Below are 57,184 nucleotides of genomic sequence, written 5' to 3' on the forward strand. Positions count from 1 at the left end.
AGCGTCGCGGGGCTCGTGTAAAGAAAACATTCGACACGGCCAAAACACCCGTTGCCCGGTTAATCGAATTGGGCGTGCTACGACCAGAACAAACCCAACGGTTACAGGCGTATCAGACTTCCCAAGATCCGCTTGCATTACACAATCAGTTGGAAGCGCTGCTTTCCCAACCCGTGACGCCTGCCTCCGCTACGCGCCCAGTGGAGGCTATGTAACAGCCTCCACTGGGTAACAAAATTACGTGAGTGAACCATTATCCTTCGGTAACATTTTTATATGAGTTGACACGGAGGTGATACATGAAATCAACGCATCGGTCAATTTACCGTTTACTCCTGTAGAAAACGGGACTTCCACAACTTGGTTTCCGTCATCCGCAGGCGCAGCCGCAGCTCCTCAGGGATCTCACCGCTGCCGACATGTCGAAGCAGGTCCAGCTCCTCAGCCGTAAATTCGGTCCGCCGAACATCCGCAGCCAGCAACAAATACTTGGTGCCAAGCCAACGGTCCTCCGCCATCAACCGCAGCAACAGCTGATCAATATTGTTCGTGCGTTCGAACGCAAACGAGATCATTTCCGCCATTCCCCGGTACACATCTGCAGAACGAACCTGGTCCCCCTCAACCTTCAGGTCAACGGACAAAATATCTCGGTTCAGCTCCACTTTCGCGATGGGCACCGGAAGCTGCAACGGGGCCAAAGCATCCACAAGGTTCTCCTCGGTGAGCTCCGCCGGGGACGTACCCGCAAACACCGCTGCCACCTGCCGCTGACGGGCAGGATGCTCCCCTAACCAAGCTGTTCCCGCCATTCCCAGCGCACAGATGAATGTTAGCAGGATGGCCCGAACGAATAAGTTCCGTTTCATGGGGCATTCTCCCTTCTGATACTCTCGGACAGCGCCAATTAAGCCTTTGTCCATACGGTTCTTATACCCCATTCTACATAGAAAAAAAGCAGGCTATGCCTGCAGATTAGAAAATCATTCCTCCGTATCAATCAAGCCGTGCTTCGTATAGACGAGCGCTTTGCCGCGAACCTTGACAGCTGAGGTGTGATCGGTAAATTGAGCGATGAGCACCTCGCCCTTGTCCAACTTTTCGGTGTGGTGAAACCGCGTATCCTTCCCCCGGGTCAGTCCGATGACCGTAACGCCCTGTTCTTTGGCCTTAATCACGAAATAGTCTCCGCCCGCGGCAGATGGATCGTTACCGTGTTGCTGGTTATCCATGTGGCAGCGCCTCCCCTTCACATTTTAGACAGATTGGTTCTTCTTTAAGCCTCCGTGAAAAGAAAAAGCCGTGAACGAGAAGCCCACGGTCTTTTGCACGGAAGATATGTAGAAATCTTTATTTAATTCCGTCTTTGAGCGCTTTACCTGGTTTGAAAGCAGGAATTTTGCTCGCAGGGATTTCGATTTCCTCTCCGGTTTGCGGGTTACGGCCTTTACGGGCGGAACGCTCGCGGACTTCAAAGTTACCGAAGCCAACCAGTTGAACTTTATCTCCGTTCTGCAGCGCTGTGGAAATCGCATCAAAAACGGCATCAACCGCTTTCGTCGCGTCTTTCTTGGACAGCTCAGTACTTTCTGCAACTTGAGCAATCAAATCGGATTTGTTCATGTGTATTTCACCTCCCACCAAGGAAAATAATACCACTTGCTATTTGTGTTTCCGTTTTACCGCAGAATATACGTGATTTATTCAATTCATTACGTACAAATTCCCGAAAAACGTGATGAAATCGCGCTTTCGGGGACGCGGAACAAATTTATAGTAATACAGCCCATACATAATTTCAAGCTATTTCAAGGCTTCCCGGCGATATTTCCTCAATTCGCCCTACAAATTGGACCTTTTCGCCCTCAAATAACAAAACAACCGCACGTAGCCATGTTTCAGCATACGCGCGGTCATTGAGGAGGAATTGCCTAAGTTAGGTATTCAATGAGATTGAAAAGTCGGCTTTTTCAGCACCGAGAAGGTTGGATGAAGCTAAAATCAAAAGTCGAATTTTAAATTTCTTATAGGATGATGGCGATGAGGCCGCCGGAGCCTTCGTTGATAATCCGCCCCAGCGTTTCCTGCAGCTTGTAACGAGCGTTATCCGGCATCATGGCGATTTTGCCTTGAATGCCTTCGCGTACGATCGAGTGCAAGGATCTGCCGAAGATGTCGGACTCCCAGATCTTGATCGGATCGTTCTCGAAATCCTGCATCAGATAACGGACAAGCTCTTCGCTTTGTTTCTCGGTCCCGATGATCGGCGCAAATTCCGACTCGACGTCGACGCGGATCATATGGATCGATGGTGCTGTCGCCTTCAGCCTTACTCCGAAGCGGGATCCCTGACGGATCAGCTCTGGCTCATCCAGCGCCATTTCCGCAAGCGTCGGCGCAGCGATGCCATAACCGGTCGTTTTGACCATTTCCAGCGCCTCGGCGAACCGGTCGTATTCCCGTTTCGCGTGCGTAAATTCCTGCATCAGCTGCAGTAAATGGTCTTTGCCTCGAATCTCAACGCCCACCACTTCCATCAGGATGCGGTCATACAGATCATCCGGCGCATACAGATCGATCTCGGCTACACCTTGACCCATATTTAATCCGCTGAGACCAGCCCGGTCGATAAAATCGTATTCCATGAAGTTGCCGACAACCCGATCGACATCGCGCAGACGGCGAATATCCTTAACCGTGTCGCGGACAGAGTTCTCAAAATTGGTGCGCAGCCAGTGGTTCTCGTTCAGTACCATCACCCAGCTAGGCAAATTGACGTTCACCTCATGTACTGGGAACTCATACAGAACTTCCCGGAGGACCCCGGTTACGTCTTCTTCTGTCATTGTCGCTGCACTGAGCGCAAGGACCGGAATGTCATATTTTGCGGCTAACTCACCGCGGAGCTGTTGGGTTTCTTCACTGTTTGGACGTGTCGAGTTGATCACCATCACAAATGGCTTGCCGACCTCCTTCAGTTCGGCAACAACCCGCTCCTCAGATTCCACGTAAGAATAACGCGGAATATCGGCAATCGTTCCATCCGTCGTCACGACAACCCCTAACGTGGAATGTTCTTGGATGACTTTGCGTGTACCGATTTCCGCCGCTTCTTGAAACGGAATCGGTTCTTCAAACCATGGGGTGGAGATCATCCGCGGCCCGTTTTCGTCCTCGTAACCTTTTGCGCCTTCCACGGCGTATCCGACGCAATCGACGAGTCTTACGTTGACCTCGAGTCCTTCAGCCACCTTGATTTGCACCGCATTGTTCGGAACAAACTTCGGTTCGGTCGTCATAATGGTTTTGCCGGCGGCGCTTTGCGGAAGTTCATCTACCGCGCGGACTCGATCTGCTTCATTTGCGATGTTCGGGAGTACGACAGTTTCCATGAATCGCTTAATAAAGGTCGACTTCCCGGTACGGACGGCACCGACGACCCCTAGATAGATGTCGCCTCCAGTTCGTTCGGCAATGTCCTTAAAAATGTCCACTTTCTCCAATACCAATGATATCCCCTCCTCAAATTTCGCCGAAGGAAAAATGCCCCGAGAGCATCCGCTTCGTGATTCATCATGCTTTTGGGCCTCGCTGCTGCGGCAGGAGCGGCAGCCCCTCTTGCCCGTGTCCGCCGCCGCAAACCTGTGGAAGGAACCTGAACGAAGCGGCGTAAACTCGTACATGCATTTGGACTAGTAACATCTTATGTACCAGATGCGAGAATATGACGGTTAAAACCGTCCAAGCCCGTTTTTTTTGCGGGGCCGCTCATTCAACCCGAACAAGGCGGGCACTTAACCGCCATACTCCCATTTGTATGACTCTATCGGAAAAAGTATGACGCAGGAAAAAGGAGAAGAGAGAAAAGAAAAACCTCCCGAAATCATTCGAGAGGCTTCTTCCTAATTGAGATAGGGTACGGGTTCGCTTCCGTTCCAACGGTAAGGCAGCGACTTCACCGGAACGAATGCGGAGCGATCCGTCAACCAGGTGCGCAAATCTTCGTCACCTTGCGGCGTTTTCCCAGACTGATCGATCGCCTGCATAATATCAAAAGCGTAGTTCACATACACATTGCCTTGCTTGTCCATCAGGTAGGACAGAGTTTCTCCAGAGTAGACACTGGTCAATGCCAAGCTGTCGGCCTTAAGCAATGAGAGATCCACCGTATACAGACCTGGATAGACCTCACCCTCAGCCTCGCCCGGGAGTGCATTACTGTGACTTGTACGGTAGCTCAGCACTTTGTGCTGGACGTCGTTCACCTTCTGAACCGTATTTAAATCCATTACTTTGACCGTAGGATCCGTTTCTTCATCGATGACGAGAAAATAGACGCTTCCGCCCTGCTCAAAGGCCGCTGCCGGTAGCTCATCCAAATAACCTTCCCGCTTCAATTGGTTCAAATCGATCTTGTATTTCTCGTATCGGGGAGTATCCTCCCCAGCCGTAATGATCGGCAGAATCGCCTTATCTTCCTGAAAACGGTCAATCGCCCGTTGGACCCGGTCCACGCTCTCAATATAGGAAATCGGACCGCCCTGCTGCCTCTCGCCGCGGTATAAACAGCCTGATAGCAGAGAGGTCGTTAACACCAATATGACAATCAGCGCCGTCGATCTCCAGCAGGTTTGCTTCAAAAAAAGGTACTTCGTCATGTTGAAAATCTCACCTTATCCCCTTCCGTACTTGCCATCACCATAGTTCCTCCTCTTCCCGTTGCCGTTCCAGTTGCTTGCGAATCGCCGCTTTAAGGGGATCCTCAGGCAGCTGAACGACCGCATTCCCCCGGATCTTCGCTTGACAGGCCAGTCGCGTCCCCTGGTCTAGCAGCGGGCCAAGCTTGCGGCGCTCCGCATCGCTCGGAGGAGTTAACGCGTCAGCATGTTCCGCATCGACCTGAACTTTGCACATGAGGCAGCCGGCATTCCCTCCGCATCGCGTCGCTAGATGAATTCTGGCGCTGCGGGCAGCCCTGAGAACCGAGGTGCCGGGCCGGACTTGAACGGTCTTCCCCGAAGGCAGAAACGTAATACGTCCTTCCACGATCTGTTCCTTAAGCCTCCCCGCCGCGATATTCGCGCCATGGCCGGGAGAGCAGCGGGCGATCCAACAACTCCGCCATCCGTCCAACCCAATCCGCCGACCATTCGTTCCGTTTCAGCAGCTCGTCCAATAGCGGCAGATGTCGATCCGGTTCTTTACGCATCATCCCCGCAATCGGCAAATAGCGATCCGGGCGCCCGCGCAAGAGGTTGAACACCAATTCATGGGCTAACGGCATGACCCATAAAGCGCTATCACGAAGCTTCACACGCTGCGCAACCGGCGCCAACACGGCTTCGATCTCCGTCCGATAGAACGCTCCGTTAGTATGGACTTCAAATCCGCCAACGAGCTCAATCGTCGACTCCCCGATCCGATAATGGCTTAACTTGGAGGTATAAATTCCGCTTTGGTCATGACGCGGCTGGTCCGTCGCAAACGACTTGAGCCGCTCGTGCAGCCGATCAGCCGTCACCAGATCTGCATAGACGTCGATATCCCGCGGAACTGTCGCAAGCTCAACGCCCTGGAGCCACAATCCGCAGCTGCCTCCTAGCAGCCAGTTGCCCTCCATTCCGCAGCTTTCAGCCAACTTGCATAGATCTTCGGTTAAATCGGCATAGGCTTTGCTATCTTGTTGTTGCATAGATCTTCCTCTTCTCTTGTTTCAGTGGTGTAGAGGTGCTGTCAAGTAATCGACACAAGCCCGGTCAAAAAGCCCACCAGCATAATAAAAAAGGCGAGGAGCGATAAGATGCCCTTAATCCACCCTTTGGTTTTCGTCCGTGCAAATGTGATCAAAAAGACCGAAACCCCCATGATTAAAACGGCGGCAATCGATAGCCACATCTTCGTCATTGCATCCATCTGTTAAATTCACCTACTATTTTTTGCTTTAATATGATCCATATTATAGCATTATGCAGTCTTTCCGGCTACGCGCTTGCCCAAACTAAACAAAGCCCCACGGCAGACGGCCGCAGAGCTTAAGAGCAATAAGGATCACCTTTTTTATTTTTTTAGCATTAACTTCATTAAGGCTTCCATATTGGACGGATTCATCCCGCTTTTTTTCACGGCGTTCACGATCTCTTGAATCGTGCTTTCCGACACAGGAACTTTCGCCATCGCCGATACTTGCTTAATCAGCTTCCGTAGTTCGGCTTCATTTTGCATTGTGGATGGCTTTACGGTGCTGGCCAGCTTCTTGACCGAACTTTCCGAAATCGCTTTACCCGTCTTCTTGTTGATGGCATTCAAGGCCTCTTTGGATATCTTGCTCACGCTTTCGCCTCCTCCGTTGTCCTCTTCAACCAATGTATGAGAGGGCGGAAGCAAAGGTGATATTCCCCCAACAAAACGGGCTATAGCGGTGTGATCAAAAGCCGTGTCTAGTAACCCCAATTTCAATCAAGGTTCAAAAATCGGCTTTTCAGCACCGAGAAGGTTGGATGAAGCCGGGACTGAGTAGCGGAGCGTAGGCAGACCTACGTGAGCAACGGAAGGCCCGGGTGAATTCAAGATTCGATGTCGAATCGGCTACTGTGAGCACGCTTCGTGATCAAAAGTCGAATTTTTGAATTACCTCTCAGGTGTGCCATTGTTCCCAGGTTTCTAGGGACATGACTTCCATCTCTGTCTTCCGGTCGCGTCCCATGAGTGCTTCGACCGCAGTGCGCGGGTCCAACCCTTCAAACAGCACGTGATAAAGCTGAGCCGCAATTGGCATTTGCACCTGATACTTCTCCGAGATGGCATGGGCCGCTTTGGTTGTACGAATGCCTTCCACAACCATGCCCATCTGGGATAGAACTTCCTCCAACGGTTTGCCTTCCCCTAGCATAAACCCGGCTCGCCAGTTCCGGCTGTGTCGGCTGGTTGCGGTCACGACCAGGTCGCCGATCCCGGCCAGACCGGCAAAGGTAAGCGGGTTCGCTCCCATTTCAACGCCGACCCTCGTAATTTCCGCAAGACCACGGGTCAGTAACGCCGCTTTGGCATTATCTCCGTAACCCAGTCCATCGGACATTCCGGCGCCTAATGCGATGATGTTTTTTAATGCCCCGGCAAGCTCCACGCCTACCATATCCCGGTTCGTGTAGACGCGGAAATACGGGTTCATGAGCAAGTCCTGAGCCTTTTCCGCTTGAGCCTCAACCTGTGAAGCCACGACCACGGTCGTAGGGCAGCGTTTCACCACTTCCTCCGCATGGCTGGGGCCGGACAAGACTACAATCCGACCTTCCTCACAGCCGAGCTCCTCCGCAATCACCGTCGACATCCGCTTCATGCTCTCAATCTCAAAGCCCTTGGTCGCGTGCACAAGCAGCATATCCTCATGCCAGAAGGGCTTCAGCGATCGAGCAACCTCACGGACCGCTGAGGACGGCGCAACCATTACGATTGCTTTCGCGCCGGTCACTGCAGCTTCCAAATCCGTAGTTGCCGTAAGGCGAGGCGACAAGTCCACACCAGGCAAAAAACGTTCATTCCGATGTTTCGTATTGATTTCATCCTGTTGGGCTTCGTTACGTGTCCACAAGGCAACTTCCATGTCTTTGTCGGCGAGCACACTGGCGAGTGCCGTTCCCCAACTGCCCGCCACCAGCACGGCGGCTTTATTAGACAACGCGATCTCCTCCTTTGGATCCCAGCTTATTTTCCTTGCCGTGCACGATCTTCACAATATTCGTGCGATGTCTCCAGAAGGCAAACACACAGATGACCAGACTCGCCCAGAAATAAGGGCCGAATTCGCCAGAGACTGCCAGAAAAATCGGCGTCAAGAAGACGAAGATAAGCGAACCAAGCGAGACGTACCGGGTAATAACAATCGATAATATCGCAATGATCCCCGCGTACAACGCAGGGAAGAAAAACAAGGTCGCCATCACGCCAATCGTGGTGGCAATCCCTTTTCCGCCACGAAAGCGGAAATACAGCGGCCAGTTATGGCCGACGATGGCTGCGATGCCGCACAGCGAGGCGATCCAATCAACGCCGCCGCCCAGCCAGCGGCCGATCCAAACGGCGGCAATCCCCTTAAGCACATCCAGAGCCAGAACGAGAATTGCCGGGCCTTTCCCTAGTACGCGCAGTGTATTCGTAGCCCCCGCATTGCCGCTGCCGTGCTGGCGAATATCGATGCCTTTCAAAGCTTTCGCCAGCACGACGCTGAAGCTAACCGAGCCAAGCAAATAACAAACAATTACAGCTATAACGGGTAAAATCACCTTATTCTCCCCTAACCTTCATCAGACTTGCGCCGCGTAAACAGCCGGATTGGCGTTCCCTCAAAATCAAACGCTGCCCGGATTTTGTTCTCCAGATACCGTTCATAAGAGAAATGCATCAGCTCTGGATCGTTAACAAACACCACGATGGTCGGCGGTTTCACCGCAACCTGCGTGACGTAATTAATTCGCAGGCGCCGCCCTTTGTCTGTAGGCGGAGGATTGATGGCGATCGCATCCGACACAACATCGTTGAGCAGATGGGTCTGCACGCGCTTCGCATGCTGATCCGCGACGTGCTGAACCACCGGCAACAGTTTATGTAAACGCTGCTTCGTTTTAGCCGACAGGAAAACAATCGGAGCATACGTCATAAACAAGAAGTGGTCGCGGATTTTTTGCTCAAATTGGTGCATGGTTTTATCGTCCTTCTCAACCACATCCCATTTATTCACAACGAAAATAGAAGCTTTACCAGCTTCGTAAGCGTATCCCGCGATATGCTTATCCTGCTCGATGATTCCTTCTTCTCCGTTAATCAGAACCAGTACCACATCCGCCCGCTCGATCGCTTTCATGGCGCGCATCACGCTGTACTTCTCCGTCGTTTCATAGACCTTCCCGCGTTTGCGCATCCCTGCGGTATCGATTAGGACGTACCGTTGACCGTCTTTCTCAAACGGCGTATCAATTGCATCACGGGTGGTTCCGGCGATATCGCTGACGATGACTCGCTCTTCCCCGAGGATGGCATTCACCAACGAGGATTTCCCAACGTTTGGACGACCAATCAAAGCAACCCGGATCACGTCATCATCGTATTCGTCATCCGCGAGCTCAGGGAGATTATCTGCGATCGCATCCAGCAAATCACCGATCCCTGTGCCATGGCTGCCCGATACCCCAATCGGCTCACCAAAGCCGAGGTTATAGAACTCATAAATATTGTCGATCCGGCCGATGTTATCCACCTTATTCACCGCGACAATAACCGGTTTGCCTGACCGGTACAACAAGTTGGCGACCTCCTCGTCCGAAGAAGTCACGCCAGCCTTGGCGTCACACATAAATACAATGACATCGGCTTCCTCGATTGCGAGTTCGGCCTGCATCCGGATCGATTTGAGGATGGGTTCCTGGTCGTCGAGCTCAATCCCCCCCGTATCGATGATGCTGAACGGTTTTCCGTTCCATTCCGACGCGCCATATATCCGGTCGCGCGTAATCCCGGGCTTATCTTCCACGATTGCCAGGCGGTCTCCGATTATCCGGTTAAATATCGTGGATTTCCCCACATTCGGCCGCCCAACGATAGCCACAACGGGTCTTGCCATTGACATCCCTCCTAATACTTATTTTTGGATTTTCAAAATTGAATCGATACGCTATATAGGATAGGCTTCACACGTTTATTTGCAGATACACGTAAATCATCATAGCAAAAAAAAGAAAGCTTGGCTAACGGTCAACAACAAAAACGGCGAACCCGCTTCTTCAGGGTCCGCCGATGTTCGAGCCACTAAAACCTGATTATTTCAGTTTGCTGAGTTTGTCGCCAAAGCGTTCGCCCAGCGTGATGCTCAAGCCTTGATTGCTCAGCGATACGTTAGGGTTGTCGCCCAGGTCTTCTTTTCTCACGCTGCTGCCTTTGGAAGGTCTTTCACTCTTCGGTGCAGGAGCCGGAGCTTCTTCCGTTTCTTTAATGCTGAGGCTTACCCGTTTCTCGCTAGGGTTCACGTCCAGCACTTTCACCTGTACCGTTTGTCCTTCTTTCAGCACTTCATGCGGAGTTCCGATATGCTTATGCGAAATTTGAGAGATATGAACGAGTCCTTCTACCCCCGGTGCGATTTCAACGAAGGCACCAAAGTTCACCAATCGTTTAACTTCGCCCGTTACAATGTCACCGGTGTGGAATTTCTCAGCCGCTGTATCCCAAGGACCTGGTTGTGCTGCCTTGATCGAAAGGCTGATTTTGCCTTTTTCCGGATCAACTTTGAGCACTTTCACCTTCACTTTGTCGCCTTCGGACAGGACGTCAGCAGGTTTGTCAACATGGTTCCATGCGATTTCGGATACGTGTACCAATCCGTCAACGCCGCCTACGTCAACAAATGCACCAAACTGAGTCAAGCGTTGAACCGTGCCTTCCAGCACTTGCCCTTCTTTCAATTCAGCCATCACTTTTTGCTTGTTCGCTTCGAACTCTTCATCAAGTACATCCTTTTGAGAGAGGATCACTTTGTTGTTCTCGCGATCAAGTTCTTTCACTTTGACGCGCAGCGTGCGGCCTTTGTAGTCGCTGAAGTCTTCAACGAAGTGACGTTCTACCATCGATGCCGGAATGAAGCCGCGCACGCCTACGTCAGCGACAATTCCGCCTTTGACGACGTCGGCAACCGTAACTTCGAATACTTCGCCGTTCTGGAACTTCTTCTCCAGCTCTTCCCAAGCGTTCTCGCTGTCGATCGCACGTTTGGAGAGCACCAGGCGTTCCTTCTCGTCGTCGATGCTGACCACTTTCGTTTCTACTTCTTGGCCTACTTGCACAGCATCCGCCGCATTGTCGAGATGTACGGAGGACAGCTCGCGAATAGGAATTACACCGTCATATTTATATCCAATGCTTACATAAGCTTGGTTATCTTCGATTTTGACGATCGTTCCTTTGACGGTGTCCCCTTTTTTCAAAGAGACGATTTGCTCCATTTCATCTTGGCTAGCGACTTCCGCTGCCTCTTGAACATTTTTTGTTTCTTCCGACATGTCAATAACCTCCTCAATTCAAAAACCCATTTATTTAAACCCGCTCTAAAGGTTGTTCAAAAAGCCAGCTTTCGATCGCTAAGTAAAAAATTGACTTTTTGAGCTTCCACTTGTAGCGAAGTTCAAAACAATCCATTAAGGTATAGCTTCCCAAATGTGATAAGCCTTCATGCATCTCATCTGGTAAAGGCATGAAAAATTAACGTTTCTTCAGTTCGGCAATGCTGGCCATGATCTTCTCCGTGGCTCGCTCGGCTGCGTCCGGTCCGCCATTCTCCTTGAACTCCGTCAGATCCACCGGCGGTCCGTAGACGACACGCATCTTCCGAAACAATTTATAAGTGCCAATAATCGCCACCGGAATCACTGCTGCGTCACTACGAAGCGCGAACGTTGCCGCACCTTTCTTGCCAATCACATTGGCTTCGGCGTCTTTCACCCGACGGCCTTCCGGGAAGATCCCAATAACGTGGCCGTTACGGAGCAAGTTCAGCGCAGTTTTGATCGATTCTTTGCTTACGCCTCCCCGCTTCACAGGAAAAGCGCCTAGCTGTCGAATCAGCCAACTGAAGCCGAAAATGTTGAACAATTCCTGCTTGGCCATAAAATGCACCTTGCGTTCCACCATAATGCCGATGGTCGGCGGATCAAGCAAAGTTATATGGTTGGAGCACAAGAGCACTCCGCCCTCTTTGGGAATATGCTCTAAGCCGCTTACCTCTAAGCGATACAACAGCTTGTAGAGGACGCGAAGCACACTGCGACAAAAACGATAGATCATCCAGGCTCAACTCTCACTTCCATAAGTTCTGCACATGGCGATGATGTGATCGGCCACTTCATCCAAGGACATCTGCGTCGTATCCAGCAGTCGAGCATCTTCTGCCTGCCGCAGCGGAGAAACCTCCCGCTCCCGATCCAGCCGATCTCGCTCTTCAATCGATCGCACAAGTTCATCGAAGGAGATCTTGTCCTGCTCCTTCATTTCCTTGTAACGCCGACGTGCCCGTTCCTCAACGCTCGCGGTCATGAACACTTTCACTTCCGCATCAGGTAATACGCAAGTGCCGATATCACGTCCGTCCATGACGACGCCTTTGCGCAAAGCCATTTGCCGCTGCAATGAGACAAGCCGATCGCGCAGCCCCTCGATTTGCGCATATCGAGACACTTGGGCATTGACGGCTAACGAGCGAATCTCTTCCGTGACGTCACTACCGTTCACCCGGACCTGTTGCCCCTGTTCTCCAGGCAGCAATTCGATATTCAAATCAGGTAAATGCTGCAGCACTTTGTCCACTTCATCTGGTCCGATCCCTAGCTGCAGAAAATACCAAGTTGCCGCCCGGTACATCGCCCCGGTATCAACGTAGACATAATGTAGTCTACCAGCAACCATACGAGCAATCGTACTTTTCCCTGCCCCCGCAGGACCGTCGATGGCGATGTTGATTTTGTCGTGGGTTGTTGACGTCTCGCTTGCCAAAGGGGCATTCCTCCTCAAAAACAAATCCTCAAGAAAAAAGCAGGCATTGCCTGCGACGTGAAAATTATACCACAGATAACAAAGGGATGCAAAAGAAACGCGCCTGCTTTTCCCGATCAATTCCTTTGTTCTCTGTGGATGGGCACCCCTTCATATTTGTCTGCTGAGGCTAGTACATATCGCAATTCTGGAATCCGCAGCAAGAGTTGAAATAAACATAATGCTGCCAATAAAACCAGTAAACTCCGTTTGATCCATCTTTCTGCCTTGTCCGAGAATGACAAAAACAGCTCGGTGTAAATTTCGTCGTCTTTCGCTTTTTTCATTTCGATTTCCTCCCTGGCAGCACACAAACATAGATCGATTTCAAAGCGTTCATGTATAGCTTATCCATATTGGGAAATCAGAAATACGTTTATACAAGGAGAAACTCAGCGATTTTTAAAATCAAACTGCCGCTCGAAGCAATATCGTATCAGCTTTTGCCGCTCAAGGTCCGAAATGCTTACGAATTTCAGCATGACAATCGTGCGCCCGGTCTCCAGCTTCTTCATTCGAACAATTTCCGCTTCAAAAGGCACATGGTCGATCGTACCGTTCTTGAACGGGATGAGCAGCCAGCAGAAGAGATGATCCCCCTGAGCCAGCTTAAATTCGTTGCTGCAGCTGAAAGAGACTCCTCCTCCGCCAACATCCTCCGTATATGTAACAAAGCGCACGCCGTCCTTCATAAGCACAGCGATTTCTAATTGTGCGACCACTCTCAAAAAATTGCGCCGTTGGATTTTCGTAATCGTTTCTGGGTCAGGCTTGCGAATTCGCACTAATTGAACAACGTCGTCGGCAAACCCGAGCACGTATGTACTAAAGTAATTTTTCACTCCGTTTTCCGTCAGGAAATACACGGATAATTCGTCCCCGATGTACAGCTTTTTGATGCGTCCGCTCCCGGTCTCGATCGGTACTTCGATCAAAAACGATTCTTCTTCCACGTCCGCGATCCGTGATTTACATTCCTTCTCATCGTTTGGCTTCTCCGCCGAAGCGACTTGAATGTATACGAGATCGTTCACTTTAGGAAACAAGGTTGCCACCGTCCTATGTCATGGTTGTACTACTATGCTAATGATTATAGCACGGCGCGAGGCGGCTGGACTTAATTAATTCGTTAAAAAAAGCAAAAAGGAATCTTCCGGACAACCGGAACATTCCTTTGAAGCTGCTGCACAGAGCATCAAGAAGACTTCGTTTCTCCTTGATTGTTGCGGGTGCGAATCTCTTCGATGATCTCTTCATTGCCGTTCTCGGCATTGATGAAAATTTTGTACTGCGATCCGTTAATTGAACCGCCAAATTCGTAAGTTAGCACCTTCTCTGACTGCTCGTTCTCGATGAGCGCAAGACGATGATATTTCTCCTTATACTCCGGATTCAAAAATTTACGCGCTTGCTGCAAGGTCAGTTTCGGTTTTCCGACCTTTTCCCGGCTTTCACGTTCATACACGTAGTCACTGGCCTGCATCCCGGTCACTTGCCCGTTATCCAGGGCAACACGGATCGTAATTTTCTCCGGATAAATCAGCACATCGTCTTGCTTGCTGACGAACGTGAAGTTTCCTTCATTATCGAACTCATCATAAGAAACGGCCGCTAGCCCTGGATACCCTTTGTTTTCCAAAAATTCTTTAGCCCGCTGTTTTGCGGTACTTACGTCCACGGCTTTCGGTCCAATTGGGCGATGGTATACATAGGAGATTAGATGACCGCCATTACGGGTAAAATCAAGCGACCAAGACTCGTCACCTTTTTTATTCTTCAGGTTAGCCGTATAGGAAGCCCACTCCGTTCCTTTCCCGTTCTCTACGACTTGGATGTTCTCTTGGCTTTGTACGCCCGTAAACTTCGCAGCTTTACGTTTAATTTCCTCAACGGTGATCGGACGTCCGCCCAGCTTCTTCACCGAACGTTTATTGTACATGCTGGAGATGGACGGTCCCCAATCCAGCTCAGGGTATTCGCCAACCTTTTTATCTACGGTTTTGAAGCCATCGATGATCGTATTGTCCCTCGGTTCTTTCTCACTCGCCAGCGCCGTCTCGACGTCCATCCAGCGCAGGCGATTCGCGATAACCTTGTTCTGTACGCCTTGCAAGTCTTGAGCGATTTGCGCCGAACTTTTGTACAGTTCTTTTAGATTTTTCATCTCATTTTCGGTTAGAGGTTGTTTCGTCAAATCGCGAATCGCAGTCTGATACGAGAACTTCGCGATCCGAGATAGAAACTCTTCCGTCTTATTAAACGGGAGCAAGGTTAACGGAAGCTGGTTAATTTCGTTCTGCGCCTCGCTCGTGATGCGCCATACATTCACCAGCCCTTTACGTTGGGCACCGGTGGAGGCCGAGTTTACCGCCAAGGTGTTGCCCAATTCCGTATGCAGCTTGTCCACGTGATACGACAAATCATGGAACGCCCGCTGATATTGGTTTTCCGCCTTGATCAGAATCGAGTTTTTCTCCTGGTTCTCCTGATACCCCCACACCAGGGCGCCGATCAACAGCACAGCGGTCACCGGGAACAGAATCGCACTCAGTCGTTTGTACATTGGGCTTAGCTCTCTCCCTTCTTCAACTAGGTTGGGATTAGTGTGACAAGAAGGAAAGAACTTTATGCATTAGAATAAGGTAGTTCAAAAACTGTCTTCCGATCACGAAGCCTATGCTTTGGAGCCTATTCGGCATCGGATCTTGGATTCACCCGGGCTCTCCGCTGCTCACGTAGCCTCCGGCTACGCTCCGCTGCTCGATCCCTAGCTTCATCCAACCTCCTCGGTGCTCGAAACCCACTTTTTCAACCTCTATTTGGAGCGGTAGTTCAAAAACTGTCTTACGATCACGAAGCCTATGCTTTGGAGCCTATTCGACGTCGGATGTTGGATTCACCCGGGCTCTCCGCTGCTCACGTAGCCTCCGGCTACGCTCCGCTGCTCAAACCCACTAATTGAACCTCTATTTAGAACGGTAGTTCAAAAAGATATCTCCCATTCACGCCTAGTCGATGTCTGATTTTGAGTACAGCCGGTTCCTTACTGTATCGCTTCTTCTTCGATCTCAAAGTCATGCTGATTATTACATAGGCATTGCTTAAAGCCGGTTTCAATATGGTCGCGCTCTTTTTTGCCGCGTAACACAAACCGCTCGCCGCACGCTTTACAAGTAATTCGCACCTTGACGCGCACGAAAAAGGCACCCCTTTCTAACGATCCTGCAGCCTACCTTGGCGTAGACATGCGAATGTTAGAATCAGGATGCCCTAATCTAAAGCAAATTAATCTTGCCCCTTCGCCCCCGGCGTTAAACGGAACGGGGAACGGTTGTTGGCCCGATACATCTTCCCGAGCCCTCCATACCAGAGGAAAGCCATGAGGGGGACGATAAACCAAATCCAATACTGCGTCGTATTGTTAAGAATCCAATCGTATACCCCATGCCAGAATAGCGGGAAAGCTAACGAAAAAATCAGGAACTTTCGAGATTGCCCGCCGCTCGAGAATTTAGCCCGCCCCAGATAGTACCCCATCATCACGCCGAACATCGCATGGCCCGATACGGGGAGCAGAGCTCGAACGAGCATGGTGCCAATCGAAGCGTGACTCGCAAAAGCGTACAATACATTCTCAACCGTTGCGAATCCCAATGAAATGGCCGCCGCATATAATATTCCATCATACGGCTCATCAAATTCGGTATGGTTGTAAATCATATGAAACAATACGAACCACTTCAGCACTTCCTCCACACCGGCCGAAATGCCAAAAGCTGTAACCAGCGGTCCTTCACCCAGCCACATCGTTAACCCTCGCTGGATGATCAGGACCGGCAATACGATCAAGAAACCAAGCAAAAACACCTTGATGACCATATGCAGCGGTTCCGCATCATACTTGTCCTTGAGATAAAAATACGTAAGCAGTGCAATCCCGGGAGCAACCGCTGCGCTTAAAATCGAGAAAAAGAGCAACGGTTATCCCCCCTTATTGGCTGCTTCCGTTCTTTGTCTCTCTCTCTTCTGATTTGACATGGGTCTGCCTTCATACGAGACGTCATCAATCCTGGCGTTTGAAGTGGTTGCAAATCGTATCCACCGCATGATCAGCCATGATTAATTGCCCGTACTCCTCCAGCATCGCCGTCGTTACGGATGTCGCTTCGCCGAATTCAGCTAATACTGCGATCAGAGCAGGATGTTTGCCATCCTCAATTTCCTCCGGCTCCAGCTGAAGAACCCATTTCCCATTATATTTATACAGTCTGCCGGCTTCGTGAAGCATCGACTTCAGCACGTGTGCCGCTTCGATTACATTCTCGAAATCGTCAAAGGAATACAGAATCGTATCGCTTTGCTCCAGCGTAACTTCCATCTCATAAACTTCTTCCGGCAGTTCATCCTCATAAGGCGAGCCGATCCCATGTTGATGGTGATCGTATTTGCCGCGCGTAACGATGACGACCATTCCTTGTGCAGGAAGGGCGAACACTTCCACAGCCAATGGCCCAGTGGCGTCAAAGCCCACTTCATTATAAGCCTGATCCATCATTTCAGTGAACAGGTCATGGACTTTGGGAATCTCCTGCCACATGTCCTCTTTCTGTATACCGCGTTCGCTTAAATCGTCAAACGTGAGGAAAATCCGTATCTTATCCTGGCCTAGTCTTTCTATCTTCATACAGGATCCTCCTCTCTCTATACGTTGTTATAAAACAGATTATGAAACCTGCTGTCAAGTGTGCTGAAAATGGTTCTTTGTATGTATGTTATCACTTATTTTATCTAAATGCACGCTTTAAAATAGAACAAAAAAGAATCATTTTCTGCTGCCCTGTCAAGGGGGCAGAAAATGACTCTTGGAATGGGGGTTTGAGCCGAATTACAACCCTGGAATCGGGGTTTTCGCCTCTTTGAGAATGTTCTCAACTTCACGGCGCACATCCGGATCGCCTTTAATGAAGTCGGTCAGCTGCTTCAGACTGTATTCCTTCGAATGATTCGAACCGGACGTTGATACCGTGCCGGAACTGGGATACACCTGGGCGTTGTCTGCCCCTTTAGCCTTTGTGACAGATGCAGACCCTGTATCCTCTGTTTTCAGCGCTGCTGAAATATCTTCGGTAGGGCTGTCGTTACGCTTCGAGGTCATCCCTGCAAACTTCAGGGCCGAGCCTGCACCGCTCATCACGGACATCAGGCTTTGCTTCCGTCGCGAAGCCCACATCGCGGCGAAGACACCAACCAATAAACCGCCTAAAAATGAGGAAGATTTCACGTAAAAAACCTCCTTGGTTATGTTAAAATCATCTGTAGTGTTCGCGGATTTCCTTGAACTCATGCGGCATAAATACAGGAAAGTGAGTTGACTTCTTTGCTCCACAAGAAACTCCTGCTCATCGCCGCCGCTTGTCTTATTCTTAGCTCATGCGGCCAAACTGATGCAACCATGACACCAACCACATCTAACCAAAACACCAACGCTTCTTCCGAAGTAACCGCACCGGATGACACCAACGATGGCACCAATGAATTCGGTCAGGTAGACCTACAGCCTGAGGACTCTTCACCTTCAGATGATGAGCCAACCTCAACCGAAACGGCTGCCCCTCCCCTGCAGTACCACATTAATAAGGCATATAACGTAGTGCCAAATGACGACACCGTGAACAAGAAGGTGGTTCTCCTGACGTTTGACGACGGACCGAAGGAGAAGGAAATGATTGATGGACTGATCGATACGTTGGATAAACACCAGGCCAAAGCGATCTTTTTCGTTAACGGATATCGGGTTAAAGCCCATCCCGAGCTGCTGCAGCTGATCCATGAGCGCGGGCAGATCATCGGCAACCACAGCTGGGATCACATCGATTTAAAGAAAGAGTCCGCTGCGAATATGCGCAAGCAAATTGAAGATGTGCAAAGTATCGTAAAGGAAACGATTGGCGAAGCCCCGCGTTTCTTCCGTCCTCCCTTCGGTTCAGGGAACGATACAACGCATCAAATCGCAGACGACAATGAGCTCATCTACATGACTTGGTCCAACGGATCTCTTGACTGGGACAGCAAAAACAAAAACAAGCCCGAGGCGGTCATCGCCAATGTGCTCGAACAGCTTCACGCTGGAAGCAATATCTTGATGCACGAGCTTCCTTGGACTGTTTTGGCATTGGATGAATTGCTCACCCAACTGAAACAGAAAGGGTACGGCTTCGTTGACCCTCGAACTATCGGACCGGCTCCTGAACCTACGGATGCCGAATCATCAAAATAATTTTGAATCCAAAAAAAACCGTCAGGAGATTTCCTGACGGTTTTAATGTTGCAACCTGTTTTTATAATCCATGGCTTTTTCCCCACGGCGAATCGCTTAAGCCCCACCATAACAGATAAATCAAAATAATAACAAAAGCATAAAGAAGCGAATTATAAAACCACCGGGTCATTTTAACACGTTGTGACGGATATAACTCCTTGCGCGTAGGCAGCTTAGCCAAATCGGGTTCTTCTTCCAGCATGGTTGATTCCCCAAAATGGTCGAGTTCACTCCGAGGTGGAGAACCCTTCGTTGAATGGGATGGTCGCTGAACCGGCTCTTTAAGTTTCGCCAATGCTGCAACCGCCGCAGACTCAAACTTATTATCATCCGCCGCAACCGTCTTGGGAGATGTCGGCTCCGTTGCCGCTGGCAGCGTCTCCGTCCCTTGCCGAACCGGCTCCTCCGATTTACGCGGAATCAGCAGCCGAACCATCGTCTCATCGCCAATGACCGGCTTCTTCTTAACAGGTGTTGCGTAACGCTCCTCATCCGCGATCAGGGGAAACGGCTCCACCTTTAAGCTGCTCCGGGATCGGACAGCGGCATACGTCGGTTCGGCATTCACCGCCGCAGGTTCCTGCTTGAATTCAGCCGCCGCCATCCCGGAGGCCAGATTCCGCGATTGTATGGAAGCACTTTGTTTCGTTCGATTTTGCTGACCATATCGGTCCAATCGGCTTAAATGCTCGTTCATGACTCCCTCCGAAATTTAATCACCAGGCCTGATACGAGATCGATCAAAAAGTGACATAAGATCGGCGCCCAAAGCGTTCCCGTTTGAACATATATAAATCCGAGGCCGTAGCTGCTTGCAAACACCCATGCCGTCGGAATCCAATGCCGAAGATACCGGACATGGATCGCTGCAAACAGGATGCTCGTCCAATACGGACCCAGCCCATACTGGATTGCCCCACGGAACAATAGCTCCTCGCAGACGGCAACAACCGCCGATATCACGACGATATGCCAAATTGGTCGATGACGGAAGAGCAGGGAATTAATGCCCCCATCATCCATACTTTCTTCCGAGATGAACCGGGACAAGAGCATATCCGCCCCGAACATCACCGCAGCAAATCCTGCTCCCCAGTACACAAATTCGACACTATTCGGAAATTGGAACAGGTGAAATGGGTTTCTTTTCTGAAATAACAAGATCACAAGACCGATAAGTAATGTAAGCCCTTGCGTGAGATATAAATTAATGAGCAACAATCGATCATTTAACTGACCGGGGTCGACTTTTTGTATTTTTACATCGCGCAATTTGAACTTTTTCATAGTTTTTGTCAAACCCTGTCCTTTATAATATTTTAACGCATTCAAACCAATATAGTAAGGAGCATAAGTATGATTCGGAAAAATAACACCAAATTTGAGATGCTGTTCTCGCTCGGATTTCTCGCCTTGCTGATTACTGCGTTTGGGACGTTCTTTCTTGGACTTAATCTTGGCATCGACAAGACGGAAGCCAAATACGCGAATCTCAAAGCGATCACGATTCGAGAGGAAAACGAAACCTCCTACCAGCAACAGGATTTGGTCACATTCTACTATGTGGTTTTTCAGCCGTATCAGCAATTTAAAGAAAATTACCTCACTCTGATCGAAAACATCACCCACAGTTCCAAGCCGGTATCATCGGATAAGCTGAAAGATATCCGAGATAATGCTAAAGCCAGCTATGAGCAAATTGCTGTACATTCTATTGCCGACTCCTCCCCGTTGCTCAAGGAGGCCCAAACGGACTATTTAAAGAGCCTGAAGCTGTTTGAGGAAAGCATGGACCAGATCAAATCTAAGGCAGGAAACAAGAAAGGCATGGAGCTTGCCAAAATCGTCAATCAAGATGAGTTCACGGTGAACGCCAAAAAGTACGGGCTGCAGGCGCAAAAGAAATATTATGCCTCGATGCTGAAATGGACCGCTAAAACCAAAAACGGCGTTTCTGCTGACTATACATACAAAGAGAACATCGGAACTAAAGAATGGTCCGGTTATACGCTTGCGGTAAAAAACAAAGCCGTCACCGATATGATGGTGAACGAGCAGCTTTATGTATCCTATTTGCCGCAGGACTTCACGGCCAAGATTGATCAGTTAATCAGCAGCGGAAAAGCTGAGGCGCTTCAATTGAACTCCATCGGCTCTATTGTTAAGGTTTTAATTGAAACGGATGCCGTGAAGAGCAAAGAATTTGTAAAATGGAAGTCAACGTATTACGCCTCCGAATCGTTGCCGGAGTTGCCGTTCTTTGCGGAGTACTAAGCTCTTTCGCTGTCCGCCGTTAAAAGACGCTTTTCGACATTAGTAAAATCATAACCAAAATTTTAGAGGGATTCAAGTTTGGGCAAAATCCGAACGACAAACACCTAACTTTGTAAAAATGTTCAGGTTAGTGTTGACACTTTGCCAAGGCCCGTGTTACATTATGAAAAATTACATCTCATGAAACACTTTGAAGGAAAGAAGCCTTCGGAAAGCTTCCAGAGAGTCGGTGGTGCTGCAAACCGGCAGCGGAACGAATGGCTTTAGCGCTCCTGAGTCGCTGCGTCGAAATGAAAGTAGGCGTAGCCGGTGAACCCGTTATCGTTCTTGTCAGCAATGACAACTGAGGCTGCTTTCTGCGAAGGGGCAGCGAATTAGGGTGGTACCACGAATAACTCTCGTCCCTTACTACGGAAGTAGTGTGCGGATTGAGAGTTTTTGATTTATTTAGCGACGCCAACTGCCTCCCAGGCGTCCTTGGTACCTTAGTTCTTTGGTGCGGTAATCGGACACAGCGTCAATGAAGAAACTCAACTTAACCACATCAGCTTATGCTTCCGAAGATAGCCACACTTGCTGTCTTTCAAGGAGGCCTTGCTATATAAAACTTTTAGGAGGGTCAAATCAACATGTTTAAAGTTTTAGTATCGGATCCGATCAGCGACTTGGGGATTCAGCAGCTGATGGATGCAGCCGACGTTGAGGTCGATAAGAAGCCAGGTCTCAGCGAAGATGAATTGGTGCAGATTATTCCGCAATATGACGGTCTCCTGGTCCGCAGCCAAACGAAAGTCACCGAGAAAATCATGGAAGCCGGAACCCGCTTGAAAGTTATCGGCCGTGCTGGGGTTGGGGTCGACAACATCGATCTGGAAGCGGCGACGAAACGCGGAATTATTGTCATTAATGCTCCGGACGGCAATACGATTACGACTTGTGAACATGCCTTTGCCATGATGATGGCGCTGGCCCGTCATATTCCGCAAGCCTATGCGAAGACGATCAAAGGCGAATGGGATCGCAAATTCCTTGGCGTCGAGCTGCGCAACAAAACGCTGGGCGTGTTGGGCATGGGCCGGATCGGCAGCGAGGTTGCGAAGCGCGCCAAAGCATTTGGCATGGACATTCTCGGCTATGACCCTTTCCTTACTGAAGATCGGGCGGAGAAGCTGGGCGTGAAGCTAGCGACGGTAGACGAAATCATCCGGAATGCGGATTTCATTACTGTGCATACACCGCTCACACCAGAGACGAAGCATATGATTGCCCGTCCGCAATTTGAAGTGATGAAGAAAGGTATGCGCATCATCAACTGCGCCCGCGGCGGTATCATTGATGAATTGGCGCTGGTGGAAGCCATTGATCAAGGCATCGTAGCTGGGGCTGCCTTCGACGTATTTGAGAAAGAGCCGCCGGAAGCGGATCATCCGTTCCTTCATCATCCGAAGATCATCGTGACGCCGCACCTTGGCGCTTCTACCGTAGAAGCTCAAGAGAACGTGGCCATCGACGTGTCCGAGCAAGTGCTTCATATCCTGCGCAACGAACCGTTTAAAAATGCGGTGAATATGCCGCCGGTTGCAGCCAGCGTCATGAACAAGCTGCAGCCTTACTTCGGGCTCGGTGAGAAAATTGGGGTCTTCCTGTCCCAGCTGAACAATCAGGCTGTCAAAGAAATCCATGTGGATTATGCTGGTGACCTGGCGGAAGTGGATACGCAGCCGCTGACTCGCTACATTATCAAAGGCGTGCTGTCCCGTCATTTCGGCAACGACGTGAATATCGTTAACTCGATGCACCTCGCGAAGGTCCGTGACATTAACGTCGTGGTTTCGCAAGCCTCGGCTACAAAGGGCTTCACCAATCTGATTTCCGTGACCCTCAAGGCTCAGGACGGAACGGAGCGCCGGGTCGCTGGTACACTGCTGAACGGTTACGGTGCACGGATTGTCCAAATCGACAAGTTCCCGGTTGACGTCGCGCCAGAAGGCCACCTCATCTTCATCTCGCACAACGACAAACCAGGGATCATCGGGCATGTGGGTACCTTGCTTGGGAAGAACGAGGTGAACATCGCCTCCATGCAGGTTGGACGTAAACTGGTTGGCGGTGAAGCGATCATGGTACTGACTGTGGATAAAACCGTGACGAAGGAAGTTCTGGACGATTTGACGAAGCTTCCGGAAATCAATAAAGCCCAGCATATCATTTTCGCGTAACGCCTCGAAACACGAGATCACGAATATTCATTCCGCCGTCAAATCAATCATTGTTCCACGATGAACAAGATTTATCTGCGGCATTCAACAAAAAAACATCCTTCTTCGCGAAGGATGTTTTTTTGTGATTACGTAGATTGTCCCGATTCGACAGGAAGCAAGAAGTGAAATACGGTGCCCTTGCCAATTTCACTATCGGCCCAAATAGAACCTTGATGAGCTGCGATGATATTTTTGACGATCGAAAGACCTAATCCCGTCCCGCCATTCTCACCGCGAACCCGTGCTTTGTCGGCTTTGTAGAAGCGGTCGAAGATATACCGTAAATCTTCGCTCGGAATGCCTACACCGGTATCCGATACGGCGACGTGAAGCTGCTTGCCCATTTCGCCGGTTTCCATGGAAGCCTTGACCGTCACCTTCCCTCCTTCCGGCGTATGCCGGAAAGCATTGTCCAGCAAATTGGTCAGCACCTGTTCTAAACGGTCTTCATCGGCTTGCAGCTGCAGCTCCCCGTCTTCCAGCTCCAACACAAGCTCAACCCCGTTATCCTTGGCTCGGACCTGAAATTTGCGGTCCACCCTCTCTGCCAACTCACGAAAGTCGACCCTGCGCATAACCATATCCGTATGACCTGCCTCCATCCGAGCCAGGTCTAACAAATCACGAACGAGCCGTCCCATCCGCAGGGACTCGTCATAAATAACTTGGGCGAGCTCCGCGCTCTCTTCCGGCGAAGAAGCCATGCCGTCAAGCAGCGCTTCACTGTACCCTTGCATCATCGAGAGCGGGGTCCGAATTTCATGAGACACGTTCGCCACGAAATCGCGGCGCATCTTCTCCAAGTTCACTTCTTCGGTTACATCCCGAAGTACGGCAACGGCTCCGCGAACCTCACCGTCTGAGGACAGCGGCGCCATATGTACGGACCATACCCCTTTCATAACGTGGACGTTCATCTTCTGGTCGCTCTCTTGATCAAGCAAACGACGGAATAACGGAAAGAGCGGCTTCGGTACCATCTGTTTTTCGTTAGCAGAGGCAGGTATATCTTCCTCGCTCTCCTCTGTCAGATCTCCCCAAAGCTGTAATAACCGATCACCCGGCGGGTTGGTCAAAATGACAGCACCCTCGCGGTCCAATGTAATTACCGCATCATTCATGCTTCTAAGCACGCTGGAAAGATGTTCCTTCTCGTGCTTTAAGCTGCGGATCGTATTTTCCAGTTCTTCCGCCATATGGTTAAACGTGATGGCAAGCTCACCGATTTCATCACTCGTGCGCAGAGACAGACGCGTGTCGTATTTGCCTTTGCGCACCGAATCCGCAGCCCGAATCAGCTGCTGCATCGGCTGTGTAATCTTCGTGAACAGAAACAAAGCAAAAAACGTTGTGAGCGAAAACCCGATCATTGCGACGATCACAAATAACCGTTTGACCGCTCCGGAGTTTGTAAAGTTCGTATCGATGTAAGGCAGCAGGAACAGTCCCATTAACATCAGGACGCAAGCTACCAAGCAAATAATCGTAATCCACAGCTTACCAACGAGCGTTCTCCAGAAGTTCACTTACTTTGGAACCTCCAGCTTGTATCCGACGCCCCATACGGTCGTGATCATCGCAGCGGACTCCGGCGACACCTTGTTCAACTTCTCCCGAAGCCGTTTCACATGGGTATCCACCGTACGCAAATCACCGAAAAACTCGTAGTTCCATACATCCTTCAGTAACTCTTCCCGGGAAAACACCTTATCCGGCGAAACAGCCAGATAATGCAGCAGTTCATACTCCTTGGGAGTCAAGCTGACCTCCTGCCCGTTAGCAGTTACCCGATGGGCATCATGTTCAATCACGAGATGAGGGAACACAATATTGTTGCTAGTTCCGCTTTCCTTCGTCAAATAAGCCGTAGCGGAAGCACGGCGCATGATCGCTTTGACCCGATAGATGACCTCGCGTGGGCTGAACGGCTTCACGACGTAATCGTCCGCTCCAACTTCAAAGCCCTGTACACGGTTAATTTCCTCTCCCTTGGCCGTCAGCATCAGTACCGGTGTTGCTTTAACTTGTCTCAATCGATTACAGACCTCGACGCCGTCAATCCCCGGAAGCATGACGTCGAGCAAGATCAAACCATAGTCGTTGGAAGTCGCCAACTTCAGGGCAGTCTCTCCATCCTCGGCTTCATCGATTTCGTAGCCTTCTTTTTCCAAGTACATCTTTAGCAGCCGGCGAATCCGCTCCTCGTCATCGACTACCAGAATGCGGTTTGCTTGATCTGACATTTTAACAACAACCCCTTCATCATCTTACCCAATCAGTTGAGCAGTCCATATGGTATTATTGCCTGAGTTAATCAGTACCCGCGTAAGAGTGCAGCCCCGCTATGATCAGATTTACCCCAACCAGCGTAAACATCACCACAAGAAATCCAAGTACAGCCAGCCACGAAGACTTGCGTCCCTGGAAGCCGCGCGATAAGCGCAAGTGGAGGTAAGCACTGTAAAATAGCCAGGTAATCAGCGCCCATACTTCCTTCGGATCCCAACCCCAGAATCTGCCCCAAGCCTGCTGCGCCCAGATCATGGCAAATATGAGCGCCCCCAGCGTAAAGATGGGAAATCCGATCGCAATTGCCCGGTAACTGATCTCATCCAAATCATCTGGGTCGATGCCCCGTACTGCAGGAGATAACGCGGTGCCAAGCGGTTTACGCAAGATTAACCGGAGCAGCAAATAAAGCACGATACCTGTTAGTATTGCCCAAATTATTGTATTCAGTTTACGGCCGGCCGTTTCCCCTCTCATCCAGGAAGGTGCATCAAACAAAGGCTTCTTCATCCCCAGGAACGGCTGAATGTGCTCCGGCTCACTTTGATGCGGACCAACGATCGGTGGCAGATTATAAACTTCTTTATCTTCTATTGTACTATTCTGCTCCACTTGGGTGTCAATCGTTGTCTGATTTTGTACGAACACAGCTTCATATCCGGCTGCCCGGAAGGCAAAGACGGAAACAATGAAGCCCAATACTATAATAATAGAAAAAAGCGTAAATTCAACCCACCATTTTTGACGGCGGCCTGCCTTGTCCGTCGCCTTAAAATCAACGGCCCGCAGCAGGTACATCAACCCGGCCACAAAACCAACGGCGAAGAACGCCTCGCCGGTAGCCGCCAGCGTCACGTGGATATAAAGCCAAATGGAACGCAGCGATGGAATCAACGGCTGAACGTCCCGCGGGAATACCGCAGCGTACGCCATAATAATAATCGCCAGCGGGAGGGCGAACATTCCCAGTAATATTTTGCGATAAATGATAAAAACGATGGTGAAAGCCACCATAATCATCATAGACAAAAACGTCATAAATTCGTACATATTGCTGACGGGTACATGTCCGCTGTACGCCCAGCGGGTTCCGCAATAGACAAAATGCGAGAGCAACCCAAGCGAGGAAACGGCAAATGAAATGCGTCCCCATTTTTTCTCATGGCGCTTCGGGTCGCGATTGCGCCACGTCTTGCCGGTTACAGCCACCACATAAAAAATAAAAGCCGCACAATAAAGCAAAAAGGCCGTCATAAATGCGACTCTGCTGATTTCCAAAAAGTTCATGGATGTTTCCCCCTATTTTCCAATGACTTCTCATCCGCTTCAACCCCCATCGATTGGAGGAATGCGGAAACTTCGCGGCGCATGCCAAACCAATTCTTGGTCGTATGTCCGCCCAGCGTCAGCTGGCGGCCATCAACACGCAGCCAGATGCGGCGATGCTGCCAGTAAAATCCAATGACCAGTCCAAGCATCACGATCCCAAGGCCCACCCAAACGAACGGCATCGCCCGGTCGACCCGGATGTTCAAATAACTGGACGCTTCGATAAAGTCGACGTCTTCCATCCCAAGGACGTCCAGCCGCAGCTTCGATTGCACGCCTCCAAGCTGCTCGTTAATCGCATCTTGCTGGAACCGCTCCTTGTCAATCTGTTTAGGGAAATAAATGTACTGTGCGCCATCCTCCGGAAGATCCGGTCCTTTGATCAAAAATAAAAAGGCAGGCGCGTTCGGCTCGCCGGAAATGGATACCGGCTTTCCCTCGTCGTTCAGGGAAAAATCCATATACTTATTTTGCAGCGTTAACCGGTAAGGGCCTACTTTATACTCACGCTCTGGATTTCTCATGTCCAATTTGAACTTGCCGTAGGATTCTCCGGTCTTGACATCTACTAAAGCGGGCTGCACCGATCTAAGCTTCGGGGTGAGATCAAAATCAAATTGATACGCTTGTAGTCCTTTGTAACTGAGCGGATCGTTCACCCGAATAGCATGTCGCTTGACTTCGCGAAGCTGCGGCTCTTTGGAAGGATCGTCGCAATCCGCTGTACATTCATACAGCACGGCTTGGGTTTCAAACAGCTTAGGTACGACCTTCCCTCTCGCTTTAAAATCCTCGGACATTTCGTCCTCGCTGTAATATTCAACCGAAAACTTCTCGTTTTTCAAATAAAGGTTCGTATCGGGAATATGCGTAATTTCGCCTTCAGGGAACCAGTAATGTTTGTCCAGATGCAGCCCCGGCAATCCGCGGAACAGTACCGCCAAGAGAAAAACGATCAGCCCGATATGAATAATGTAAGGGCCCCAGCGGCTAAACCGCTGTTTCTCTGCCAGCAAGGCGCTGCCATCTGTATAAACCCGGTAATGCTTCTTCCGCAGCGGTTGAACGGCACGTTGCACCCATTCCTCGCCATCTTCATTGATTTCCCCTTGATACACGATTTTCTGACGGGTGAGGAAAGCCAGATGCTTGCGCACTTTCTGTTTTGAAAGCGCTTTGTAAAGCGGAAGCACCCGATCCAGACTGCAGATGACAAGCGAAGCACCGATCATCACCAGCAGCAGAATAAACCACCAGGACTCATACGTATGGGACAAACCCAGTCGGTAATAGATCTCGCCGATCGTTCCATACTTGTTCTTGTAATAGGTTGAAGGGTCAAAATTAATGAAGTTGCTCTCCTGCTCGAAGATCGTCCCTAACATCGCACCAATCAAGGTGATGATGATCAAATAAATCGCGACCTTGACGGAGGAGAAGAAGTTCCAGACCCGATCAATAAAATTGGGATTGGCCCGCTGCGAGCGCCGAGCAACCCCGTCATAACGCATCTCCAAAAGCCCGCCTTGCTGCTGATCCTCCTCAAGCAGCGGTTTGCCGCAGGCTTCGCACAATACGGTCCCCACCCGGTTCTGGTGGCCGCATTCACATTTTGTGTTTTCAATCACCGATTATGTCCTCCTCTCGACGTCAAAGCCCCACCAGCTGCCTGATTTGGTCATCCAACGTATCCAAATTCAGCTCGCCTTGATGAATGGAGGTAATTTTGCCGTTCTTGCCGATAAAGAACGTCGTTGGCATCGGCACGATGCCGTAATCGCGCGTTGTCGTATTGTTGGAATCATATAAAATGGGAAAATCCACACCTGTCTGCTTGACGAAATTTTGTACGGTCATCTCGTCTTCGCCCGTGTTGATGCCTAGAACGACGACGCCTTGATCGCGCCATTTTTCCCATTGGGCTTGTAATGCAGGCATTTCTTTGACGCAATAGGTGCACCAGGTAGCCCAAAAGTTTAAGACCACCGATTTGCCCTTATAGTCGTCTAACGTATGTACCTGTCCATCCAAACCGAGCAGTTTAAACGCCGGAGGATTCCCGCCTTGCTTAGGTTTATCGGCCTCACCGCCGGACACTGCAGTCCCGATCGCATATCCGCCCAGGATGACGATCAACAGCAAGATGACGATTTGGATCGGCCGTCTCGCCTTCCCCATAGTTAACTTCCTTTCTATGAAAATTGTCATGAAGTGTTGAACAATTCGTGAACACTCTATGAACATTATAACGAAAATTGCCGCAGTTTCAGCCCGGGGAAATATGAATATTATGTGACGCGCAAGAAATGAGGGGGATATCTTCGGATGGATAATCTCAAATTGAACTAAGGAGCTCATGGGTTGGGGCGACGTGTGAAATGTTCTTACGATCGCTGCTGCTCGCGGATTTCATTGATATCCTAAACTCATACTAAGGGTGAAATCCGCTCACAAAGGCGATCACTGCCGTTTCTCCAGAATCATTTCACACTATGCCATTCTCCACTCTTATGAAGGTCAACGGGTACTGACCGTTCCTTAAAATCTACAGTTGCTTCATCTTCAAATTCACCGCTTCTTTACCACGATTCACCACATTTCTAGCGCTTAGGAGAGTGGGAAGTAGTAGTGCGTGCGAGTTTGTAGAGGCTGTCGACTTCTTCTTTGGTTAAATGGCGGTACAGACCGCGTTTGAGGTTGCCCAGAACCAAATCACCAAAAGAAATTCGCTTGAGCCGTGTCACCGGGTGCGAAATTGCATCAAACATGCGGCGCACCTGACGGTTTCGGCCCTCATGAATCGTGATCGAGATGGTTGCGTACTTCTCCTCCGGGTCAATGTCATAGTACTCGACCTCGGCTGGTGCCGTCATCCCATCCTCCAGCATCACACCTTGCTTCAGCTTGTCCAGCGCTGTACCATGCGGTACCCCTTTGACCGTTGCCAGATACGTCTTCGGTACATGATGCTTTGGATGCGTCAGCAAATGCGCAAATTCTCCGTCATTGGTCAGCAGCAGTAGACCTTCCGTATCGTAGTCGAGCCGGCCTACTGGATAAACCCGCTCCTTGATTCCTTTTAAGTAATCGGTGACGATTTTCCGGCCTTGGGGATCGGAAGCGCTCGTGATGACGCCTTTCGGTTTATTGAACATCAGGTACAGCTTCTTCTCCGCGCCGATTGGCTTGCCCTCAACGGTAATCACGTCCGTGGACGGATCAGCTTTCGTGCCCAGCGTCGTAACGGTCTCACCATTGACTTGAACCTTGCCGCTTAGAATTAATTCCTCGCATTTACGGCGCGATGCCACACCGGCAGCGGCCAAAATTTTCTGTAATCTTTCCATATTTGCATTAGTCACCTCATACACATGATACCCACCTCATGGAAAAATCACAATAGCAGCCCCCATAAACCGCAAAAACCGCCCCATCAGCGAAGTGCTGCAGGCGGTTCAACGATCATAAAAGGTATGTAGTTATTTAACCGAATAAGAGCAAGCAAACGACGATCGCAGCGATAAAGCCAACGACATCCGAAAATAATCCAACCTTTAAGGCATAGCGGCCGTTCCGGATCCCCACGGCACCGAAATACACCGTCAAAACGTAGAGCGTTGTATCGGTACTTCCTTGAATAGTGGAAGCGATCCGGCCGATCATCGAATCTGGACCATAGGTTTTGATCAGGTCAGTTGTAAAGGCCAATGAGCCCGTCCCGGTCAAAGGCCGAAGAAACCCAAGCGGCAGCACTTCCGGCGGAACATGAAGCCAGGATAGAAAGGGCGTCATCCAACCAACAAAGAAATCGAGCGCTCCGGAAGCGCGGAACACGCTGATCGCCACCATCATGCCAACCAGATGCGGGATGATCCCTATGGCGGTTGAGAACCCATCCTTCGCTCCGTCGACAAACGACTCATAGACCGGTACTTTTTTGAAATAAGCATAAAGCGGAATAAAGGCAATCATCACCGGTACGGCCCAAGCCGAAATAAGATTCACCCAATCGAGCAAAATGCCTCACCCTTTCAGCGAAATATCGGGTGGCGCCGAGATCTGCGGTGGTGTACGATACGTGTTCCGTCTGCGATACCAGCGATCGGCGATGATAGCCGCCCCTGTGGCGATGGCTGTCGCAAGTAGCGTCGACCCCACGATTTCTGCCGGATTCGCAGAATGGAAGTTGATGCGGATCGCAATCAACGTGGTGGGAATCAACGTAATGCTGGCAGTGTTCAGGGCCAGCAAGGTACACATGGCCGGGGAGGCCGTTTGTTTGTCTGGGTTCAGCTCCTGCAACGCCTGCATGGCGCGGATTCCCATCGGCGTAGCTGCGTTCCCAAGGCCAAGTAAATTCGCGCTCATGTTCGATAAAATATACCCCATCGCCGGATGGTTCTTCGGCACGTCGGGGAACAAATAAGCAACAATCGGTCCAAGCAGCTTGGAGATCGTCTTCACCAGGCCAGAATCCTCCGCCAGTCGCATGATCCCAAGCCAAAACACCAACACGCTGATTAATCCAAAGCATACGGTTACGCCGGTCGCAGCCCCGTCAAACGCCGCTTGCGTCACCGTACCGATATCCCCCTTAATGGCTGCAAAGAGAAACCCAATCAAAATTAGTGCAAGCCAAATTTTGTTGACCATTCGTTCTTCCCCTCCTTTGCCCAGTCCTGCCTATCTCCCTTAACTCCACGTCAAATGTCAAACAGTAAGGTTTGCAGCACCTTCTTTAACGCCGCAGACCAATCAGAAGGCCATTGAATCACCTGATGTTCCGAGGCGGATCCATAGGCTCCGCCGACATGCGGCTCATTCCCGTTGCCCATGATGGCGGGATTGTAGCTGGCCTTATCGTACACCGGCACCGTGCCGATTTCTTCTCCATTTAATCGAACGCTGATTCGTCCGCGATAACCAAACGAGCCTGTACGCGCCTCCACTAACTTCAGCCTTCTCTCAACTTTGCCGACTTCCTCCGGGGCCAGCGCATATTTGAAATCCGCCCCGGTCACCAGACCGTTTTCAATCGCTTGCCCTTTGCCTATCAACGTTGTCAGAGGAAAGTTCGCAAAACCGTAATCCAGCAGCTTGCGGTGATCATTCCAATCATCCCCGTCGTTTAATGTGACGACGGCGATTTGCTGTCCATTGCGGGTCGCGGAGCTCACCAAACAACGTCTTGCCGTCTTCGTATAGCCGGTTTTCACACCGTCTGCCCCGTCGTAGAAACGCAGCATCTTGTTCTTGTTTAACCACTTATAATCCCACGGATCATTGGGGTTTGGCGCGGTTTTGCTGGGTGTTCGAACGATCTCCTTAAAGTGCGGATTTTTCAATGCATAGCTTGTCAGCTTGGCCAAATCGTTGGCTGAAGAATAATGCCCTTCGGCATCTAAACCATGCGGATTTTGAAAATGGGTATGCGTTAATCCGAGAAGCTTGGCCTTTTCATTCATCAAATAAACGAAGCCTTCCTCCGAGCCGCCCACATGCTCTGCAATCGCGGTCGCTGCATCATTGCCTGAACGGAGCATCAGCCCGTATAGCATATTTTCCAGACTCATCTCTTCCCCTAAATGGAGATAGAGGGATGAGCCCTCCTTCCCGTATGCGTTCTTTCCAACCGTAACCATATCCGACAGTTTGCCGTGCTCGATCGCGACGATGGCGGTCATGATCTTGGTCAAGCTGGCGATGGGCAACTCGTCATCTCCGTGCAAGCTGTACAGCAGGCGACCCGAGGTCACGTCAATGACCGCAGCGGCCTGAGCATGGATCGAGGGCGCATCGGGAGCAGCTTGTACAGCCTGTGGATTCAACCAGGCGAACAGCAGAACCGCGGCCAATAAGCAGCAAAAGGAGTGTAATCTGCGGTCATGTGAATCTTTCTTCATAAGTTGATTCCTCCGGTAACAGGTACTATAGCAGGTACTTGTTTACTTATATGCAATTTTGCAAGAGAGTATGTCCCACCTAAAATCAAGAAAAAGACCCCTCCCGGCAGCCCGGAAAGGATCAACGGTCAAAAGGCAGTTATGCAAAAGGATTTATGCCGGTTCGGACGGCCGATTCCTGCATCTGGGCAGCTTGCGCTGTTGCCATCGCTGCATTCGCAGTTGCATTCTGGTTCGGGAACATGGACTGGATTCGGTCGATGATACCAGGTACGGTATCGATGATTTTTTCGACAAGATGTGTTTGGTTATCCAGCGGCACAATGTGTACGCCCGGCTTTCCTACGACGAGGAACGCGATCGGATTAATCGAAACCCCGCCGCCGCTACCGCCGCCAAACGGGCGGACATTGCTGTTCTCAGAAGAGCCTGTGGTCGATTTATTGTGTTCGTCATCAACAATAAAATCGCTCCCCCCGGCAGCAAAACCGAAGCCCACGCGGCTGATTGGCAAAATCACGCTGCCGTCCGGCGTTTCGACCGGTTCACCCACGATCGTGTTGACATCAACCATTTCCTTGATGTTTTCCATAGCGGTTTGCATTAGCCCTTTAATAGGATGGTCAGCCATTTCTTAACTCCTCCCTTCACTTTTAGCACGCGAACTATAAGTACCAGTCCAGCATAGATAGCATAACCGCAGCGAATTTGCGCTATGCAGCGCAATTCCGTGGAAAATAACGGCTTACTGCCGAATACAGGAACGACAAACAATTTAGGTCTCTGCTTCAAAGAAATATAACGGGTAAGCCAGCCAACAATCGTCGCTTTAACTCCCCATAGTGCCCCCGTTAACGTCGCGGTATGGGCCGCATCCTCTAACGCGATGTTCGTTGACCATTCCAGCTTGCGGAAGGAGACGCGGCGAAGTGTGGATTGAAGCCAGACCCGCAGCCCGCTGGTCGCTTGAAGCAAACGTTCGAACTGATCCATCCATAGCTCGACCTTGTCTTTGTTCACCTCGTGGTCGACGCTGGTGGATTCCTTTTGCAGCACGTTCTCTGGCTGATTTTTCTCGATCTGCACACCGTCACGCCAATTTTTGATCCGGATTGTAGGTACCTGGTAACGTAAGCGAACAAAGCCATAGAGCATCGTAACTTCCAGCAACACCGTGTCATCCCGATTTTTCTTGCGCAGGGTCAAATTGAACGTAATGGTAGACAGCAAAATCAAGGCAGCTATTAGCAGCAGCAGGATCAGGATGCCTCCGAGCCAAATCCACACGGGAAAGCCCTCCATACCTATCAGATAAAATACTCCATCGTAGTATGGCTATTCCAAAAGGAAATCATTCGATACGTTTCACGTTTTAAGCAAAGTGCTCGACAACGAACTGTTTGGCCGGTTATCGGCAATTGCGATGACTTAATTGAGCGAAAAAATTACCCGAGCACACTTGGCCGGGTGATGGGGGTTATGTAAGCGGCAATGCGGTGGGAGGCTTTTTAGAGAGATTGGTGATGAGCAGGTGGGGTCGTGGATTGCGATATGGTTTGGAAAATGGACGGACACTGCAACACTGGTGATTACATCGCGAAGTCAGGCGAGGCTGGCGCCTCGCTCAACCGCCTACCAGGGAAATGTCCTCATAAATTCCCTGGTTCCATATCATCGGGATTTTCCCCCGGTGACTCCTCCTCCTTTGCAACAAAATCCTGATTTACATCATCAAACGTCAGCTGTTGTTCCTCTAAGCGTTGGAACAGGAGTTGCGTTTCCTCCTCCAGCTCCTCGGCACTTTCGAAATCGGCCAAATCCGGCAAATCCTTTAAGCTGGCCAGTCCAAAATAGTCCAGAAACGCCTTGGTTGTCCCATAAAGAATCGGACGCCCGATCGCTTCAGCGCGGCCAACCTCCTCGATCAAATCCTTGTTCACCAGGGAATGAATCGCCCGCTCGGATTTGACCCCGCGGATTTCCTCAATTTCCACCCGGGTAATCGGTTGTCGATAGGCGATAATCGATAACGTTTCAAGCGCAGCCTGGGATAAGGTCGAACGCGAAGGCGAATAAGCCAGCCGTTCGAAATAAGGGGCATGCTCCGGAAGCGTCGCCAACTGGTAGTTGCCGGCGATTTGCACGATTTGCAGTCCTCTGCCGGCTCGCTCGAAGGACGATTTCATATCCAGCAAGGCATCGGACACCACCTCTTGCCGCTGCTCCGTCACTTCAGCCAGCTGTTTGAGGCTTAAGCCTTCCTCACCTGCCAAGAAGAGCAACCCCTCAATAATCGATTTCAATTCCTGAAAATTCATCGATACTTCCTTCCCCTCTCCACTCCATAACAATATCGTCGAAAAGCCGGTTCTGATAGCAGACGATTTGCTTCATCTTCATCAGTTCCAACACGGCCAAAAACGTGACGACGATTTCGTGCCGACTCATCTCCGTATGCAGCAGCTTGGAAAAGAGCAACCTGCCGCCTTTCCCCACATGCTCGAACGCGGACACGACTTCCTTCAGCCGGTCCTTAACGGAAATTTCGTCGCGGTGAATCCGCGCCACCGTGTTGCGCTTGGCTGCCCGACGCATCGCCTTCTGGAAGACGGCAATCAAATCAGCAGCATGCAGCCCTTTCACAGGGTTCTCCTGCACCTCCGGCATAAACGGCGTCAGATCCTCCGGTTCTTTCGAGAAAATCAAGCTGCGTTCCCATTCGCGTTCATGCAAATGCGCAGCGATCCCTTTATATTTACGGTATTCGATCAGCTTGCGGATGAGCTCGTCCCGAGGATCCTCTTCCTCCTCAAACAAGTAATCGAAATCATCGTCCATTTCGATGACGGGTGGTTTCGGCAGCAGCTGCTTACTCTTGATCGACAGCAGCGTCGCAGCCATGACCAGAAACTCGCTGGTGACCTCCAGCTCAAGCTCCTGCATGTCTTGCAAATATTCGAGGTACTGATCGGTAATCTCACTGATGGAGATTTGATGGATATCAATCTCGGCTTTATCGATCAGGTGCAATAGCAAATCCAGCGGCCCCTCGAAGGTTTCCAGCTTATACGTTACTGTCGTCAATGAACATCCTCCACCCGTAAGCAAACATGTATGTACATAAGTTTACCTTAAAAATCGGTTGTTGCAAAAGAAAAATGTAGTACCCCTTCGGCTCAGGGGTACTACATTAAGATAAGCATTATTGCAGCTGTTTCGTCAAGTTCGCCATTTCGATAGCTGCCAGTGCGGCATCCCAGCCTTTATTTCCGGCTTTCGTTCCGGCACGTTCGATCGCCTGCTCGATATTTTCGGTCGTTACGACGCCAAAGATCGTAGGCACGCCGGTTTTAAGGCCAACGGCAGCAACGCCTTTGGAAACCTCGTTGCAGACATAATCATAATGAGTGGTGGAACCGCGGATGACCGTACCCAGCGTAATGACTGCATCGTATTTGCCGCTCTCCGCCAGCTTCTGTGCCGCAAACGGGATTTCAAATGCCCCCGGTACCCAGGCGACATAAATTTCTTCCTCTTTGGCTCCATGCCGTTTCAATGCATCCAAGGCGCCGGAAAGCAGCTTGCTTGTAATAAATTCATTAAAGCGGCTGACCACGATCGCATATTTTAACCCGTCCGATACTAAATGCCCTTCGAATACGTTTGCCATGATTCATCAAACCTTTCTATTAGTAGAGTTAGATCATTGCTAAGAGGGAGTTTGCTTCGCCTTTAAACGCGAGTGGAGGATTCATCCTGCTCCACATCGTCAAATTTGAGCAAATGCCCTAATTTCGCTTGTTTGGTATGCAAGTACTTGGTGTTATCCTCGTTCTCTTTCATTTGGATAGGTACCCGTTCGACAACCTCCAGGCCATAGCCCTCCAAGCCTTTGATTTTACGTGGATTGTTGGTCATCAAGCGAATTTTGCGGACACCCAGATCCTTGAGAATCTGCGCCCCAATTCCGTAATCGCGCAGGTCTGCCGGAAATCCAAGCTTCAGGTTGGCGTCCACCGTATCAAAGCCTTGTTCCTGCAGTTTGTAGGCTTTCAGCTTGTTAATCAAGCCGATGCCGCGCCCCTCCTGTCGCATATATAGCAGCACGCCTCTGCCAGCTTCCTCAATCTGGCGCAAAGCGGCTTCAAACTGCGGACCGCAATCGCAGCGGTGAGAGTGGAACACGTCCCCGGTCAAGCACTCAGAGTGCACCCGCACCAACACCGGCTCATCGCCGTTGATTTCTCCTTTGACAAGCGCAACGTGTTCTTTATTATCCACATCATTTGTATAAGCGACAGCGCGGAACTCGCCGTAATCCGTTGGCATGCGAACTTCCACTTCGCGATTCACCAATTTCTCTTTCTCATTGCGGTAATGGATCAGGTCTTTGACGCTGATCAGCTTGAGATCATAAGTTTTGGCGATCTCCACCAAATCCGGCAGCCGGGCCATCGTCCCGTCTTCCTTAATAACCTCGCAAATGACGCCAGCAGGATAGGCCCCGCACATCCGGGCCAGATCAACCGCGGCTTCCGTATGTCCAGCGCGGCGCAGCACGCCGCCTTTCTTGGCGATTAGCGGGAACATATGTCCTGGACGGCGGAAGTCCGACGGCTTGGCATTGGGATCCATGATCGCCTTTACCGTTAACGACCGCTCATATGCCGAGATCCCCGTCGTTGTATCTTTATGGTCAATGGAGACGGTGAACGCCGTCCCGTGATTATCCGTATTTTGCGCCACCATCGGCTGCAAATCCAACTCTTCTGCCCGTTCCGCTGTAATCGGCAGGCAGACCAGTCCGCGGCCTTGCGTGATCATGAAGTTAATCACTTCGGGCGTCGCCTTTTCCGCAAGTGCCACGAAATCTCCTTCATTCTCCCGGTCTTCGTCGTCGACGACAATAACGACCTTCCCGCGCATTAGTTCGTAAATTGCTTCCTCGACCCGGTCTAATACAATGTCACTCATCACATTCCCCTCCTTAAAATAAATGTTGATCGTCCGATGTAACGGAACTTAGAGACGTTATTTCGTAGGTTCACACGAATCCGTTCGCAGCCAGAAACGGGAGATTAATTCCCGACTCGCCGCCGCTCGCTTCATCCGTATCTTGGCCGCCTCTGCCGTACTTGAGGAGATGATCCACGTATTTTCCCAGCACATCGCATTCGAGATTCACTGTATCTCCTGCCCGCTTAAAGGCGAGCACCGTCTCGGCTAACGTATGCGGGATGATAGATACCGTAAACGTCCCGCCTTCCGCTTCGACCACCGTTAAGCTGATGCCATCCACGGCGATGGAGCCTTTAGGAATAATGTATTTGAATAAGGAAGGCTTGCTTGGTCGAATTTCAAACACAACCGCATTCTGATCCTGACTCGTACCAACAATCGTGCCGACGCCGTCGACATGACCCTGTACGATATGTCCACCGAAGCGTCCATTCGCCGCCATGGCCCGCTCCAAATTCACACGGCTGCCGGGTTTCAAGTCCTTCAGATTGGTGTTGCGGAACGTCTGCGGCATCACGTCAACCGAGAAGGAGGAAGCATCAAACGACGTGGCGGTCAAGCAGACGCCGTTCACTGAGATGCTGTCACCCAGCTTAATGCCTTCGGTAACTACCTTTGCCGCAATGTTCAGAATCATCGCTTCCCCTTTGCGGCTGATCGATTTCATAGTGCCGATTTCTTCCACAAGTCCTGTAAACATTAGTGATCTCCCTCCTTCACCTGCACCCAGACCGGTACTCCTCTGATGCACACATTATCCCCGATTTGTTCGACTTCCATGTCGCGCAAGGTCACCGCATCCCGCATGAGATCATATCCGGCGAAGTTAAAACTTGCAGGGGCATCCACGCCTCCAATCAGCTTAGGGGCTAGGAAAAGTACGATCTCATCCACCAGTTGTTGTTCCAGCAGCGAACCGTTAAGTCGTCCGCCACCTTCAACGAGGATAGAAGATATCCCGCGTTGACCGATTTGAACAAGCGCATTCCGCAGATCAACCTGCGGGCCGCTGCCGCAGCGGAGAACTTCCGCCCCAAGGCGAGTGAGGCGTTCAACCTTGTCCGGATCGGCCTGTTCCGTCGTCACAATCCAAGTGGGAGATTGCCCGTCCCGCAGGACTTGGGCCGTCTCAGGAATGCGGAGCGTTGAATCCGCAATGATGCGAATGGGCGACAGCCCCGGAACGGATAATCGGGTAGTCAACTGCGGATCATCCGCCAGGATCGTCGAAACGCCCACCATTATGGCTTGGTGTTGATGGCGCATCGAGTGGACGATTTCTCTCGCTTTCTCATTGGAAATCCACTTGCTGTCCCCTGTCCGGCTTGCAAGCTTCCCATCCAGCGTGCTGGCGGATTTGATCGTCACATAAGGCATGCCTCTCGTGATGAACTTAATAAAGCGGCGATTCAGCTTCAAAGCTCGTTCACGCAACACACCCACTTCAACTTCAATTCCGGCAGCACGCAGCATTTCAATGCCTTTGCCGGCAACCAGCGGATTCGGATCTTCACAGGCAACTACGACGCGCCGCACCTTCTCCTGAATCAATCGCTTGGCACAAGGCGGGGTCAGTCCGTGATGGCTGCAAGGCTCTAAGGTGACATATACGGTGCTCCCTTCTGCTTGGGAATCGGCCATGTTCAAGGCATGTACCTCGGCATGCGGAGTCCCCCGCTTCAAGTGCGTGCCCAGCCCAACCAAGGCCCCATCCTTCACGACAACGGCACCAACGACTGGATTGGTCCCGGTTTGTCCTTGTGCGCGCTCCGCCATATCTAACGCCAGCGCCATGTAATATTCGTCGTCAATCACCTTCATCCGCGGTCCTCCTTACGCCAATCCGTGAAGCGAAGAATACAAAAACAACCCTGCCGCAATCCGGCAGGGCTGAACATGAGAGTAGTTTTACGCCTATCAAAAAGAGCACTTTCGTCTACCCACTGTCGCCAAAACACGACCCTAAAATCGTACAAAACGACAAATAGACCAAAACGAAAGCTTGGCAACGTCAAGACTCTTCACCACCCAAGGTATGTGAAAAATATAACTTGATCGTTTGAAGCTCTTTAGGTACGAACACCTTCGCAAATAAAATAACGTATGTGCTCTCGCGTTTCCTTCTCCCATCCAGACTATACTGTCGGTCCCGGAATCTCACCGGCTCAGCCGCATGCTTACGTAAGCACTGCGGGTCACGGACTTGTGCTTCATCGAACGGACCGTCCAATGAGCCATCACCGTCGGTAGGGAATTTCACCCTGCCCCGAAGGATTGCTAATTATTAGATTTTGCATGACTGCAAGACGAATGTTAGCACTAATTTTGTAAAAAATCAAGCACACCTGTCACAGCACCAATCCCCTTCTTCCTCGCGGTTCTTGCAGAGTGCATAAAAACTGGCCCAAAGAGCCAACCTTAAGAACGATATCGATAACCAATTCTATTTCTCAGGAGGAATGAACGTGGCAAAACCGGATAATCGCTCCGACAATGTGGAAAAGATTCAACGCAACATCCAAAACACGATTAAGAACTTCCGTGAAGGACAAGATTATCTCAGCGAGCATGCTGATGAAATCTCCCCTCAGGAGAAGCAGCAAATCGAGGAGAAGAACGAGAAACGACTGCGCGCCATCGAGGGCTTCCGTGAAGAAGTGAAAGACGAAGCCGCCCACCAAAGAAATTCCTAAACCAACGAAAAAGGGGCCCCGCTCATGCCAACTTGGCATAGCGAGGGCCCTTTTAAGTTTGCGAATTAAATTAAGCTTCGTCCCAGACGGTAACTTCTTTCATTTTATCCCCGGGACGAATTTGATCCACGTACTCCATCCCCGATGTCACTTTACCGAAAACGGTATGCACGCCGTCCAAATGCGGCTGCGGTTCATAGACGATAAAGAACTGGCTGCCGCCGGTGTCTTTGCCGGCATGGGCCATCGATAATACCCCGCGCTCATGCTTCGTCACATTGGTATCCGTTTCGCATTTGATCGTATACCCTGGGCCGCCTGTGCCGTTGCCGATCGGGCAGCCGCCTTGTGCAACAAACCCTGGGATCACGCGATGGAACGTAAGTCCGTTATAAAATCCGGAGTTGGCCAGCTTCTCAAAGTTTGCGACCGTTCCAGGAGCTTCTTCAGGCAGGAACTGAATTTCGACTTCTCCGCCTTTTTCCAAAACGATTTTACCTTTTTTCATATCGTATACACACCCTTCTTCATCAACGTCTAGGACAAACCTCTTACAGTTTACTAGAAAATCCGCATACAAGCAAAACAAAGCCTGATAGGAAACGACAATTCGCTCCCTCTCAGGCCTTGCTGTTACATAAGTTCCTGCTTATTTCAGCGATGGCTGCTTCGCAATCCGTTCTGGAATCACGTCACAAGCGAGCAGATCCTGCAACGACTCGCGCTTCACGACGAGATCACTGCGTCCGTCTTGCACGAATACGACGGCCGGACGACGAATCCGGTTGTAGTTGCTGGCCATCGCGTAGTTGTACGCACCGGTGCAAGATACGGCGAGCAGATCGCCGCTGTTCACCTTCGGCAGCTCTACGTCCCAAATCAGCATATCGCCGCTTTCGCAGCATTTACCGGCGATCGACACGGTCTCCTCATTGGCATCGTTGGCGCGGTTGGCTAACATTGCCTCATATTTCGAACCGTACAGCGCCGGACGTGGGTTGTCCGTCATCCCACCATCAACGGCCACATATTTACGCACGCCAGGGATATCCTTGCTTGTACCTACCGTATACAGCGTTGTGCCGGCATCACCAACGATGCTCCGACCCGGTTCAACCCAAATTTCCGGAAGCTGCGGATAATTCGCGAACTCCCGTTTCACTGCATCCGTAATCGCTCCTACGTAATCAGACACCTTCAACGGCGTGTCGCCTTCCGTATAACGAATGCCAAAGCCGCCACCTAGGTTAACCACCTTGAAGGTCACACCAAGCTGATCCTTCACCTGCATTGCAAAAGCCGCAACACGCTCAACGGCCAACTGGAACCCTTCCACCTCAAAAATTTGCGAGCCGATATGCGAATGCACGCCAAGCAATTGCAAATTCAAGCTGCGGTTAGCCAAATCAACGGCTTCCAATGCCGAACCGTTGCCGATATCAAACCCGAACTTCGAGTCCGTCTGACCCGTTGAAATATATTCATGCGTATGGGCTTCCACCCCTGGTGTTACGCGCAGCAGGACATTCACCGTAACGCCTTTCTCAGCGGCAAGCGCCTGCAGCATATGCAACTCCGTAAAATTGTCCGCTACGAAACAGCCAATCCCGGCGGAAATTGCCATCTCCAATTCATCTGGCGTCTTGTTGTTGCCATGAAAATGGATTCGCTGCGCAGGAAATCCCGCTTGAAGGGCCGTATACAATTCACCCTCGGAGACAACATCCAGGGACAAGCCCTCCTCCTCGGCCAGCCGGCACATCGCCATGACGCAGAATGCTTTGCTGGCATAAGCGACCTGGAAAGACAGGCCCGATGCACGGAAAGCATCCATATATTCACGGCATCTTTGCCGCACAAGAGCTTCATCTACGACATACAGCGGCGTTCCATAGGTTTGCTTCAACTCGACCGTATCACAGCCGCCGATTTCGAGATGGCCTTTTGCATTAATTTTGCTGGTACCGTGTAAATACATCTATGCAGTCCTCCACTTTCACAATTTTACACCAGTATAGCAAACAACCGGGAAACTGAAAAATGGATTTTTCGGATTATCATTTGTGTTATTTGTTAAACAAGCCCAGGCCTCACTTTTTGCCCGGCATTCGCGTGTTGTCCCGCGGTTTGTTGGAGGACGGTCTTTGCTTGGAGGTCAAGACTGGAACGCGGAATATTACCCCAGCCATCGCCTTTGCATTAAAAGGTATAAACGGCCACAAGTAGGACGAATTATTCGAGCGGCGCAGGGTCAGCCATACGATAAACGCCGTAACCCCTACTACAAACCCAGGTGCGCCGAATATCGCCACGGCCACAAGCAATGCGAGCCGCACGATCCGATTGGCCAGCCCCAGCTCATAGCTTGGCGTTGCAAACATCCCGATAGCCGCTACCGCCATGTAAAGAACAACCTCGTTGACGAATAACCCCGTCTGTACGGCGATATCGCCGATCAAGATCGCAGCGATCAAGCCCATCGCGGAGGCCAGCGGCGTTGGCGTGTGCACAGCCGCCATCCGCATCAAATCAACACCAAACTCGACTAATAGGAATTGGGCAATAAGAGGGATTTTACCTTGTTCCTGAGGTCCGATAAAGGCAAGCCCCGCCGGTTTGAACTCGGGATGAACAACGATCAGCAGCCAAATGGGCAGCAGAAAGAGCGAGGCGAATATCCCAAAGAAGCGAACCCAACGTAAGTAAGTCCCCATGAATGGGGTTTGCCGGTTCTCTTCCGCATGCTGGCAAAGATCAAAAAAGGTCGTCGGCAAAATCATCACGCTGGGCGATGTATCCACGAACACGACAACCCGGCCTTCAAGCAAATGCGAAGCAACGACATCCGGCCGTTCCGAGTAGCGTACCAGCGGATACGGATTCCAGCCTCGGTGAATGATCGCTTCCTCCAACTGCTTGTCCGCCAGAGGTATCCCGTCGATGTTCACGGCTTTAATTTTCTCACGGATCGAATCAACTTGAGTCTTATCGACGATATCATCGATGTAGGCGATGCAGACGTCGGTGCGGGTCCGGCGGCCGACGCTGACCATTTCCAACTTCAGTCCCGGGTCACGTAGCCGACGGCGAACCAAGGTAATGTTGGTCACCAAGGTCTCCGTGAATCCGTCCCGCGAGCCGCGGACGACGCGCTCCAGCGAAGGTTCCTCCGGACTACGAGTTGGGTACTGCCGGGTATCCATAATCAGCGCGGTTTGCTCGCCTTCAATAAACAGCACGCTCATGCCGGCTAACGTTTTATTGATGGCATCGCTGAGCTTCTCTGTTTTTTCTACCTGAACATGAGGTATATAGAGTTCGAAGAAGGAGCGGAGCGCTCCGGTTGTTAAATTCTCCGGCGTCAAATACGTCAACCGCTTAATGATCTCCTGCATGGCTTCGGTGCTTGCAAATCCATTAATGAAGACCAAGCAGGTGCGTTTGCCGCCATAAGTCATTTCACGGAATACAACGTCAAAGCTCTCCCCCGCCCCGATGACTTCCTTCAGCGTATGCTTGGTTGTCGTCAGACTGCGGCTGATCGCATCGCTTTGCTGCCAATAGATCACCGACTCCTCAACGTTGTCGGACCGCTCCGATTCGCGTTTTCGTCGAATCGCTTCCTCTTCCGGATAATTCTCCTGCAGAAAATTTTCTTCTTCCTCAGGTACGAAATCCGGGATCGCCTGCGGCTGATCCATTCCGTCCTGCATCATATCCTGCGTATCTTGCTCCATCCAGATCTACCTCCGTTTCTTCAAATCACGGTCTGTAAATAAACCACTCAAACAGGGAGCCTGCCATTTTGCCAAACACCATCGCGAGCAAGAAGCCAAACAGGTATCGCTGCATATGCAGTCTCTTGGCAAGTATGGGAAGCACGTTCAGCACCTCGGTCAAAGCCGCCGCCAACATCCCGACAAAAACGCCGTTAAACAAACCAACGATGCCGGTAATCAGCCATGGCCCAGCCACCTTCCAGTCCCAGAAGTCCGCTACCGTACCAATCACCGCTCCGGCGATCATCGCCCCTTCGTACCAATGCACCTTGTCATAGGAATTTGTCACCTGGGCTAGGCGCGGAATCATGTCCAGCACGATAAATAAAGCGATCACGCCGCTGCCAATGGCCACACCGCCGGCCAGGCCTAGGAAGATCGCCAACCCCGCAGCTAGTGGTGACATCAGTTTCGCTTCGCCGACGAGTCGGCACGGTGCATTTTCTTTAACTCTTCGGCAACGACGTATTGGTTCAGGTTCTCCTGGTAGAGGAACATTTCGACTTCAAGCGGGGTGGGTTCCTCGTTCCATTTTTTCTTAAATAAATGATTAAAGAAGACGATCATCCCAAAACCGATGCCTACGGAATAGGCCCCTTGAAACAGGTAAGGATGCTCGTCCTTCTCCCCCGTGATCATCTCCACGATTCGGACCTGAACCTCGGGCATGCTGACGTCGGCGTGAAAGTTCATGATGGTCAAGGCCGCTCCGAAGAAGAGCAGCAGCCAAACTAAGGCAAACAGCAGCAAAGACGGTTTCTTCTCGGCTTTGATCATTTCCACGAGTACATGGGGCTCGCCAAGCAACTCAATCCGCAGCCCGGGAAACTTCGATTGAATCGCCGAAATGACCCGCAGCGTATCAATCACGATCAGATTCCCATCCCGTTGCTCCGGCCGGTCCAACTCCAGCTCCAGCAGCTTGCCCTCCAGCTCCGGCTCTGCCAGCACACGGGCTACGTCCCGCAGCCGAATCGGCGCCCCAGCGGGAAGCCCGACTTGCTTGCGCAGACGCAAATAGACGATGGACGCAGACTCTTTCTCCATGCTGACCACCCTTCCACTAGCGTATTGCCCATAGTATGCCAAGGGAGGAGAGGCTTTACTCTTACTCTTTGCACGCAAAAAAAGCATGGGACATATGCTCACGCATCCGTTCCCATGCTTAATTCGATGGTTCTGGGATTACAGCGATGCTGCCGTATCCAGAGCCACTTCCATCATTTGCCTAAACGTCGTTTGCCGTTCCTCCGCCGTCGTCTCCTCTCCCGTCAGCAGATGGTCGCTGACGGTTAGAATCGTCAACGCCTTCACGCCGTATTTGGCAGCCAAGGTGTAGAGGGCCGTGGTTTCCATTTCAACGCCTAACACGCCGTATTTCATCAGCAGCTGAGTTACGCTTGTATCGTCGCGATAGAACATATCCGAGCTGAAAATGTTACCGACATGCAGCTTCAACCCTTTCTCCACACCGCGCTCATATGCTGCCTTCAGCAGCTCGAAGTTCGCAATCGGCGCAAAGTCGTAACCGCTAAAGACATGGCGGTTCATGCTGGAATCGGTACAAGAAGCTTGAGCCAAAATCACGTCACGCACATGTACATGCGGCTGCATGCCGCCGCATGTTCCCACGCGGATCAGATTTTTGACACCGTATTCCTTCAACAGCTCATTCACATAGATTGAGATCGATGGGATGCCCATGCCGGTCCCTTGAACGGAAATTCGTTTTCCTTGATACGTTCCGGTAAAGCCAAGCATGCCGCGCACTTCGTTATAACAGATGACGTCGCTCAAATACGTCTCGGCGATAAATTTAGCCCGGAGCGGATCTCCAGGCAGCAGAATCGTTTCGGCAATTTCTCCCGGTTTTGCTGCGATATGTACACTCATGTTCTGGTATCTCCCTTGCTTCCAATTTTGGTATTGTTATCAACGCTCTTTATTATATAGGATGCAACAAACCACGTACATGGATGCAATCACCGCAGAACCGTATTGATGTATTAATGCACATTTTTCACCGCGTTCCTCCCCTTGCCTCTATAATAGGATTGATTGGTTATTCTAGGATTGGACGAAGTCGGGTAACTTAAGTACAAAGGAGGGAACCGCTTGAAACCTCATCTGAAAGATTATATGGACCTAGGTGTATCCATGGTTAGAACCGGCGTGTTAGGTTACGGTGGCGGGCCTTCCGTCATCCCCTTGATCCGGCACGATGCCGTCAAGCGTTATCAGTGGCTGGGTGATGAAGAGTTTGGCGAAATTCTCGCCATTGCTAACGCTTTGCCCGGCCCTATTGCAACGAAGATGGCTGCCTACCTGGGCTATAAACGCAGGGGGATCCTGGGCGCGTCCTATGCAGTGATCATGCACATCTTACCTAGTGTCCTGGCGATGCTTCTGCTGCTCTCAGCTGTAAATCTTCTAGCGGGGTCTCGCGTCGTAAAAGGCATGATCGCCGCTGTCTCGCCCGTAATCGCCGTCATGCTCGGAGTGATGGCTTATGAGTTTGCGAAAAAAGGAATCAAAGGCCTCGGCATCATCGCCGGCATTCTGTTTATGCTTCTGGCTCTATTGCTGCTGGAGATCTTAGAAGTTCATCCAGCGCTCGTGATCGTGCTGTTCCTTGGCTATGGGGCTGTACATTTCCGAGCGATCGCACGTTTCCGCAACAAGCGGAAACGGCCGGACCGGGAAGGAGATCATCTATGATTGATTGGCTGAACTTGTTGATTGGCTTCCTGATCGCCAATCTGTTGGGCTATGGTGGAGGCCCCTCCTCCATCCCGTTAATGTACCAGGAGATCGTGCCCCACTACCATTGGTTGTCGGATGCGGAATTTTCCAATATGCTTGCCCTCGGTAACGCCTTACCAGGCCCCATCGCTACCAAAATCGCCGCCTACGTAGGCTTTGAGGTCGGCGGTTGGGTTGGCCTTGGACTCGCGTTGATAGGCACCGTGCTGCCCTCAGCAATTGGCCTCATTCTGCTGCTGCGCCTGCTTGCCAAATACCGCCAATCCAGCATCGTCAAAGGGATGACCTTGCTCGTGCAGCCGGTGATTGCGGTTATGATGATCACCCTCACGTGGCAGATGGCCAAGGAGCCCATGGGCACGATCGGCATCTGGCAGACGCTGGTGATCGCAGCCATCGCGTTCTGGGCAATGGAGCGCCGTAAAATTCATCCAGCCATTGTCATCGTAGCGGCGTTCATTTACGGTGGAGTAGTGCTCCAGCATTATGTTTAAGCGCGGTCTGTATCAATACACAAGCCCCTCGGTTCAGCGCGCCGTTGAAGGCTGACGCTGTCCGAAGGGCTTGCCCTTTCATTGCGCGATCTGGTCGCGAATGCTTTGCAATATTTTTTTCTCGAGCCTGGACACCTGAACCTGGGATATCCCAAGCCGGGTCGCCACCTCTGATTGGGTCTGGTCGCGATAGTACCTAAGGTACACGATAAGACGTTCCCGGTCGGTTAAGCCGTCGATCGCTTCATGTAGCGCCAGCTTGTCGAACCAGCGCTCCTGGGTCTCGTCAGCAATTTGATCCATCAGTGTGATCGGATCGCCATCATTTTCAAATACGGTTTCGTGAATGGATGCCGGCGGTTTGTTCGCCTCTTGGGCAAACACGACATCCTCGGGTGTAACACCCAGCTCATCGGCAACTTCCTTGACGGTTGGAAGCCGGCCCAGCTGTTTGGACAGTTCATCCTTCTTCTTGCGAACCTTGTTCGCCATCTCCTTCAATGAACGGCTGACCTTCAGCGTCCCGTCATCGCGCAGGAACCGCTGAATTTCCCCGATGATCATCGGCACCGCATACGTAGAAAACTTCACATCATAGCTGAGATCAAACTTGTCCACCGACTTCAGCAGGCCGATACAGCCGATTTGAAACAAATCCTCGGGTTCGTATCCCCGATTCATAAACCGCTGCACGACGGACCAGACAAGTCGAATGTTGCAGTTCACCAGCCGGTCTCTAGCAGCGTTGTCCCCGGATTGACTCAGGGCGATCAACCGTTTCACTTCCGTGTCGTCCAAAAACTCTCTCGAGATTTGCTTCACTTCGGCATCCATAGCTCCAACCCCTAATTGTATAAAGCTTTCTTGGATACAATCCGCTTCTTCATCCGAATGCGCGTGCCCCCGCCAATCTCGCTGGTCACATCGAATTCATCCATAAAATTTTCCATAATCGTAAAGCCCATCCCCGAGCGCTCCAGTTCCGGCTTCGACGTATAAAGCGGCTGCTTCGCCAATTCCACATCCTCAATACCTCGGCCTTGATCCTCGATGATCAAGGTCACCGTATCGCCCTCAATGGAAGCAGAGATGGTGACAATCCCTTCCGGGTTCCCGTCATATCCGTGGATGATGGAATTGGTGACCGCTTCCGAAACCACCGTCTTCAAGTCGGTGATTTCATCCATCGTAGGATCCAGCTGAGAAACGAAGGCAGCGACGGTCACCCGGGCAAACGATTCATTTTCGGACTTCGCGGCAAATTGAAGTTTCATGAAATTCCCGGCTTGATTCGCGTTGGTACTCACAGGGCCACCTCCAGTTCCGTCAGCGCCAGATCCTCGTTTTCGAAGATGGACATAATTTTAAACAATCCCGACATTTCCAGCAGTCGATATACCGGCGGGTTGACGTCACATACGACCATCTTCCCGCCCTTTTGCTTGATCAGCTTATATCTTCCGAGGATGACGCCGATGCCGGAGCTATCCATAAACTGCAGCTCTTTGAGGCTTAACACCAGATTGCGGCAGTTCCCGCGGGCGATTTCTTCATCCATCCGCATGCGGACGTTGTCCGCCGTATGATGATCCAATTCCCCGCTCAAGCGTACAATTAATGTCTCGCGGTGTCTTACCATTTCCACATGCAAATTCACGCCTGTTCACTCTCCTCCCTAGACATGAACACAACAATTCTACGACCTCAGGCCGGATTCCTGCCGCCTGACAAAACTAGAAGAAAAGCCCTATGAATCTACAAAAAACAAGTGTGCCGCGGTTCGCTTGAACAATGTCCACCAGCCGGCTTTATCAATGTCCGCAGGGGCGGTCAGCTCGAACTCTGTCAACGTGCGGCCATCCTGATAGACGACCAGCTTGCCGATCGTTTGACCGGCTTTAATCGGTGCTGCAAGCTTTTCTGGTGCGATCAACTTATGCGTGATGCTGTCTTGCTTCACACCCTTTTTGACCAGTACATTCAGCGGTTTGGCGGCGGTCAGCTCCAGCTGGGCGCTCATCCCCTTCTGCACCTTCACCTTGCCAATCGTTTCCCCGGCTTGATAAATCGGCAGCAACGCGTATTGCGAGAAGGCGTAATCGAACATCGCCGAGACTTCGCTGTTCCGCGTTTTAGTATTCGGCTCGCCCAGCACTACAGCGATCAGGCGAAGTCCGTCACGTTTTGCGGTAGCGGCCAGGCAGAACTTCGCTTCCGAGGTATAGCCGGTTTTCAGGCCGTCTGCCCCGCTGTAGAAGCGCACGAGTTTGTTCGTATTCACGAGCCAGAACGGCTTCTCGGTGCCTTGGCGCAAATAATCCTGATACGCCCCGGTATATTTCGTAATCTCCTCATGCTTCAGCAGCTCCCGGCTCATGATGGCGATATCGTAAGCTGAGCTATAATGGTCCGCCACCGGCAAGCCGTTGCAGTTCGCAAAATGCGTATCCTTGAGTCCCAGCTGCTGCGCTCGCTCGTTCATCATTTTGACGAAGGCTTTTTCCGAGCCGGCGATCTTCTCGGCAAGCGCCACGGACGCATCGTTCCCAGACGCCATAGCCACGCCCTTCAACAGCTCATCCACAGTCATCGTTTCGCCCGGCTCCAGAAAGATCTGCGAGCCGCCCATCGATGCCGCATATTCGCTTGTCGTCACCTTATCGGTCAGCTTCAGCGTGCCGTTATCGATCGCCTCCATGGTCAGCAACATCGTCATGATTTTGGTGATGCTGGCAGGTGGCAGCTTCTCATGACTCTTCTTCTCATAAATTACTGTGCCGGTATCGGCATCGATTAAGACGGCGGACAACGCATTTTCCGCCAATGCGATTTCATCATCCCCGTCATGCGGACCGCCATGATTAGCACTGGTGTAGGTCGGCCACACCGATACGGCCAATACGAACGCGGCAAACCAGGTCAACATCCGTCTTTTCAAGGTTTATCCTCCTTCTAGACATAAGTCTGGATTCTGCTAACCTAGTATCGGCATGAAAGAGGAATAATATTCCTGTGCAAAAAGAAAAAACGCCTTTTAGGCGTTTGATTTCTTTGGCGTAAATGCCCCAATCCTCTAAAATAAGAGAAGTTGATGGCCTTATTTTGATCATTTGAGGCGTATGTCCACACCCCGTCGTTTAGCCAAAATAAGGCCATATGATTCCGTTATCTTATGAATATGACTACGTCGTCTGCGTCCCTCGCTCAGAATCGCTTAATCCCGTCTGGCGTTACCAGTGCGAACACCAGCGGGCGACGCGGCACCTTCGTACTGGAAATGCCATACGCGTTAAGAATGCGCCGCTGTGCCTCCGCGAGGCCCGTCTCATGGCTGCGGTTCAGATGCAGCACCGCCAGCGTTTCGCCTGCCTCAACCGGATCGCCGATTTTCTTGCGCAGCTCTACGCCGGCAGCCAGATCAATGACGGATTCCTTCGTCTCCCGGCCCGCTCCGAGCATCATGGCGGCGAGGCCAATCTCCTCGGCCTGAATCGATTCAACATATCCGCCCGCAGTTGCCTTCACATCCACCTTCAGCTCTGCTTCAGGCAGCAGCTCTGGGCGGCCGATTTGCTCCGTGTTACCGCCCTGCGCCGCAACCATTTGCTTCAGCTTTTCCAGCGCTTGACCGCTCTTAATCTGCTCGGCTAGCATCGCCTTCGCCTCTTCCTCGCTTGATGCCTTGCCGCCGAGAATCAGCATATGGGACGCCAGAATCAGGCAGACCTCCTCGAGATCGGCCGGTCCATCCCCGCGCAGCGTTGCCACGGCTTCCTTGATCTCCAGCGCGTTGCCGATTGCATGGCCCAGCGGCTGGTCCATGTCACTAATCACGGCAACCGTGCGGCGTCCGACCTGCGTGCCGATATCCACCATGGCCTTGGCTAGACGGATCGAGTCCTCCAGCGTCTTCATGAACGCGCCGCTGCCGGTCTTAACGTCCAGCACGATGGCGTCCGCACCAGCAGCGATCTTCTTGCTCATGACGCTGCTGGCGATCAGCGGGATGGAATCGACCGTCGCGGTGACATCCCGCAGCGCATACAGCTTCTTGTCGGCTGGTGTCATATTGCCGCTTTGGCCGACGACCGCAAGGCCGATTTCGTTCACCTGGCGGAAAAATTGCTCCTTCGTAAGCTCCACAGAGAATCCGGAGATCGCTTCCAGCTTGTCGATCGTCCCGCCGGTATGCCCGAGCCCCCGGCCGGACATCTTCGCAACCGGTACGCCGGCGGCCGCCACAAGCGGGCCTAAGACGACGGTGGTTTTATCGCCAACTCCGCCCGTTGAATGCTTATCGACCTTAATGCCACGGATGGAGCTAAGGTCAATCGTATCTCCGGAACCGGCCATTGCCATCGTCAGGTCGGCCGTCTCCCGGGCGCTCATCCCTTGATAATAAACGGCCATCGCCCATGCGGACATTTGGTAATCGGGGATTTGCCCCTCGCTGTACCCTTTGACCAAGAAGGCGATTTCTTCGCTCGTCAGCTCCTGGCCGTCCCTTTTTTTACGGATCAGATCTACCGCTCTCATCGCTCCTTGCCTCCGTTCTTCTTAAGCTTCGCCAATCTCCGGGATAATGGACAACACAAGGCTTAGAAACTTCTCACGCACGCGCTCGGTCGTCTCCATAACCTCCTGATGGGACAACGGTTGGTCCAAAATACCTGCCGCCATGTTGCTGATGCAGGAAATCCCCAGCACCTCGATGCCAGCATGGCGGGCAACGATCGTTTCCGAAACCGTGGACATCCCGACGGCATCGGCACCCAGCGTCCGCAGCATGCGGATTTCCGCTGGCGTCTCATAGGTTGGGCCCAACAAGCCAGCATAGACGCCTTCTTGCAGAGGCACTCCCTTGTCGGCAGCGACTTTCCGTGCAATCTCGCGCAGACGACGGCTGTACGCTTGGGACATGTCCGGGAAGCGCGGCCCCAGCTCCTCGTCGTTTGGCCCTACCAACGGATTACGGCCTGTGAGATTCAAATGGTCGGAGATCAGCATCAGATCTCCCGGCTCATAGGATGTGTTGACCCCGCCAGCTGCATTCGTGACCAGCAGCGTTTTGACGCCCAGCTCCTTCATGACCCGTACCGGGAAAGCCGTCATCTCCGGCCCGTACCCTTCGTACATGTGGAAGCGGCCTTTCATAAGCACAACCGGCGTACCCTGTACCGTCCCGATCAACAGCTCGCCTGCATGTCCCTCAACCGTCGACTGAGGGAAAAACGGGATATCGCTGTAGTTGATGCTGACGGGCTCTTCAATATGATCGGCCAGTACGCCTAATCCAGAGCCCAGGATTAATCCTACCTTTGGCGTAAGCGCCGACCGGGAACGGATATAATCTGCTGCTTCCCGGATCATTCCAATGTTTAATGTCGTCGTCATATCGTAATCCTCCTGGTTCACAAGCTATAAATGACAGTTGAGCTTCTGCGCTTATACGAGTTCGTGTAAGAAGCTCTTTCCGTGCTCGGTGGCATGGACCCCGAAATTGTCGGCGATCGTTGCGGCCAAGTCGGCATACGTCGCACGGATGCCCAGGCTGCCCGGCTTCTTCAAGCTTGGCCCATAAACAAGCAATGGCACATATTCGCGAGTATGGTCCGTTCCGGCATGAATCGGGTCGTTACCGTGGTCAGCCGTAATGATCAGCAAGTCGTTCTCGCCTACATTTTTCAGCAAATCTGGTACTGCCGCATCAAACTCCTCCAGCGCACGAGCGTAGCCCTGCGGGTCACGGCGATGGCCGTACAAGGAGTCGAAATCCACCAGGTTCGTAAACAGCATGCCGGTGAAGTCCTGGCCGATCCGCTGCAGCGTTTCTTCAATTCCGTGCTGGTTGCTCTTCGTTGGATACGAAGCAGTAATTCCTTCCCCGGAGAAAATATCGCCGATCTTCCCGATGGCCACCACTTCCTTGCCGGCATTTTTCAGCGCGTTGAGTACGGTTGGTTCCGGCGGTTTCACCGCATAATCGTGGCGGTTTGGCGTACGTTGGAAGTTTCCTGGTTGACCAACAAACGGACGGGCGATAACGCGCCCAACGGAATGCTCCGGCTCCAGCGTCAGCCGACGAGCGATTTCGCAAGCCCGGTACAGCTCTGGCAGCGGAATGATCTCTTCATGGGCTGCAATTTGAAATACGCTGTCCGCCGAAGTGTAGACGATCCAGCTTCCGGTTTTCATATGCTCTTCGCCGAGCTCCACCAAAATTTCCGTACCGGAGGCTGGCTTGTTGCCAATAATTTTACGTCCCGTTTCCTGCTCGAAGCGAGCGATCAAATCGCGCGGGAAGCCATTCGGATACGTTTGGAACGGCGTTTCAATCTTCAGGCCCATCAATTCCCAGTGGCCGGTCATTGTATCTTTGCCCGCAGAGATCTCTGCCATTTTCCCGAAGTAAGCGAGCGGCTCGTCCACCGGATCCAGATTCGGCAGCGCCGCGATATTGCCAAGTCCTAATTTTTGCAAGTTCGGCAGCTTCGTACCGGGTACGGTTTGCAAAATATGCCCCAAGGTATGTGCACCTTCGTCACCAAATTTTTTGGCGTCCGGCAGTTCACCGATCCCCACGCTGTCGAGGACGATGACGGTCATTTTTCTAAAACGATTTCCGTTTTCCATCTTCTATCACTCCTTTAATCTATGCAGCTTTAGTTATCCCTTCCCAGAAGGGAAACCATTCTAATGATCCTTCGGTTCCCCTTCATGAACGGCTTCCGGCGCTTTCGCCTCCCGCATGGCCCGCGGATGAAAGGCGTCGTAAACCGTCTTCAGATTGGACCTTGAACGACTTACATACATTTGAATTGTGGAGGCATCGGAATGCCCGAGCAGCTCCTGGACCGACCTCACGTCCGCTCCCCGCTCCAATAGATGGACGGCGAAGGAATGACGCAAGGTATGCGGCGTAATATCGGCCGTGATCCCGGCTTCCTGGCCATATTTCTTCATTATCTTCCAGAAACCTTGCCGGCTAATCCGCCCGCCCCGACGATTCGGAAAAAGAGCCGGGTTCTCCTTATCCTCCAAAATCAGACGGCTGCGTCCTTCCCTTAAATACATATCAAGCCATTCCGCGGTGACTTCTCCAAACGGAAGAATGCGTTCCTTCCCTCGATCCCCGGTGCACCTAAGAAAGTGAAGCTCCAGGTTCACATCGTTCTGGTTGAGCGCGATCAGCTCGGAAACGCGGATGCCGGTTGCATAGAGCAGCTCAAGCATCGCCTTGTCCCTTAAGCCTAATGGTGTGTCGGGCTTTGGGGCCTCCAGCAGCCGTTCGGTTTCCTCTACGGTGAGGGTTTGCGGCGGTTTTTTTTCGACTTTGGGCACCTCCAACATGATGAAGGGATCCTGGTCAATCCGCCGTTCCTGCAGTAAATACCGAAAGAAAGCGCGAAGGGTGACAGATACGCGTTGAATCGTTGCCGGCGCCTTGCCGAGATCTTTCAAGTAAGCGAAATAGAGCAAGATGCCCGCACGAGTCACTTGGCGGTAATCGCTGACCTGCTTCGATTGCAAATAGCTTATGTACTGCTTGAGATCCCGCGCATAGGACTCCCGCGTTGCTTCACTTAATGCCCGTTGCCCGGCCAAAAACGAAATAAAAGAGGCCGCATCCCTTTCCATGCGCTGCGCCTCCTTTCCTGGTTATCAAATGCAATATCCTCAGCCATCCGCCTTGATTACTATTTCCACACTCTTGCTAAATTTCCCTGCTGTCCAGCTAATGAACTACTCTCCATACCAGAAAAATAACTTCAGCCGCTCCGTCATGTTCTCCATCATGTTATTTCCGGGTACGCCTTCATAAAATACTTTCACCGCAGAGCCTTCGGGTACGCGGTACTTGTCCTCACGAAAGAGAACATCGTCCAGCAGTCCTAACGCCTTATAAAAAGTATACGCAAGAGCAACAAACAGGATCAAATATTTCCCTGTTCTGAGCCATTTTCGAAGCGAGATGACCATGAACCCCATCCTCTCTATCATTGGTGGAGGCGCCTGCTTGTCTGCTAGGACACCCTATGTATTAAGTATATAGAGAGAGACTAGGGAGTATGCGGAAATGACTTCATAGATGATGCGGCTTACGCGGCGTTCCCTCGTGCAAGGCAACGTAAAAAGCTCCCTACGGCAGGGCCGTAAAGAGCTCGGCTTAACGAAGTTATTTCTTATTGTCTGTTCCAGGCGAATCGTTGTTCTTGTCCTTGCATCGGTAACAAATGCCTTGAAAATCCAACCGGTGATCGAGCACCGTAAAATTGAATTCCTTCTCCAAGCGTTCCTCGAGCGGTCCAAGCCAATCCTCGCGAATTTCATCCATTGCCCCACACTGAACACAGATCAAATGGTGGTGATGATGTTTAGTCGTATCGGTACGCAAGTCGTACCGGGCTACACCGTCGCCGAAGTTGATCTTCTCCACAACGTGAAGCTCGCTGAGCAATTCCAATGTTCGATAGACCGTGGCCAGGCCGATCTCCGGTGCCTTGTCTTTGACGAGCATGAAAACATCTTCCGCACTCAGATGATCATCTTCATTTTCGAGCAAAACGCGTACCGTGGCTTCCCGCTGGGGCGTCAATTTGTAACCGTGGGATTGTAACTGCTGTTTGATTTTTTCGATCTTTGCTTCCATGTTATCCCTCCCCCAGCCTTGCCGCACATCCAATAAGTTCATGACCACTTCTTTCATTATAGGGGGAGATATTCAACAAAGTCAAACATTTTGGTAGATTGCAAAATCTGAGGGAATCCTTATCACCAGGATGTTTTAAAAATTAGTAGAACGTGCTAGAAAAAACGAATATCCCCCGTCCAGGCCAGCAGCCAGGTGCGGGGGATGTATTTTTCTACACAGGCACAAACTCATGCAATCAACGGCGTCACCCAACTCATCATCACCGGCGTCACCCATGTCTCGAACGAGGAGATGGCAAGCAGCGCCACTGCCATGGCCAACGTCAGCCCTGTATACGACAGGAAAGGCCGGGTAGCCTGGCCGGGACGGCTCATCAACACACGCGAGCGAATGATGTTGAGCGAGAAGCTCACCGCTGCGACGCTGGCGATCAGCAGGGCTGGAATCACAATCAGATTATGCGGCGCTACGGAAACGAGGGAAAACAGCAGCCCCTTCCATGTATATTGGCCAACCAAATAGCCGACGGTGAAGCCAATTAATACCCCTTTTAAAAAATCGAGAATCAAGATCCCCGGAAGCCCAATTACGGATAATCCCAACAGCCAGATCAGACCTAGCCATTTTAGATGTAACCCGGCAACTTGCCAGAACGTCATCGGTTGAAATTCGGACCCGCCTTCGTTGATCGATAGAAAGAAATCACCTAAAAATCGGGAGATATCCTGTTGTTGTTCCAATGTTAATGCGTTGACCATGAGCGCACCGAATACGACGCCCATTAAAAACAGCACGGAAACAAAAACATATAGCGGCGTTTGATCTTTAAGCGCATGGC

The 57,184-nt window shown here is 51.3% G+C and carries 64 protein-coding genes, 1 pseudogene, 1 riboswitch and 1 other annotated feature (1 of these 67 cut by a window edge); of the genes and pseudogenes, 7 read left to right on the top strand and 58 right to left on the bottom strand.

The window, feature by feature from the left end; genetic code table 11:
• Positions 1-215 (top strand): annotated as a pseudogene (locus M891_RS25745) (DDE-type integrase/transposase/recombinase); the annotation flags it as partial.
• 114 nt (positions 216-329) lie between these two features.
• Here M891_RS25745 and M891_RS0107025 read toward each other — a convergent pair.
• The 22 genes from M891_RS0107025 to M891_RS0107135 all read right to left on the bottom strand — a co-directional run bounded on the left by M891_RS0107025 (position 330) and on the right by M891_RS0107135 (position 17,851).
• Positions 330-869, bottom strand: a complete 540-nt coding sequence (locus M891_RS0107025) for a hypothetical protein (protein WP_028538325.1) — start codon at positions 867-869, stop codon at positions 330-332.
• A 114-nt stretch (positions 870-983) separates the two neighbouring features.
• A complete protein-coding gene (gene mtrB, locus M891_RS0107030; RefSeq protein ID WP_016311787.1) occupies positions 984-1,232 on the bottom strand; it encodes a trp RNA-binding attenuation protein MtrB in 249 nt (82 codons plus the stop codon).
• A gap of 118 nt (positions 1,233-1,350) precedes the next feature.
• Positions 1,351-1,623, bottom strand: a complete 273-nt coding sequence (locus tag M891_RS0107035) for an HU family DNA-binding protein (protein WP_009225874.1) — start codon at positions 1,621-1,623, stop codon at positions 1,351-1,353.
• A gap of 401 nt (positions 1,624-2,024) precedes the next feature.
• Positions 2,025-3,503 carry a stage IV sporulation protein A gene (gene spoIVA, locus M891_RS0107045; RefSeq protein ID WP_028538327.1) on the bottom strand — a complete coding sequence of 493 codons (1,479 nt, stop codon included), beginning with the start codon at positions 3,501-3,503 and terminating at the stop codon, positions 2,025-2,027.
• A gap of 399 nt (positions 3,504-3,902) precedes the next feature.
• Positions 3,903-4,658 carry a DUF3939 domain-containing protein gene (locus M891_RS0107050; RefSeq protein WP_028538328.1) on the bottom strand — a complete coding sequence of 252 codons (756 nt, stop codon included), beginning with the start codon at positions 4,656-4,658 and terminating at the stop codon, positions 3,903-3,905.
• A gap of 37 nt (positions 4,659-4,695) precedes the next feature.
• The gene (locus M891_RS0107055; protein ID WP_028538329.1) at positions 4,696-5,046 is read right to left on the bottom strand and encodes a 2Fe-2S iron-sulfur cluster-binding protein; all 351 of its coding nucleotides are present in this window, start codon (positions 5,044-5,046) and stop codon (positions 4,696-4,698) included.
• 10 nt (positions 5,047-5,056) lie between these two features.
• Complete coding sequence (locus M891_RS0107060) at positions 5,057-5,692, bottom strand: hypothetical protein (protein WP_028538330.1); 636 nt, start codon at positions 5,690-5,692, stop codon at positions 5,057-5,059.
• Positions 5,693-5,733: 41 nt separating this feature from the next.
• Positions 5,734-5,913 carry a DUF2768 family protein gene (locus M891_RS0107065; RefSeq protein ID WP_009225869.1) on the bottom strand — a complete coding sequence of 60 codons (180 nt, stop codon included), beginning with the start codon at positions 5,911-5,913 and terminating at the stop codon, positions 5,734-5,736.
• Positions 5,914-6,057: 144 nt separating this feature from the next.
• Complete coding sequence (locus tag M891_RS0107070; RefSeq protein WP_016311782.1) at positions 6,058-6,330, bottom strand: stage VI sporulation protein F; 273 nt, start codon at positions 6,328-6,330, stop codon at positions 6,058-6,060.
• Between the two features lie 304 nt (positions 6,331-6,634).
• A complete protein-coding gene (locus M891_RS0107075) occupies positions 6,635-7,675 on the bottom strand; it encodes an NAD(P)H-dependent glycerol-3-phosphate dehydrogenase (protein WP_016311781.1) in 1,041 nt (346 codons plus the stop codon).
• Positions 7,668-8,279 carry a glycerol-3-phosphate 1-O-acyltransferase PlsY gene (plsY, locus tag M891_RS0107080; protein WP_016311780.1) on the bottom strand — a complete coding sequence of 204 codons (612 nt, stop codon included), beginning with the start codon at positions 8,277-8,279 and terminating at the stop codon, positions 7,668-7,670. Before plsY ends, M891_RS0107075 begins: the two co-directional genes overlap by 8 nt.
• A gap of 11 nt (positions 8,280-8,290) precedes the next feature.
• Positions 8,291-9,613: a ribosome biogenesis GTPase Der gene (gene der, locus M891_RS0107085; protein ID WP_016311779.1), complete on the bottom strand. Its 1,323-nt coding sequence runs from the start codon at positions 9,611-9,613 to the stop codon at positions 8,291-8,293.
• 196 nt (positions 9,614-9,809) lie between these two features.
• Complete coding sequence (gene rpsA, locus M891_RS0107090) at positions 9,810-11,045, bottom strand: 30S ribosomal protein S1 (protein ID WP_016311778.1); 1,236 nt, start codon at positions 11,043-11,045, stop codon at positions 9,810-9,812.
• 199 nt (positions 11,046-11,244) lie between these two features.
• Positions 11,245-11,826 carry a lysophospholipid acyltransferase family protein gene (locus M891_RS0107095; protein WP_016311777.1) on the bottom strand — a complete coding sequence of 194 codons (582 nt, stop codon included), beginning with the start codon at positions 11,824-11,826 and terminating at the stop codon, positions 11,245-11,247.
• Positions 11,827-11,832: 6 nt separating this feature from the next.
• Positions 11,833-12,531, bottom strand: coding sequence for a (d)CMP kinase (gene cmk / locus M891_RS0107100; RefSeq protein ID WP_028538331.1), 699 nt, complete (start codon positions 12,529-12,531; stop codon positions 11,833-11,835).
• A 116-nt stretch (positions 12,532-12,647) separates the two neighbouring features.
• A complete protein-coding gene (locus tag M891_RS0107105; RefSeq protein ID WP_036699616.1) occupies positions 12,648-12,857 on the bottom strand; it encodes a hypothetical protein in 210 nt (69 codons plus the stop codon).
• 105 nt (positions 12,858-12,962) lie between these two features.
• Positions 12,963-13,616: a flagellar brake protein gene (locus M891_RS0107110; RefSeq protein ID WP_028538333.1), complete on the bottom strand. Its 654-nt coding sequence runs from the start codon at positions 13,614-13,616 to the stop codon at positions 12,963-12,965.
• A 149-nt stretch (positions 13,617-13,765) separates the two neighbouring features.
• Positions 13,766-15,133 (bottom strand): germination protein YpeB, encoded by a 1,368-nt coding sequence (gene ypeB / locus M891_RS0107115; protein WP_016311773.1) that lies wholly within the window; start codon positions 15,131-15,133, stop codon positions 13,766-13,768.
• A gap of 480 nt (positions 15,134-15,613) precedes the next feature.
• Complete coding sequence (locus tag M891_RS25525) at positions 15,614-15,766, bottom strand: hypothetical protein (protein ID WP_164744058.1); 153 nt, start codon at positions 15,764-15,766, stop codon at positions 15,614-15,616.
• An 89-nt stretch (positions 15,767-15,855) separates the two neighbouring features.
• A complete protein-coding gene (gene prsW / locus M891_RS0107125; RefSeq protein ID WP_016311772.1) occupies positions 15,856-16,548 on the bottom strand; it encodes a glutamic-type intramembrane protease PrsW in 693 nt (230 codons plus the stop codon).
• 85 nt (positions 16,549-16,633) lie between these two features.
• Positions 16,634-17,254 (bottom strand): genetic competence negative regulator, encoded by a 621-nt coding sequence (locus M891_RS0107130; RefSeq protein WP_016311771.1) that lies wholly within the window; start codon positions 17,252-17,254, stop codon positions 16,634-16,636.
• Between the two features lie 201 nt (positions 17,255-17,455).
• Entirely contained in the window at positions 17,456-17,851 is a 396-nt protein-coding gene (locus M891_RS0107135; protein ID WP_016311770.1) for a hypothetical protein, read from the bottom strand.
• Positions 17,852-18,022: 171 nt separating this feature from the next.
• On the opposite strand from M891_RS0107135, the gene M891_RS23455 reads away from it, so the two are divergent.
• Positions 18,023-18,847 carry a polysaccharide deacetylase family protein gene (locus M891_RS23455; RefSeq protein ID WP_036699650.1) on the top strand — a complete coding sequence of 275 codons (825 nt, stop codon included), beginning with the start codon at positions 18,023-18,025 and terminating at the stop codon, positions 18,845-18,847.
• Positions 18,848-18,908: 61 nt separating this feature from the next.
• Here the strand turns inward: M891_RS23455 and M891_RS23460 are convergent, their stop codons facing one another.
• On the bottom strand, positions 18,909-19,586 hold the full coding sequence (locus M891_RS23460; RefSeq protein WP_036699623.1) for a hypothetical protein: 678 nt from the start codon (positions 19,584-19,586) through the stop codon (positions 18,909-18,911).
• The gene (locus M891_RS0107150) at positions 19,583-20,176 is read right to left on the bottom strand and encodes a CPBP family intramembrane glutamic endopeptidase (RefSeq protein ID WP_028538335.1); all 594 of its coding nucleotides are present in this window, start codon (positions 20,174-20,176) and stop codon (positions 19,583-19,585) included. The genes M891_RS23460 and M891_RS0107150 overlap by 4 nt, the downstream gene beginning before the upstream one ends.
• 69 nt (positions 20,177-20,245) lie before the next feature.
• Here M891_RS0107150 and M891_RS0107155 point away from each other — a divergent pair, with 69 nt between their 5' ends.
• Both M891_RS0107155 and serA read left to right on the top strand, forming a co-directional pair.
• Positions 20,246-21,163, top strand: a complete 918-nt coding sequence (locus tag M891_RS0107155) for a hypothetical protein (RefSeq protein ID WP_028538336.1) — start codon at positions 20,246-20,248, stop codon at positions 21,161-21,163.
• 181 nt (positions 21,164-21,344) lie between these two features.
• Positions 21,345-21,572: a binding site (T-box leader), on the top strand.
• Between the two features lie 220 nt (positions 21,573-21,792).
• Positions 21,793-23,382, top strand: a complete 1,590-nt coding sequence (gene serA / locus M891_RS0107160; protein ID WP_028538337.1) for a phosphoglycerate dehydrogenase — start codon at positions 21,793-21,795, stop codon at positions 23,380-23,382.
• A 128-nt stretch (positions 23,383-23,510) separates the two neighbouring features.
• Here serA and M891_RS0107165 read toward each other — a convergent pair whose 3' ends face one another.
• The 17 genes from M891_RS0107165 to ribD form a co-directional block, all read right to left on the bottom strand.
• The gene (locus tag M891_RS0107165) at positions 23,511-24,950 is read right to left on the bottom strand and encodes an ATP-binding protein (RefSeq protein WP_028538338.1); all 1,440 of its coding nucleotides are present in this window, start codon (positions 24,948-24,950) and stop codon (positions 23,511-23,513) included.
• The gene (locus M891_RS0107170) at positions 24,951-25,667 is read right to left on the bottom strand and encodes a response regulator transcription factor (RefSeq protein WP_009225848.1); all 717 of its coding nucleotides are present in this window, start codon (positions 25,665-25,667) and stop codon (positions 24,951-24,953) included.
• Positions 25,668-25,734: 67 nt separating this feature from the next.
• A complete protein-coding gene (gene ccsA, locus M891_RS0107175) occupies positions 25,735-27,000 on the bottom strand; it encodes a cytochrome c biogenesis protein CcsA (protein ID WP_016311763.1) in 1,266 nt (421 codons plus the stop codon).
• The gene (resB, locus tag M891_RS0107180; RefSeq protein WP_028538339.1) at positions 26,997-28,670 is read right to left on the bottom strand and encodes a cytochrome c biogenesis protein ResB; all 1,674 of its coding nucleotides are present in this window, start codon (positions 28,668-28,670) and stop codon (positions 26,997-26,999) included. Before resB ends, ccsA begins: the two co-directional genes overlap by 4 nt.
• A 22-nt stretch (positions 28,671-28,692) precedes the next feature.
• Positions 28,693-29,220, bottom strand: a complete 528-nt coding sequence (locus M891_RS0107185) for a peroxiredoxin family protein (RefSeq protein ID WP_016311761.1) — start codon at positions 29,218-29,220, stop codon at positions 28,693-28,695.
• A 422-nt stretch (positions 29,221-29,642) separates the two neighbouring features.
• Entirely contained in the window at positions 29,643-30,389 is a 747-nt protein-coding gene (locus M891_RS0107190) for a pseudouridine synthase (RefSeq protein WP_028538340.1), read from the bottom strand.
• A 136-nt stretch (positions 30,390-30,525) separates the two neighbouring features.
• On the bottom strand, positions 30,526-31,059 hold the full coding sequence (locus M891_RS0107195) for a spore maturation protein (RefSeq protein WP_009225843.1): 534 nt from the start codon (positions 31,057-31,059) through the stop codon (positions 30,526-30,528).
• A 6-nt stretch (positions 31,060-31,065) separates the two neighbouring features.
• Positions 31,066-31,695: a nucleoside recognition domain-containing protein gene (locus M891_RS0107200; protein ID WP_028538341.1), complete on the bottom strand. Its 630-nt coding sequence runs from the start codon at positions 31,693-31,695 to the stop codon at positions 31,066-31,068.
• A 50-nt stretch (positions 31,696-31,745) separates the two neighbouring features.
• The gene (locus M891_RS0107205; protein WP_028538342.1) at positions 31,746-32,945 is read right to left on the bottom strand and encodes a D-alanyl-D-alanine carboxypeptidase family protein; all 1,200 of its coding nucleotides are present in this window, start codon (positions 32,943-32,945) and stop codon (positions 31,746-31,748) included.
• A 139-nt stretch (positions 32,946-33,084) separates the two neighbouring features.
• Entirely contained in the window at positions 33,085-33,576 is a 492-nt protein-coding gene (ytfJ, locus tag M891_RS0107210; protein ID WP_016311757.1) for a GerW family sporulation protein, read from the bottom strand.
• Positions 33,549-34,232, bottom strand: a complete 684-nt coding sequence (locus M891_RS0107215; RefSeq protein WP_016311756.1) for a DUF2953 domain-containing protein — start codon at positions 34,230-34,232, stop codon at positions 33,549-33,551. Before M891_RS0107215 ends, ytfJ begins: the two co-directional genes overlap by 28 nt.
• A 362-nt stretch (positions 34,233-34,594) precedes the next feature.
• Positions 34,595-35,263 carry an SMC-Scp complex subunit ScpB gene (gene scpB / locus M891_RS0107220; RefSeq protein WP_009225838.1) on the bottom strand — a complete coding sequence of 223 codons (669 nt, stop codon included), beginning with the start codon at positions 35,261-35,263 and terminating at the stop codon, positions 34,595-34,597.
• On the bottom strand, positions 35,232-36,029 hold the full coding sequence (locus M891_RS0107225; protein WP_016311754.1) for a segregation and condensation protein A: 798 nt from the start codon (positions 36,027-36,029) through the stop codon (positions 35,232-35,234). Before M891_RS0107225 ends, scpB begins: the two co-directional genes overlap by 32 nt.
• Before the next feature lie 118 nt (positions 36,030-36,147).
• Positions 36,148-36,615: a 6,7-dimethyl-8-ribityllumazine synthase gene (gene ribH / locus M891_RS0107230; protein ID WP_009225836.1), complete on the bottom strand. Its 468-nt coding sequence runs from the start codon at positions 36,613-36,615 to the stop codon at positions 36,148-36,150.
• Between the two features lie 62 nt (positions 36,616-36,677).
• Positions 36,678-37,919, bottom strand: a complete 1,242-nt coding sequence (locus tag M891_RS0107235) for a bifunctional 3,4-dihydroxy-2-butanone-4-phosphate synthase/GTP cyclohydrolase II (RefSeq protein ID WP_028538344.1) — start codon at positions 37,917-37,919, stop codon at positions 36,678-36,680.
• A gap of 70 nt (positions 37,920-37,989) precedes the next feature.
• Positions 37,990-38,664, bottom strand: a complete 675-nt coding sequence (ribE, locus tag M891_RS0107240) for a riboflavin synthase (protein ID WP_028538345.1) — start codon at positions 38,662-38,664, stop codon at positions 37,990-37,992.
• A complete protein-coding gene (gene ribD / locus M891_RS0107245; RefSeq protein ID WP_028538346.1) occupies positions 38,664-39,785 on the bottom strand; it encodes a bifunctional diaminohydroxyphosphoribosylaminopyrimidine deaminase/5-amino-6-(5-phosphoribosylamino)uracil reductase RibD in 1,122 nt (373 codons plus the stop codon). The genes ribE and ribD overlap by 1 nt, the downstream gene beginning before the upstream one ends.
• A gap of 293 nt (positions 39,786-40,078) precedes the next feature.
• Positions 40,079-40,242, bottom strand: a riboswitch (FMN riboswitch).
• A gap of 187 nt (positions 40,243-40,429) precedes the next feature.
• Between ribD and tlp the strand changes: the two genes are divergently transcribed.
• Positions 40,430-40,657, top strand: coding sequence for a small acid-soluble spore protein Tlp (gene tlp / locus M891_RS0107250; RefSeq protein ID WP_016311750.1), 228 nt, complete (start codon positions 40,430-40,432; stop codon positions 40,655-40,657).
• Positions 40,658-40,727: 70 nt separating this feature from the next.
• Here tlp and M891_RS0107255 read toward each other — a convergent pair whose 3' ends face one another.
• The 6 genes from M891_RS0107255 to deoD all read right to left on the bottom strand — a co-directional run bounded on the left by M891_RS0107255 (position 40,728) and on the right by deoD (position 46,329).
• On the bottom strand, positions 40,728-41,165 hold the full coding sequence (locus M891_RS0107255; RefSeq protein ID WP_016311749.1) for a peptidylprolyl isomerase: 438 nt from the start codon (positions 41,163-41,165) through the stop codon (positions 40,728-40,730).
• Between the two features lie 141 nt (positions 41,166-41,306).
• Positions 41,307-42,635 carry a diaminopimelate decarboxylase gene (gene lysA, locus M891_RS0107260; protein WP_028538347.1) on the bottom strand — a complete coding sequence of 443 codons (1,329 nt, stop codon included), beginning with the start codon at positions 42,633-42,635 and terminating at the stop codon, positions 41,307-41,309.
• 112 nt (positions 42,636-42,747) lie between these two features.
• Positions 42,748-44,373 carry a spore germination protein gene (locus M891_RS0107265; protein ID WP_371859485.1) on the bottom strand — a complete coding sequence of 542 codons (1,626 nt, stop codon included), beginning with the start codon at positions 44,371-44,373 and terminating at the stop codon, positions 42,748-42,750.
• Between the two features lie 46 nt (positions 44,374-44,419).
• On the bottom strand, positions 44,420-44,842 hold the full coding sequence (locus tag M891_RS0107270) for a stage V sporulation protein AB (RefSeq protein ID WP_016311746.1): 423 nt from the start codon (positions 44,840-44,842) through the stop codon (positions 44,420-44,422).
• On the bottom strand, positions 44,842-45,483 hold the full coding sequence (locus M891_RS0107275; RefSeq protein ID WP_028538349.1) for a stage V sporulation protein AA: 642 nt from the start codon (positions 45,481-45,483) through the stop codon (positions 44,842-44,844). Before M891_RS0107275 ends, M891_RS0107270 begins: the two co-directional genes overlap by 1 nt.
• A gap of 138 nt (positions 45,484-45,621) precedes the next feature.
• Positions 45,622-46,329, bottom strand: coding sequence for a purine-nucleoside phosphorylase (gene deoD / locus M891_RS0107280; RefSeq protein ID WP_028538350.1), 708 nt, complete (start codon positions 46,327-46,329; stop codon positions 45,622-45,624).
• Positions 46,330-46,575: 246 nt separating this feature from the next.
• On the opposite strand from deoD, the gene M891_RS0107285 reads away from it, so the two are divergent.
• Together M891_RS0107285 and M891_RS0107290 are read left to right on the top strand one after the other, a co-directional pair.
• Positions 46,576-47,154: a chromate transporter gene (locus M891_RS0107285; RefSeq protein WP_028538351.1), complete on the top strand. Its 579-nt coding sequence runs from the start codon at positions 46,576-46,578 to the stop codon at positions 47,152-47,154.
• The gene (locus tag M891_RS0107290) at positions 47,151-47,693 is read left to right on the top strand and encodes a chromate transporter (protein WP_016311743.1); all 543 of its coding nucleotides are present in this window, start codon (positions 47,151-47,153) and stop codon (positions 47,691-47,693) included. The genes M891_RS0107285 and M891_RS0107290 overlap by 4 nt, the downstream gene beginning before the upstream one ends.
• 78 nt (positions 47,694-47,771) lie before the next feature.
• On the opposite strand, the gene sigF is transcribed toward M891_RS0107290, so the two are convergent.
• The 11 genes from sigF to spoIIM form a co-directional block, all read right to left on the bottom strand.
• Entirely contained in the window at positions 47,772-48,527 is a 756-nt protein-coding gene (sigF, locus tag M891_RS0107295; protein WP_009225823.1) for an RNA polymerase sporulation sigma factor SigF, read from the bottom strand.
• A gap of 11 nt (positions 48,528-48,538) precedes the next feature.
• Positions 48,539-48,967 (bottom strand): anti-sigma F factor, encoded by a 429-nt coding sequence (spoIIAB, locus tag M891_RS0107300; RefSeq protein ID WP_036624713.1) that lies wholly within the window; start codon positions 48,965-48,967, stop codon positions 48,539-48,541.
• 29 nt (positions 48,968-48,996) lie between these two features.
• Entirely contained in the window at positions 48,997-49,350 is a 354-nt protein-coding gene (gene spoIIAA / locus M891_RS0107305; protein WP_009225821.1) for an anti-sigma F factor antagonist, read from the bottom strand.
• A gap of 90 nt (positions 49,351-49,440) precedes the next feature.
• Positions 49,441-50,631, bottom strand: a complete 1,191-nt coding sequence (locus tag M891_RS0107310; protein WP_009225820.1) for a D-alanyl-D-alanine carboxypeptidase family protein — start codon at positions 50,629-50,631, stop codon at positions 49,441-49,443.
• Positions 50,632-50,897: 266 nt separating this feature from the next.
• On the bottom strand, positions 50,898-52,229 hold the full coding sequence (locus M891_RS0107315) for a pyrimidine-nucleoside phosphorylase (protein WP_028538352.1): 1,332 nt from the start codon (positions 52,227-52,229) through the stop codon (positions 50,898-50,900).
• A gap of 21 nt (positions 52,230-52,250) precedes the next feature.
• The gene (locus M891_RS0107320; protein WP_028538353.1) at positions 52,251-53,087 is read right to left on the bottom strand and encodes a purine-nucleoside phosphorylase; all 837 of its coding nucleotides are present in this window, start codon (positions 53,085-53,087) and stop codon (positions 52,251-52,253) included.
• A gap of 51 nt (positions 53,088-53,138) precedes the next feature.
• Entirely contained in the window at positions 53,139-54,326 is a 1,188-nt protein-coding gene (gene deoB, locus M891_RS0107325) for a phosphopentomutase (protein WP_028538354.1), read from the bottom strand.
• 60 nt (positions 54,327-54,386) lie between these two features.
• Positions 54,387-55,331 carry a site-specific tyrosine recombinase XerD gene (gene xerD / locus M891_RS23465; protein ID WP_036699632.1) on the bottom strand — a complete coding sequence of 315 codons (945 nt, stop codon included), beginning with the start codon at positions 55,329-55,331 and terminating at the stop codon, positions 54,387-54,389.
• Between the two features lie 105 nt (positions 55,332-55,436).
• Positions 55,437-55,694: a DUF4227 family protein gene (locus M891_RS0107335; RefSeq protein WP_016311736.1), complete on the bottom strand. Its 258-nt coding sequence runs from the start codon at positions 55,692-55,694 to the stop codon at positions 55,437-55,439.
• A gap of 175 nt (positions 55,695-55,869) precedes the next feature.
• Positions 55,870-56,343 (bottom strand): ferric iron uptake transcriptional regulator, encoded by a 474-nt coding sequence (fur, locus tag M891_RS0107340; protein WP_009225814.1) that lies wholly within the window; start codon positions 56,341-56,343, stop codon positions 55,870-55,872.
• 230 nt (positions 56,344-56,573) lie between these two features.
• Positions 56,574-57,184 carry the 3' portion of a stage II sporulation protein M gene (gene spoIIM, locus M891_RS0107345; RefSeq protein WP_374700816.1) on the bottom strand. It continues 13 nt past the right edge of the window, so the window shows 611 of its 624 coding nt (coding positions 14-624); its start codon lies off the right edge, out of view; its stop codon occupies positions 56,574-56,576.

The sequence above is a fragment of the Paenibacillus sp. J14 genome, assembly GCF_000518465.1.
GTDB lineage: Bacteria > Bacillota > Bacilli > Paenibacillales > Paenibacillaceae > Fontibacillus > Fontibacillus barengoltzii.

Coding starts and splice junctions, on each gene's coding strand:
- M891_RS0107025 (WP_028538325.1), bottom strand. CDS start 869: ATGAAACGGAACTTATTCGTTCGGGCCATCCTGCTAACATTCATCTGT.
- mtrB (WP_016311787.1), bottom strand. CDS start 1,232: ATGGATAACCAGCAACACGGTAACGATCCATCTGCCGCGGGCGGAGAC.
- M891_RS0107035 (WP_009225874.1), bottom strand. CDS start 1,623: ATGAACAAATCCGATTTGATTGCTCAAGTTGCAGAAAGTACTGAGCTG.
- M891_RS0107050 (WP_028538328.1), bottom strand. CDS start 4,658: ATGACGAAGTACCTTTTTTTGAAGCAAACCTGCTGGAGATCGACGGCG.
- M891_RS0107060 (WP_028538330.1), bottom strand. CDS start 5,692: ATGCAACAACAAGATAGCAAAGCCTATGCCGATTTAACCGAAGATCTA.
- M891_RS0107065 (WP_009225869.1), bottom strand. CDS start 5,913: ATGGATGCAATGACGAAGATGTGGCTATCGATTGCCGCCGTTTTAATC.
- der (WP_016311779.1), bottom strand. CDS start 9,613: ATGGCAAGACCCGTTGTGGCTATCGTTGGGCGGCCGAATGTGGGGAAA.
- rpsA (WP_016311778.1), bottom strand. CDS start 11,045: ATGTCGGAAGAAACAAAAAATGTTCAAGAGGCAGCGGAAGTCGCTAGC.
- M891_RS0107095 (WP_016311777.1), bottom strand. CDS start 11,826: ATGATCTATCGTTTTTGTCGCAGTGTGCTTCGCGTCCTCTACAAGCTG.
- M891_RS0107105 (WP_036699616.1), bottom strand. CDS start 12,857: ATGAAAAAAGCGAAAGACGACGAAATTTACACCGAGCTGTTTTTGTCA.
- ypeB (WP_016311773.1), bottom strand. CDS start 15,133: ATGTACAAACGACTGAGTGCGATTCTGTTCCCGGTGACCGCTGTGCTG.
- M891_RS0107130 (WP_016311771.1), bottom strand. CDS start 17,254: ATGAAGATAGAAAGACTAGGCCAGGATAAGATACGGATTTTCCTCACG.
- M891_RS23455 (WP_036699650.1), top strand. CDS start 18,023: ATGACACCAACCACATCTAACCAAAACACCAACGCTTCTTCCGAAGTA.
- M891_RS23460 (WP_036699623.1), bottom strand. CDS start 19,586: ATGAACGAGCATTTAAGCCGATTGGACCGATATGGTCAGCAAAATCGA.
- M891_RS0107150 (WP_028538335.1), bottom strand. CDS start 20,176: ATGAAAAAGTTCAAATTGCGCGATGTAAAAATACAAAAAGTCGACCCC.
- M891_RS0107155 (WP_028538336.1), top strand. CDS start 20,246: ATGATTCGGAAAAATAACACCAAATTTGAGATGCTGTTCTCGCTCGGA.
- serA (WP_028538337.1), top strand. CDS start 21,793: ATGTTTAAAGTTTTAGTATCGGATCCGATCAGCGACTTGGGGATTCAG.
- M891_RS0107170 (WP_009225848.1), bottom strand. CDS start 25,667: ATGTCAGATCAAGCAAACCGCATTCTGGTAGTCGATGACGAGGAGCGG.
- ccsA (WP_016311763.1), bottom strand. CDS start 27,000: ATGAACTTTTTGGAAATCAGCAGAGTCGCATTTATGACGGCCTTTTTG.
- M891_RS0107185 (WP_016311761.1), bottom strand. CDS start 29,220: ATGGGGAAGGCGAGACGGCCGATCCAAATCGTCATCTTGCTGTTGATC.
- M891_RS0107190 (WP_028538340.1), bottom strand. CDS start 30,389: ATGGAAAGATTACAGAAAATTTTGGCCGCTGCCGGTGTGGCATCGCGC.
- M891_RS0107200 (WP_028538341.1), bottom strand. CDS start 31,695: ATGGTCAACAAAATTTGGCTTGCACTAATTTTGATTGGGTTTCTCTTT.
- M891_RS0107205 (WP_028538342.1), bottom strand. CDS start 32,945: ATGAAGAAAGATTCACATGACCGCAGATTACACTCCTTTTGCTGCTTA.
- ytfJ (WP_016311757.1), bottom strand. CDS start 33,576: ATGGCTGACCATCCTATTAAAGGGCTAATGCAAACCGCTATGGAAAAC.
- scpB (WP_009225838.1), bottom strand. CDS start 35,263: ATGAATTTTCAGGAATTGAAATCGATTATTGAGGGGTTGCTCTTCTTG.
- ribH (WP_009225836.1), bottom strand. CDS start 36,615: ATGGCAAACGTATTCGAAGGGCATTTAGTATCGGACGGGTTAAAATAT.
- M891_RS0107235 (WP_028538344.1), bottom strand. CDS start 37,919: ATGAGTGACATTGTATTAGACCGGGTCGAGGAAGCAATTTACGAACTA.
- ribE (WP_028538345.1), bottom strand. CDS start 38,664: ATGTTTACAGGACTTGTGGAAGAAATCGGCACTATGAAATCGATCAGC.
- ribD (WP_028538346.1), bottom strand. CDS start 39,785: ATGAAGGTGATTGACGACGAATATTACATGGCGCTGGCGTTAGATATG.
- M891_RS0107255 (WP_016311749.1), bottom strand. CDS start 41,165: ATGAAAAAAGGTAAAATCGTTTTGGAAAAAGGCGGAGAAGTCGAAATT.
- lysA (WP_028538347.1), bottom strand. CDS start 42,635: ATGTATTTACACGGTACCAGCAAAATTAATGCAAAAGGCCATCTCGAA.
- M891_RS0107265 (WP_371859485.1), bottom strand. CDS start 44,373: ATGATGCAGGACGGAATGGATCAGCCGCAGGCGATCCCGGATTTCGTA.
- M891_RS0107270 (WP_016311746.1), bottom strand. CDS start 44,842: ATGTCACCACTAGCTGCGGGGTTGGCGATCTTCCTAGGCCTGGCCGGC.
- M891_RS0107275 (WP_028538349.1), bottom strand. CDS start 45,483: ATGGAGAAAGAGTCTGCGTCCATCGTCTATTTGCGTCTGCGCAAGCAA.
- deoD (WP_028538350.1), bottom strand. CDS start 46,329: ATGAGTGTACATATCGCAGCAAAACCGGGAGAAATTGCCGAAACGATT.
- M891_RS0107285 (WP_028538351.1), top strand. CDS start 46,576: ATGGACCTAGGTGTATCCATGGTTAGAACCGGCGTGTTAGGTTACGGT.
- M891_RS0107290 (WP_016311743.1), top strand. CDS start 47,151: ATGATTGATTGGCTGAACTTGTTGATTGGCTTCCTGATCGCCAATCTG.
- sigF (WP_009225823.1), bottom strand. CDS start 48,527: ATGGATGCCGAAGTGAAGCAAATCTCGAGAGAGTTTTTGGACGACACG.
- spoIIAB (WP_036624713.1), bottom strand. CDS start 48,967: ATGAAACTTCAATTTGCCGCGAAGTCCGAAAATGAATCGTTTGCCCGG.
- M891_RS0107315 (WP_028538352.1), bottom strand. CDS start 52,229: ATGAGAGCGGTAGATCTGATCCGTAAAAAAAGGGACGGCCAGGAGCTG.
- M891_RS0107320 (WP_028538353.1), bottom strand. CDS start 53,087: ATGACGACGACATTAAACATTGGAATGATCCGGGAAGCAGCAGATTAT.
- deoB (WP_028538354.1), bottom strand. CDS start 54,326: ATGGAAAACGGAAATCGTTTTAGAAAAATGACCGTCATCGTCCTCGAC.
- xerD (WP_036699632.1), bottom strand. CDS start 55,331: ATGGAAAGGGATGCGGCCTCTTTTATTTCGTTTTTGGCCGGGCAACGG.
- M891_RS0107335 (WP_016311736.1), bottom strand. CDS start 55,694: ATGATAGAGAGGATGGGGTTCATGGTCATCTCGCTTCGAAAATGGCTC.
- fur (WP_009225814.1), bottom strand. CDS start 56,343: ATGGAAGCAAAGATCGAAAAAATCAAACAGCAGTTACAATCCCACGGT.